Genomic DNA, 55,638 nt, shown 5'->3' on the forward strand with positions numbered 1-55,638 from the left:
GGGGTCGTAGGGCTTGTAAGGCGGCGGAATGGCCCTTCGCCAAATCCACCACATGGATATAGTCCCGCACTCCCGTGCCGTCCGGAGTGGGGTAGTCGTTGCCGAAAACGGAAAGCTCCGGGCGCAGGCCAATGGCTACCTGGCTGATGTAGGGCATCAGGTTATTGGGAATGCCGTTGGGGTTTTCGCCGATCAGGCCGCTTTCATGGGCCCCCACGGGGTTGAAATAGCGGAGCAGAGCCAGGTTCCAGCTTGGGTCGGACCGGTGTAAATCCCGCAGGATGTCTTCAATGATGAGCTTGCTGCGGCCGTAGGGGCTGGTAGCAAAAAGGGGGGCATCTTCCCGCACGGGGACTTCCCGGGGATCGCCGTACACTGTGGCGGAGGAACTGAAGACCAAGGTTTTGACCCCTGCTTCCCCCATGGCTTCCAGTAAGCGCAGGGTGCCCACCACATTGTTGTCGTAGTAAGCCAGGGGCTTGGCAACCGATTCCCCCACGGCTTTCAGCCCGGCGAAATGGATTACCGCGTCGATGGATTGCTGGGCAAAGACCTGGGCCAGGGCCCCTTTATCCCGCACATCTCCCTGAATGAAGGTGGGGGCTTTGCCGGTGATCTGGGCAATGCGTTCCATGGCCACCGGGCTGGCGTTGCACAGGTTGTCGAAGGCCACCACCTCATGCCCGGCCTGGAGCAACTCCACGCAGGTATGGGAACCGATATAGCCGGCACCGCCGGTGATGAGAATGCGCATGGCGTTCTTTTCCGGCAATCAGAGCCGCCAGAAGGTGCCGCCTTGGTGGCGGATGGCGGCCTGGGCAGGGGCATCCAGGCAGGCTTTAACGTCGGTGAACACGCCTTGGGGGGCCAGCTTGCTTAGCAGTTCGGCCATGGGCCGTTCCTGGTAGGGGCGGTGGGCTACGGCCAGGACCACGGCGGCGGCGGGGTCCAGTTGTTCCCAGGGGGTCAGGCTGATCCCGTATTCCCGCTGGGCTTCACTGCTGTCGGCCAGGGGGTCATGGACCTTAACCCGGATGCCGTAGCTTTCCAGTTCCCGGATGATGTCCGGCACCCGGGAATTGCGCAGGTCCGGGCAGTTTTCCTTGAAGGTGAGGCCGAGCACGTTCACCGTGCTGCCTTTGACGTTATGGCCGGCCTGGATCATCAGTTTCACCGTCTTTTCCGCGATGAACTTGCCCATGCCGTCATTGATGCGGCGCCCGGCCAGGATCACCTGGGGGTTATAGCCCAGCATGTCCGCCTTGTGGGTCAGATAGTAGGGGTCCACGCCAATGCAGTGGCCCCCCACCAGACCGGGCCGGAATTTGAGGAAATTCCACTTGGTGCCGGCGGCTTCCAGGACCTCCGTGGTGTCGATGCCCAGACGGTCGAAAATCAGGGAAAGCTCGTTCATCAGGGCGATGTTCAAGTCCCGCTGGGTGTTTTCAATGACCTTGGCGGCTTCCGCCACCTTGATGCTGGAGGCCTTGTGCACCCCGGCGGTGACCACGGCGCCATAGAGGGCGGCCACCGCTTCCAGGGTGGCGGGGCTATCTCCGGACACCACTTTGACGATGCGGGTCAGGGTGTGTTCCTTGTCCCCCGGGTTGATCCGTTCCGGGGAATAGCCCACGAAAAAGTCCTGGCCCCAGCGCTTGCCCGAATGCTGTTCCAGCACCGGAATGCAGATTTCTTCCGTGGCTCCCGGGTAAACCGTGGATTCATACACCACCACGGCGCCGGTTTTGAGGGTTTGACCTACTACGGTGGAGGCGCCCACCAGGGGGGAGAAGTCCGGCTGATGGGCTTCATCCACCGGAGTGGGCACGGCCACCACGATGAAATCCGCCTCCGCCAGCCGGGCCGGGTCATTGGTGCATTCCAGGCGATTGGCGGCGGCCAGGTCTTCCCGGGAAACTTCCCCGGTGGGGTCGTACCCTTCCCGATAGGCCTTCACCTTGGCCTGGGAGAGGTCGAACCCCACGGTGCGGAATTGCCGCCCGAAAGCCACCGCCAGGGGCAGCCCCACGTAGCCGAGGCCGACGACGCCGACAACGGAATCCGGGGTGAGCACAGGAACGTTTGCCATTTTCAAACCTTGTAGTAATCCCGATACCAGGCCACGAAACGGGCCACCCCTTCGCTCACCGGCGTGGCCGGGCGGAAGCCGGTGGCAGCCTGGAGTTCGGAGGTGTCCGCATTGGTGGCGGGCACATCCCCGTCTTGCAGGGGCAGGAAATTCTTTTCCGCCACTTTACCCAGATTGGCTTCCAGGGTGCTGACGTAGGTCATTAATTCCACCGGCTGATGGTTGCCGATGTTGAACACCCGGTAGGGCACATTGCTGCGGGCCGGGTCCGGATTCAGGGGATCAAAGTTGGGATCGGGTTGGGCCGGTTGGTCCAGCACCCGCAGCACCCCTTCCACGATATCGTCGATGTAGGTGAAATCCCGCTGCATCTTGCCGTGGTTGAAGACGTCGATGGGGCGGCCTTCCAGAATGGCTTTAGTGAACAGGAACAGGGCCATGTCCGGGCGACCCCAGGGGCCGTAGACGGTGAAAAAGCGCAGCCCGGTGGTGGGCAGGCCGAAGAGATGGCTATAGGTGTGGGCCATCAGTTCGTTGGCCTTTTTGGTGGCCGCATAGAGGCTCACCGGATGGTCCACGCTGTCGTGTTCGGAGAAGGGCAGCTTTTTGTTGCCCCCGTAAACGCTGGAGCTGCTGGCATAGACCAGGTGTTCCACCTGATTGTGGCGGCAACCTTCCAGGATATTGACGAAGCCGGTCAGATTGGACTGGACGTAGGCCTGGGGATTGACCAGGGAATAGCGCACCCCGGCCTGGGCCGCCAGGTGGATGACCCGCTGGGGCTTTTCCTTGGCGAAGAGTTCCGCCATGCCCGGGGTGTCGCCCACGTCCAGGCGCACAAAGTGGAAATCGGGGTTGGGGGTGAGGCGGGCGAGTCGGGCTTCCTTCAGGGTGACGTCGTAGTAGTCGTTGAGGTTATCCACCCCAACCACTTGGTCTCCCCGGGCGAGGAGGCGTTGGGCCACGTGCATGCCGATGAAGCCGGCGGCTCCGGTGAGCAGAATTTTCATTTGCCGGAAGGCCTTGTTTTCTGGGAATCCAACATTTTCGCATACTTGCAGAAGCTGTTGTAACAGCCGATGCAGGTATGCACCAAGCCGGGCATTCCATCCAGGAAGCCCTGGCGCAAAAAATAGAATTTAACGAAGCGGATCAGGGGGGACAGCACCAGCCGGGCCGGGGTGACGGTTTTGCCCCGGGCCAGGGCCGCCTGGGCGGCCAGGGAGGTGTAGCGGTTCTGCTTGTCCAGGTAGCGTTCCAGGGACTCCGCCGAGTCATGGAGCAGGTCCCCGGAAAGCCGTTCCACCGGCCCGTCCGCCAGCACATGTTCATGGACCGGGTCTTCGGACCAACGGCCATGGTCCCGGTGGAAGAGCCGCAGATTCCAGTCCGGATAGCCTTCCCCGTGGCGCAGATAGCGGCCGAGAAAGCGGTTACAGCGGGGCACCTCGTAGGCGTAGGGCCCGTCCCCTCCGGCGGCCCGGGTCAGGGCCTGCTCCAGGCTGGCGGCCAGGGCCGGGCTGACCACCTCGTCCGCGTCTATGCAGAAGACCCAGGGATGGCGGGCCTGGCTCACCGCAAACTGCTTCTGGGGGCCGAAGCCCAGCCAGTCCTGATGGAGAACCCGGGCCCCGTGGCGGGCGGCGATGGCCCGGGTGTCGTCCGTGCTGCCCGAATCCACCACCAGGATTTCCTCGGCAAAGCCCAGGCTGGCCAGACAGGCGTCCAGGCTGCGGGCGCCGTTCAGGGTGATGAGGACGGCGGATAGGGGCGGCCGGGGGGCGCAGGGGGCGGCGGAGGAGGGGGCGGGCATGGACAGGTATAATGGAAACAGTCCCCTATTCTAAATCTTCCCGGGCCGGGCCCAAACCGGCCAGACCCAGTCGCCCCTGGCGGCGACCGTCCCCATGCCCGGGAGCTGTACCTTTTCTGACGGACCTCATGCTGAAAATCCTCCTGGTGAAAATGTCCTCCATGGGCGATCTGGTCCATAACTGCCCGGTGGTTACCGACATCCTGGCCCACTTCCCCGACGCCCAGGTGGATTGGGTGGCGGAGGAGGCCTATGTGCCCATTCCCCGCCTCCACCCCGGGGTGCGCCGGATCATTCCCATTGCTTGGCGGCGCTGGCGCAAACATCTCCTGACGGGGGCCACCTGGGGGGAAATGGGCCGCTTCCGGCGGGAGCTTCAGGCGGAAAGCTACGACTACATCCTGGATACCCAGGGCCTGCTGAAAAGCGTGGCCGTGGCCCGGCTGGCCCGGGGCGGGGTGGTGGTGGGGGGGGATCGGCACAGCATCAAGGAGGGGGCGGCCGCCCGCTTCTACGATCAGCGCCTGCCCATCGCCTGGTCCCGCCATGTGGTGGATCGCTGCCGGGCCGTGGCGGCGGGGGCCCTGGGCTATGCCCTGGATCAGGCGCCCCGCTACGGCATCCACGCCCAGCCCCTGGAGGTGGACTGGCTGCCTACGGGCCCCTACGGGGTGCTGATGCACGCCGCCAGCCGGCCGCCCAAGCTCTGGTCGGAAGACAACTGGCTGGCCGTGGGGCGGCGTCTGGCGGAAGACGGTATCGTTGCCCTGCTGCCCTGGGGCAGCACTGAGGAACGGGCCCGTAGCGAGCGCCTAGCGGCCCAGTTGCCCGGGGCCGTGGTGCCCCCCCTCATGGATTTGGGTACGGCAGCCCGTTTCCTTGCTGGCAGCCGCCTGGTGGTGGGTCTGGACACGGGCTTCACCCATTTCGGCGCCGCCCTGGGGCGGCCCACCGTGGGTATTTTCTGCGATTCGGATGGGGAACAGGCGGCGGTGTTCGGTGACGGCTTTTGCGCCAGCTACGGCAAAAAAGGCCTGCCTCCGGATCTGGGTACCATTCTGGGGGCGGTGGATCGGGCCCTGGCCGCGCCCCAGGGGCCGGGCCCCCGGGGCCCCGCTGAGGCGGCGTCTGCCCCGATCCAGAACGGCGGCGCCTGACCATGCCCTTTGCCCGGCTGGCCCGTTGGGCCTACTCCCTGCTCCTATATCTGGCGGCGCCCCTGGTGGTCCTACGCCTGCTGCTCCGGGCTCGGCGCCAGCCCGAATACCGGGCCCATTGGGGGGAACGCCTGGGGTTTTACGGGGAACTGCCCCCTTGGTCTGGACACGTGCCGCCCCCCCTGATCTGGCTCCATGCGGTGTCCGTGGGGGAAACCCGGGCGGTCCAGCCCCTGGTGCGGGCCCTGCTGGCGGCCTACCCAGACCATCATCTGCTCCTCACCGGCATGACCCCCACGGGCCGGGCCACGGCCCAGGAAATGTGGGGCGATCAGGGGCATCGGGTGAGCTACGTCTACGCCCCCTATGATTTCCCCGGGGCGGTGGCCCGCTTTTTCCGCCATTTCCGTCCGGTTTTGGGACTCTTCATGGAAACCGAGCTGTGGCCCAACCTGCTGGCGGCGGGACACCGGGCCGGGGTACCCCTGGTGCTGGTGAACGCCCGCCTCTCCGCCCGTTCCGCGGCGGGCTATGCCCGGCTGCCCCTGCTGTTTCGCCCCGCCTTTGGCTTGTTGAGTGCCGTGGCCGCCCAGACCGAGGTGGATGGGGGCCGCCTGGCCGCCCTGGGGGCGGACCCGATCACGGTCTGCGGCAACCTGAAATTCGACGTTACCCCGGCGGAAGACAAGCTGGCCCTGGGCCAGGGCTGGAAGGCCGTCCTGGGGGACCGGCCGGTATGGCTGGCGGCCAGCACCCGGGATGGGGAAGAAGCCCTGGTGCTGGATGCCTTGGAGCACCTAGCCATCCCCGGCCTGCTCCTGGTGCTGGTTCCCCGCCATCCCCAGCGCTTCGACGGGGTGGCGGACCTGGTGCGCCAGCGGGGCTTGAGCCTAGTGCGCCGCAGCGAGGGATTGCCCGGGCCGGAAACCCGGGTGTGGCTGGGGGATAGCCTGGGGGAAATGCCCGCCTATTACACCTGCGCCGACCTGGCCCTGATTGGCGGCAGTCTGCTGCCCTTCGGCGGCCAGAACCTCATCGAGGCGGCGGCCTGCGGCTGCCCGGTGCTGGTGGGGCCCCACACCTTCAATTTCGCCCAGGCGGCGGCGGATGCGGTGGCCTGCGGCGCCGCCCGCCGCCTGCCCGGCCCGGAAGCCCTGGTCCATGAGGTGGGCGGCCTCTTTCGTCAGCCCGAGGAACGCCGGGCCATGGCCCTGTCCGCCCAGGCCTTCGCCGCCGCCCACCGGGGCGCCACCGCCCGAACCCTGGCCCTGATTGCCGACGTATTGGGCCAGGGCCACTGAATCCCGGGCGTTGCTCCCCATTGGGGGAAGTGGGGGTGGGCAGGGGGAAGTGCCAAGGTCGGTGGGCCTGACCCTCCGCCGCTGCGGAGCCGTGGGATGAGGTAACGTATTGCCGCGACCCGCGACCCGCGACCCGCGACCCAGCAGCCCGAGACAGGCCCAAGAGAATAATCCTCACCGGCCAAGGCATACTTCCCTCCTGCGGGCGGCCCTGCTCCTCCCAGCCACCGCTACCCAGTTGCTCCTTGCCCCAAGCACAGTCGTCCAGCCTGCCCGTGACACCGGGAGGCCCTCGTCTCCTCTGCCCCCATTCCCGTCCCTCAAAACAAAACTCCCCGTCCGGGCCAGAGGGCCATGGGGCGGGGAGTGGTGGGGGATTGGGGGACCCGGTGGCGCTAGTGGCTGTCCAGAAGGGCGTTCACCTGCTGGACGTCCTCATCCCCCAGGGTACCCACGGCGGCTTTCAGGCGCAGCTGGGCCATGAGGGTGTCGAAGCGGGCCTTGGCCAGATCCCGGCGGGTGGTATAGACCTGTTGTTCCGCATTGAGGACGTCGATGTTGATGCGTACCCCCACCTCGTAGCCTAGCTTGTTGGAATCCAGGGCGGACTTGGAGGAAACGTTGGCCGCTTCCAGGGCCTTAACCTGGGCCAGACCGTTGGTGACCCCGAGAAAATACTGGCGGGCGCCCAGGGCCGCCTGACGCCGGGCGTTTTCCAGGCCGGAAAGGGAGGCCTGGTAATTGGCCGCCGCTTCCCGCTGCTTGGACACCACATAGCCCCCCTGGTAGAGGGGAATATTCACCTGGACCCCTAAGGTGGTGGTGGTCTGGTCCAGGGAGGGAATGGGCATGACGGTGTAGCCCGGAATGGCGGCGCCGGTGTAGCTGCGGCCCTGGCTGTTCAGGTTGCGGCTGGCCACCAGATCCACCGTGGGGTAATGGCCGGCCCGTTGTTTTTCCACTTCCCGGGAGGCGATGTCGGAACCGATCTGTTGCACCTGAACGCCGATGTTGCCGTTTTCTGCCGCATTCACCCAGTCGTTCATGAGGGCCGGTTTGGGGCCGCTCAGGGCGATGCCGTTGCGCAGCCGGGCCAGGTCCCCCCCTTCCTTGCCGATTATGGCTTGCAGGGTCCGTTCCCGGATTTCCAGATCGTTGCGGGCGGCGATTTCCTGGGCCTGGGCCAGATCGTAGCGGGCCTGGGCTTCGTGGGTGTCGGTGATGGTCACCGTGCCCACTTCAAAGCTTTTCTTGGCCAGGGCCAGTTGCTGGCCGATGGCCGCTTTCTGGGCCAGGACGGCGCGCAGGTTTTCCTGGGCGTAGAGCACGTCGAAATAGGCCTGGGCCGTGCGCAGAATCAGATCCTGCTTGGCTTGCAGAAACTGGGCCTCGGCCTGGGCCACCTGGAGCTTGGCCTGGTCGTACTGCACCTTGCTCTGCCAGCGGAACAGGGGCTGGGTGAGGGACAGGGTGTAGCCGTGGTTGTTATAGCTGTAATCCTTGGTGGCGGACGGATCGTGGATACTCATATCCACGTTGTTGTGCCCGGCCCGGGCCCCCAGGGAGACGTTGGGCAACAGGGCCGAGAGGCCCTGGGCTTCCGCTTCCCGGTGGGCGTCCAGGGTGGCCTTGGCACTGGCGAATTGGGGGTCGTTGTCCTGGGCTTCCCGGTAGATCTGGGCCAGGTTGGCGGCGGCAGCGGCCTGACCCCACAGCAGCAGGGCCAGGGCGAGGGGCGTCAGGCAGACTTTCATAAAGGCCTCAATAGGTGGGGACGGAGGGATCCACTTCGCAGGACCACCCGTGCATGCCCCCGGCCAGATTGATGATGTGGCTGAAACCGGACTGTTCCAGATACTGGGCCACCTGGAAGCTGCGGCCCCCATGGTGACAGATCACCACCGTGACGGCCTCCGGGTCCAGCTCTCCCTTGCGCAGGGGCACCGTGCCCATGGGCATGGAGACCGTGTCCGGCAGGGCGCAGAAAGCCACTTCATTGGGCTCCCGCACGTCCAGCAGGACGGGGCGGGGGCGCTGAGGGTCGGCTAGCCAGTCGGCCAGCTCCCGGGGGGTGATCTGTTTCATGGGGTCCTTAGAACGTGAACCGTTCCTTTTGCTTGGCGCCCGTCAGGGGGGCGGCCACGGTTTCAAAAAGGTTTTCCGTGTCGTACTGGCCTTCGGCGGTGCAGGTCACCAGCTGGGCTTCCATGACCGGGGCGTCGCCTACCACGGCGGCGAGGCGGCCGCCCACTTTGAGTTGGGCCAGGAGTTCTTCGGGCAGGAAGGGCAGGGAGGCGGACACCACGATCACGTCGTAAGGGGCGCCGGCCGCCCAACCCAGGGCGCCATCAGCGGTTTCCACCGCCACATTGGTGGCCCCGGCCTTGTTCAGATTGGCCTTGGCCTGCTTGGCCAGCTCCGGCACCAGTTCCAGGGTGGTCACCTGTTGGGCCCGGGCGCCCAGGAGGGCGGCCATGTAGCCGGAGCCCGTGCCGATTTCCAGCACCTTGTCCGTCTTACGTACCGCCAGTTCTTGCAGAATGCGGGCTTCGAATTTGGGGGACAGCATGGTGGCGCCGTGACCCAGGGGGATTTCCAGATCGGCGAAGGCCAGGTTCTGGTAGGCAGCGGGGACGAACTCTTCCCGCTTGACCACGCAGAGCAGGTCCAGCACGGATTGATCCAGCACGTCCCAGGGCCGGATCTGTTGTTCGATCATGTTGAAGCGGGCTTTTTCCAGGTTCATTTCCATTGTCTCTTGTCCCCGTGGGTGAATATTAGCGCAAGCTAATATTAATGTCTCGACAAAAACCAATTATACCCGAGCCGTTTGCCTTCATCGCCGGGGGCGGAGGTCTCCGGTCAGAGCGCCAAGCCAGGGGCGGCTGGGGCCGGGCTGGTGCCGGGAAACGGAGGAGGAAGGCGGCCAAGGGGAGGGGGGTGAGCGGGGAGCTTTCCGTTCCGGCAGGGGGCCGGGGCGCTTGTTCGGAAGGAGGACTGCCGGGGACGGGCTGAGGGGCGGCGTTATCAGGAAGCTCAGCTGGGAGCGTCGCCAAGGGCGCGGGGCGGCGGGCACTTCAGGGGGGCGGATTCAAGCGGAGATGGCCCCAGGTCGGCAGGTCGGAGGGGTCGGGACGTGTGTGGCAACGGTCAGATGGCACGGCGCTGGCGGCCGCGCCCGGGCGGCCCGGTTCAGCCGCCAGCGCTCGGCCCCCTAGTTCCCAGTGTCAGGCGATAGGCGGCAGGTAACGCAATGGGAAACGGCAGAGGGCAGAGGGCAGAGGGCAGAGGGCAGAAGGGTGGAAGGGTGGAAGGGTGGAAGGGTGGAAGGGCGAAGGGGCGAAGGGGCGAAGGGGCGAAGGGGCGAAGGGCGAAGGGCGAAGGGCGAAGGGCGAAGGGCGGCCGCCTCAGCGCCTCCGCCCCCCGCTCCATTCCGCGCCGTTGCGACTCCGTCCCCCGTGCCCCAGGGATGGTCTTACTCTCCGTCCCTACCGGGATTCCTTGATGAGCCGGTCGCCCCGGGGCTGGATGGGGCGGGCGTTGGCCGGGTAGAGGCGGGCGAAAATGGCCAGCTGATCCGGGGACACTTCCACCGGCTGTTTCAGCACCAGCCACAGCACCCCTTCCGTGCAGGGCGGGGTGGTGAGGGAACCCATGTAGGTGTAGTAGTCCCGCTGGTCCGGCAGCAGCTGGTTGAGGTCGATGGCCGCGTCCGGAGGTGCTACCGGGGCGTTCCGTTCCAGGGGGATGTAGTCCCAGAGGGTTTGCAGGGCCGGATTTTCCTTGCCCGGGGTGAACAGTACCGCCACCACCGCCAGCCGGTTGTCCGCCGAGCGATGCACCAGATGGGCCACCAGGGGGAAGCTCTGGCCGTTCACCTTTTCTTCCGCCGGATGGTGGAAATGGATCTGGCTCAACACATAGGGCTTGCCCATCAGGGTCAGGCTGCCGTTGCCCAGGGTGGCCTGGAGGGTGTGGCCGTTATCTACGATCTGGAAGTGGGAGGGGGCGTAGTTGAAGCGGATGGGGGGCAAATCCACCTTGATGCCGTCCCGGATGTCGATGGGGGATTGGCGATGGCCGTCGGCGCAGGCGTGGAAATCCGGGCTCAGATTGGCCCAGTTCTCCGGCCCGTTGGCGCCCTCGTAATCCCAATGGGGGGCGCCGCCGTGGCCGTCTGCCGTTGCCGTGCTTGCCCCATGGGCGTTGCCGGCCGCCGATGTGTCAGTAGCGCCGGTGGTCGGGCTGGCCGGGGTGGCGGGGCGAGGCGGGGTGTGGCGCACCGGTTTGCGGGGCCGGGGTTGGGGCGCCCGGTACGTGGACCGGGGCGGTTTAATTTCCAGGGTATCCGGGTCGGCGGCTTCCGCCTTCTCTCCCCTCTCTGCCTTTTCCCCCTTTTCCGCTTTGCTGCCCTTGGGGTCGCTGCCCCCGGCGCTGCTGGCCAGATCGTCCTTATGGCGGGGGCCGGCTTTTTTGTCCTTGCCCAGGGTTTTCTTGAGCAGCTTGTCGTTGGCTTCCTTCAGGGCATCGGCCACGTCGCTGGCCTTCACCGCCGTGCCCATTGCCGCCTTGCGCAGTTCCTTGGCCGAGGTGGGGCGGCAGACCGTGCGCAGCACCTTGTCGTCCAGGGTATTGCTATGCACCGGCATGTCCGCCAGCACCTTCTGTTCCTCTTCCCGCAGCACTTCCCCGGAGGCTTTGACGTAGATGCGCTTCAAGGTGGCGTAGGTGCGGCCGCTGCAATCGTAACGGCCCAGCACCTCGATGCTTCGGTAGCTGCCGCCGCTCTGGGCGTCGGGCAGGTCGTGGTTGAGCACCATGCGGCCCCAGGCGGTGATGCGGCCCGCTTCTTCCTTCTTGATGCTGGACCGGTCAATGTCGATCTGCTTGCCCGTCTGGGTGGACAGGGTGTCCCACTGGCGTCCCGCGTCCCCGGTCTTGGTGGGGGCCAGGGCCTGGGCGGCGCAGGCCCAGCCCAGGGCTGCCAGGCCCAGAAGGCCGTGGCAACAGGCGCGGGAAAGACGGGGGCGGCGGAAAAACGGCATGAATAACTCCCTTGGGCCCGGGGGACAGGGTGTCCGGCCTCCGGACGGGCTGAATGGGGCGGCAAGACCGTCGGGCGGCCTTCCTGGCGGGCGTGGGGGAAAAGGGCCCCGGCGCCCGGGCGCGGGCGGGGATAGGGTACGGAACCCCCTTTGGCCTTTGCCTCACTACCCTTTTCGGACGGTGGCGGGGAATCTTTAGGGGCGCGGGCGGTCACCTTGCAATTCCGGGGGCTTTCCAGTACCTTGCGGGCCGTACGCAAGGGGTGCCGAAAAAGCGGGGAAAGCCAGTGGCGACCGGCCTTTCGGCTGAGAAATACCCTTCGAACCTGTACGGGTAATGCCGTCGTAGGGAAGCGAACACCGCAGCGTCCATCGTCCCCCGGGGACTCCGCCGTCCTGCCCCATCCCGCTCCCGCCGCGCCCTTGCCTTTTTGCCTCACCGCCGCCCAAGGAGTCCCCATGAACGCCCAGGATCAATTCGTCGCCGCCGCCGCCCAGGTGGATCAGGCCGCCATCCAGCCCCTGCCTAATTCCCGGAAGATTTATGTCACCGGGTCCCGGCCGGATCTGCGGGTGCCCATGCGGGAAATTTCCCAGGCCGACACCCCCACGGCCATGGGTGGGGAACAGAATCCCCCCATTTACGTGTACGACTGTTCCGGTCCCTATTCGGACCCGGCGGCCACCATCGACATCCGTTCCGGCCTGCCCGCCCTGCGCCAGGCCTGGATTGAGGAACGGGGGGATACGGCCCTGCTGGACGGCCTGTCTTCCGCCTATGGCCGTCAGCGGGCCGCCGATCCGGCCCTGGACCCCCTGCGTTTTCCCGGCCTGCACCGCAAGCCCCGCCGGGCCAAGGCCGGGGCCAATGTGACCCAGATGCACTACGCCCGCCAGGGCATCATCACCCCGGAAATGGAATTTATCGCCCTGCGGGAAAACCTGAACCGGCGCCAGTACCTGGAAAGCCTGGCGGCCTCCGGTCCCCAGGGCCAGCGGCTGGTGAAGCTCTTGGGCCGCCAGCACCCCGGTGAGCGCTTTGGCGCCGCCATTCCGGAAGAGATCACCCCGGAATTCGTGCGCCAGGAAGTGGCCGCCGGCCGGGCCATTATTCCGGCCAACATCAATCACCCGGAAACCGAGCCCATGATTATCGGCCGCAATTTCCTGGTGAAAATTAACGCCAATATCGGCAATTCCGCCGTCTCTTCCTCCATCGGGGAAGAGGTGGACAAAATGACCTGGTCCATCCGCTGGGGCGGGGACACGGTGATGGACCTGTCCACCGGCAAGAACATCCACGAAACCCGGGAATGGATTATCCGCAACAGCCCGGTGCCCATCGGCACCGTACCCATCTACCAGGCTCTGGAAAAGGTGAATGGCAAGGCGGAGGACCTGACCTGGGAAATTTTCCGGGACACCCTGATCGAGCAGGCGGAGCAGGGGGTGGATTACTTCACCATCCACGCCGGGGTGTTGCTGCGCTACATCCCCATGACCGCCGAGCGCATGACCGGCATCGTCAGCCGGGGCGGCTCCATCATGGCCAAGTGGTGCCTGGCCCACCACCAGGAAAGCTTCCTCTACACCCATTTCGAGGACATCTGCCAGATCATGAAGGCCTATGACGTGGCCTTCTCCCTGGGGGATGGCCTGCGCCCCGGCTCCATCTACGACGCCAATGACGAGGCCCAGCTGGGCGAGCTGGAAACCCTAGGGGAACTGACCCAGATCGCCTGGAAGCACGACGTCCAGGTGATGATCGAAGGCCCGGGCCACGTGCCCATGCAGCGCATCAAGGAAAACATGGAGAAGGAGCTGGAGTGGTGCAAGGAGGCCCCCTTCTACACCCTGGGCCCCCTGACCACGGACATTGCCCCGGGCTACGACCACATCACCAGCGCCATCGGCGCTGCCCAGATCGGTTGGTACGGCACCGCCATGCTCTGCTACGTCACCCCCAAGGAACACCTGGGCCTGCCGGACAAGCAGGACGTGAAGGAAGGCATCATCACCTACAAGCTGGCGGCCCACGCCGCCGACCTGGCCAAGGGCCATCCGGGCGCCCAGATCCGGGACAACGCCCTCTCCAAGGCCCGCTTTGAATTCCGCTGGGACGACCAGTTCAACCTGGGTCTGGACCCGGACAAGGCCCGGGAATTCCACGACGAAACCCTGCCCCAGCACGGCGCCAAGCTGGCCCACTTCTGCTCCATGTGCGGCCCCCACTTCTGCTCCATGAAAATCACCCAGGACGTGCGGGATTTCGCCGCCGCCCAGGGAGTGAGCGCCGAAACCGCCCTCTCCAAGGGCATGGAAACCAAGTCGGTGGAATTCCTCAAAAGCGGCGCCGAGCTGTACCGCAAGGCCTGATCCGGCGGTCGCCCGGTGGGGGCCCTTGCCTGGGGGCGCTGGCCTAGCTATCGCCCCGCCTTCGAGGAGGGGGCAAGGCTGGCCGAAAGTTTTGAGGACCGGCCCGATCAGGCCACCGGCGACTCTCACCGGCCCTTCGTCCCGCCTCTGGAAATCAGGGGGGTCGGGGAACGGGCCATGGGCCGCCTATGCCCCTGGTGCCACCGGTGTTGCTGGCGCTGCCAGTGAAGACCGGGTTTTCTCCCGTAGTATTCGCCCCTCCGGCTTCCCCTTCCTCTGGGGTTTCCCGGAGCCTCCGGTAGCCTAAGGGGAACCCCCAAAGGGCCGCCAGGGCGCTGCGGAAACCGCAGCAAAGGGAGCTGCCAGCCCCCTTCGGCCTCAAAACTTTTCCCAGCCCGCCCAAAAACCGCCCGGTGAGGGCCGTGGATAGGCGATCTAGCTTTTAACTTCCAGGAGCGGCAATCAGGACGCCCGTTCCCGAGGGCTGGCCCTTCCGGCCCCCGTCTTTTCCCGGGCTCCGCCCTATAGCCTTAGAGAACCGCCAAAACCGCCTGTTTCCAGCCTGCCCCCCGTTTCCGCCAATATGCTTCTGTATTTGCCTTGATGTGCCCCGTGACGGCACCCCGCTCCCCGGCCTACCATAGCTCCCCTTGGCCCGGGCTCCGGGCCGGCCATGGACCTTGCCTATCATGACAGCCACGCCTCTTTCCTCCGACGAACTCCGGCGTCTCCACGCCTGGTGGCGGGCCTGCACCTATCTGGGGGCGGCCATGATTTACCTGCGGGACAATCCCCTGCTGGCCGAGCCCCTCCGGGCCGAACAGGTGAAGCACCGGCCCCTGGGCCACTGGGGCTCCAGCCCGGGCATCGCCTTCACCTATGCCCATCTGAGCCGGCTGGTGAAGCGGGACGATTTCCCCGCCCTGTTCATCGCCGGGCCCGGCCACGGCGCCCCCGGGGTGCTGGCTCCGGCCTGGCTCGAAGGCACCTACGGGGAACGCTACCCGGATCGGGGCTGGGGGCTGGCGGGCCTGACCCGCTTCTGCCGGGAATTTTCCTTCCCCGGGGGCAGCGGCAGCCATTGCACCCCGGAAGTGCCCGGTTCCATCCACGAAGGGGGGGAACTGGGCTACAGCCTTTCCCACGCCTTCGGGGCCGCCTTCGACCACCCGGATCTGGTGGTGGCGGCCATGGTGGGGGACGGGGAGGCGGAAACCGGGCCCCTGGCCACCGCCTGGCATTCCAACAAATTCCTCAATCCGGTACGGGATGGGGCGGTGCTGCCCATCCTCCACCTCAACGGCTACAAAATCGCCAACCCCACTCTCCTGGCCCGCATTCCCCGGGAAGAGCTGCTGGCCCTGTTCGCCGGTTACGGCTGGGCTCCCCGGGTGGTGGAAGGGAGTGAGCCGGAAGCCATGCACCAGGGCATGGCTGCCGCCATGGAAGACTGTCTGGCGGAAATCCGGGCCATTCAGGGGGCGGCCCGCCAGGCGGGCTCGGCCCCGGCCCAGCGGCCCCGCTGGCCCATGGTCATCCTCATTTCCCCCAAGGGCTGGACCGGCCCCAAAGAGGCGGACGGCCATCAGGTGGAAGGCACCTGGCGGGCTCACCAGGTGCCCCTCTCCGACCCCCGGCATAATCCCCGGCACCTGGAGCAGCTGGCCCAGTGGCTGGCCTCCTACCGGCCCGAAGAATTGTTCACCCCGGAGGGCCGGCCCCAGCCCGAATTAATGGATTGGGCGCCCCGGGGCGAACGGCGCCTGAGCGCCTGCCCCTACGCCAACGGGGGCCTGGGCCGCCGTCCCCTGGAGCGGCCCGACTGGCGCGCCCATGGGGTGAAGGTGGAATTCCCCGCCGCCAGTTCCGTGGAAAACACCGCCCCCCTGGGGGCCTATCTGGCGGATCTGCTGCGAGCCAATCCGGATAATTTCCGGGTCTTCGGCCCGGACGAAACCGCTTCCAACCGGCTCCAAGCCGTGTTCGAGGCCAGCGGCAAAACCTGGCTGGCGGAGCGCCGTCCGGAAGACGGGGACGGAGGCCATCTGGCGGCGGATGGCCGGGTCATGGAAATGCTCTCCGAGCACACCCTGGAAGGCTGGCTGGAAGGCTATCTGCTCTCCGGCCGCCACGGCTTTCTTTCCACCTACGAAGCCTTCGCCCACGTCATCGACTCCATGTTCAACCAGCACGCCAAGTGGCTGGAAATGGCCCGGGCCGTGCCCTGGCGGGCGCCGGTGGCGGCCCTCAATCTGCTCATTACCTCCACCGTATGGCGTCAGGATCACAACGGCTTTACCCACCAGGACCCGGGTTTTCTCGATCTGGTGGTGAATAAGAGCCCGGAGGTCACCCGCATCTACCTGCCCCCGGACGCCAATTGCCTGCTGGCGGTGGCGGACCGCTGCCTGGGGGAAACGGACGTGATCAATGTGCTGGTGGCGGATAAGCAGTCCCACCTCCAGTACCTGAGCCCGGAGGCGGCCCTGCGCCACTGCGAGCGGGGCATCGGCCTGTGGGACTGGGCCAGCAGCGACGGGGACGGGGAGCCGGAGGCGGTGCTGGCCTGCTGCGGCGACGTGCCCACCCAGGAAGCCCTGGCGGCGGTGGAACTGCTCCTCACCCATTTCCCCGATCTGCGCCTGCGCTTCGTCAATGTGGTGGATTTATTCACCCTGGCCCCGGCGGAAGAGCATCCCCACGGTCTGGCGGAGCGGGATTACCTGAGCCTGTTTACCGCGGACAAGCCGGTGGTCTTCAATTTCCACGGCTATCCCTGGCTTATCCACCGCCTAGCCTACCGGCGGCCCAACCACGACCGGATGCACGTGCGGGGCTACAAGGAAAAGGGCAGTATCACCACCCCCCTGGAACTGGCCATGGAAAACGAAATCGACCGCTACACCCTGGCCATCGACATCCTGGACCGGGTGCCCCGGCTCCAGGTGGCCGGGGCCCACGTCAAGCAGGCCCTGCGGGAACGGCAGCAGGCCTGCCGGGAATACGCCCATACCTGGGGCATCGATGCCCCGGAAATCACCAACTGGCGCTGGGCCGGGCTGAAAGGCCGCTAATCCCGCCCCCTTTGGCCGGGCCCCGCGACGGCGGCCCGGCCCTTAATCTGGAGAACAGACGACATGAATGCAACGATGGAATTGCTCCACAGCCACCGCAGCGACCGGGATTTTTCCACCGCCCCCATCAGTGACCTGAGCCTGGATGCCATTGTGGAAGCCGCCCATCGGGCCCCCACCTCCATGAACGGCCAGCAGGTTTCCCTGGTGGTGGTGCGGGCCCCGGAAAAACGGGCCCGTCTGGCGGAAATCGCCGGGGGCCAGCCCTGGATCGCCACGGCCCCGGTCTTCATCGTGGTGCTCATGGACTTCTACAAAACCCGGGTCGGGGTGGAAGTGGCGGGGGAAAAGCAGCTGATCCACGAAAGCCTGGAAGGCTATACGGTGGGCGCCGTGGATGGGGGCATTGCCCTGGGCACCCTGATGACCGCCGCCCGCTCCCTGGGCCTGGGGGTGGTGCCCATCGGTGGTTTCCGCCGGGACCCCCAGGCGGTCATCGACCTCCTGGAACTGCCGCCCCTCACCTTCCCCCTGGCCGGCGTGGCCATCGGCCATGTGAATACCCCGGCCACCCAGAAACCCCGCCTGCCCACCTCCTCCTTCCGCCACGACGAAAGCTATCAGGCCCAGGCCCTAGCCCCCGCCATCCTGGCCTATGACCGGAATCTGCTGGACTACTGGCGGGAAATCGGCCGTAACGATGGCCTCTCCTGGTCCAAAAACACCGCCGCCGCCTACAAACAGGTCTACTTCCCCCTGACCTACCCGGTGGCAAAAAAGCAGGGCTTCAGTAATGATAAATAGGGGGGCGAGGGCGGCTGGAGCCGCCCCCGGCTCCTCCGGCTTTTCTGGGCCCACGGGCTTTCCAGGTGCGCCGGGTTCTCCATGTGCCCCGGGCATTTTGGGGGCTTCGGGTGCTCTGGGTACTCCGGGCATTCTGGACATCCCGGGGGCTTTGGCCGTCCGGGGCGTGCCCCCTGGCCCTTTGTGCCCGGTGGTGCCTCTTTCTCCCTGGGGGCTGGTTCCGCCCTCTGGCGCCGGGTGGCCCTGATGGACTGCCGCCCCGGCTGCGGCGCCTGCTGCATCGCCCCCTCAATCTCCAGCCCCCTCCCGGGCCTGCCCGGCGGCAAGCCTGCCGGGGTGCCCTGTCCCCATCTCACCCCCGACCTGCGCTGCGAACTCTTCCACCACCCGGACCGCCCCGCCTGCTGCGGCGGCCTCCAGGCCTCCCCCGACATGTGCGGTTCTAATCGAGACTACGCCCTGATCTGGCTGGCCCGGCTGGAGGTTTTGACGGCGCCGGAAGCGCCGGATTAGGGCCGGTTCCCCCAGCCAGCACCCCGGGCTGATGGGGGGGCCAGACGCGACTTTGTCCTCCCTGTTAGTTGACAACTGGTTTCCAATAATGGAAACTGGTTGCCAACTTAATGCCCTCGGGAGGGCCCCATGGTCCAGGATTCCAGTCAGTTGCTGTCCGATACGGTGGTGGCCGTTTTTCGGGCCAATGGGTGTCTGTTGGAGTGGGGGGATGCTTTCGCTGAGCCTCTGGGAGTGACCAGCGCCCGCTGGCAGATTCTGGGGGCCCTGGCCCAGGCCGGGGGGCCTTTGACGGCGCCCCAGATGGGGGCTCGGATGGGGGTGAGCCGCCAGGGGGCCCAGAAGCAGTTGAATCTGCTGGTGGCCGATGGCTTGATGGAAAAGCGCCCCAATCCCGCCCACGCCCGTTCTCCCCTGTATTACCTGACCTCTGAGGGAGGGGCCCTGTTCTCCCGCATCGACCAGGCCTGGAAGGAACATACCCGGACCGTTGCCCAGGCGTTTTCCCCGGAAGAGCTGGCGGTGACTTTGAAAGTGCTGGAGACCCTGGCTGCCCGCCACGGGCGTCCCCGGGGGGGAGATGACCATGAAGCCTAAGTTTCACGCCCTGGCCGGGGTGCTGGCCTTTGCCTGCATCGCCTGTTTCTGGCTCTCCACCCTGGTGGCCGAGTTGTTTCTGGAGGTTCGGGCCGTGGTCTGGGTGAAGCAGGCCATTCCCTACGCTTTTATATTTTTCATTCCCGCCATGGTCTTTGCCGGGGCCAGTGGTTTTGCCCTGGGGGGCAAGGGGAGCCATGCCTGCCTTCAGGCCAAGCGCCGGCGCATGCCCATCATCGCCATTAACGGCCTGCTGATCCTGATTCCCGCCGCCCTTTACCTGAGCGCCAAGGCCTCCGCCGGGATATTCGACCTGGGCTTTTACCGGGTCCAGGCCCTGGAACTGGCGGCCGGGGCGGTGAATCTGGGGCTCATGGGCCTGAATATCCGGGATGGCCTCCGCCTCGCCCGGGGCCGGACCCGGTCCGCTCCCGCTGAGGCTTAGGGCGGGCTATCCCCCGGTTCCTGCACTCTTTTCCATTTTCTTGCTGCCACCCATGACCTTCCAGACCCGTCCCCTGGCGCCGGAGGACTTGCCCACCATTTGCGCCTTTCCCCAAAGCCAGGAAGAGCTGTTTTTCCTCTTTCCCCGAGGCCGTTATCCCCTCACGCCGGACCAGCTGGCGGAGGCGGTGGCGCCCCGCCGGGATGCCACGGTGGTGACGGAGGCGGGGCGGGTGCTGGCCTTTGCCGATTTTTACCGCTGGGCCCCGGGGGGCGACTGGGCCGTGGGCCATGTGGTGGTGGCGCCGGAAGCCCGGGGCCGGGGCGTGGGCCGTCATCTCATGGCCGCCATGGGGGAACGGGCCCGGGCCGGGCACCAGGCCCGGGCTTTGACCGTATCCTGTTTTCAAGGCAACGGAGCCGGGCTCCTGTTCTATCACCACCTGGGCTTTGTGCCCTACGGCCTGGAGGAACGGCAGGACTGGTTCGGCTACCCCATGGCCCTGATCCATCTACGCCTGAATCTATAGAAGCCGGGCCATATGCCACCCCCGCTATATGCTTATGGATTTACGGTCCTTGGGCCGCCGGGGGCGGGGGCCTAGACTGGGTTCCTCTCTTTCTGGGGCACGGGCCATGGATACCGCATTCAGTCAGGGCACCTTGTGTGTGCAGGGGGGCTACACGCCCCGGGTGGGGGAACCCCGCATTCCCCCCATTGTGCAAAGCACCACCTACCGCTACGACGATCTGGAGCAGCTGCACCGGCTCATGACCCTCCAGGAATTCGGCTTCAAGTATTCCCGCACCGGCAATCCCACGGTGAGCGCCTTTGAGCAGCGGGTGAATCTCCTGGAAGGGGGCGTGGCGGCGGTGGCCACGGCCTCCGGTCAGGCGGCCAATGCCCTGGTGATGACCAATCTGCTCCACGCCGGGGACCATGTGGTGGCGGCGGCCACCCTTTACGGCGGCTCCTTTTCCCTGCTCCACAACACCCTGCCCAAGTTCGGCATCAGCACCAGCTTTTTTAACCCGGAGGCCCCGGCGGAGGAGATTGCCCGCCTGTTCCGCCCCAATACCCGGGTGCTGTTCGGGGAAACCATCGGTAATCCGGGGCTGAATATCCTGGATTTCGATAAGCTGGCCGGGCTGTCCCGGCGTTTTGACGTGCCCTTTGTGGTGGATAACACCCTGGCTTCCCCCGTGCTGTGCAATCCCTTTCGCCATGGCGCCCACATCGTCACCCATTCCGCCAGCAAGTACATGGACGGCCACGGCACCAGCATTGGCGGGGTGGTGGTGGAGGGGGGCGGCTATGCCTGGGATAAGGGCAAATTCCCGGATTTCACCGAGCCGGACGAGAGCTACGGCGGGGTGCGCTATGCCCAGGATTTTCCCCAAAGCCCCTTCATCATCAAGGCCCGGGCCCACATGCTGCGGGACTTCGGCGCCTGCCTGAATCCCCAGAACGCTTTCCTGTTTACCGTAGGCCTGGAAACCCTGCCCCTGCGCCTGGAAGCCCACAGCCGCAATGCCCTGGCCCTGGCCGAATTCCTTTCCGCCCGGGAGGAGGTGAGCTGGGTCAATTACCCGGGCCTTTCCGTTCCTGGCCGGGAGCGGCTGGGCCGCTATTTCAACCAGCCCTGGGGCGGCGGGGTGCTCACCTTCGGCCTGCGGGGGGATTTTGCCGCCATCAACCGCTTCGTCAAACGGCTCAAGCTCACCACCCTGGCGGTCCATGTGGGGGACGCTCGCACCTACGTGCTCCATCCCGCTTCCACCACCCATGCCCAGTTGGACGAGGCCCAACTGGCCCTGGCAGGCATTAGCCGGGACATGATCCGGGTCTCCCTGGGCATAGAAACCACCGCCGATATCCTGGCCGATTTCGCCCAGGCCTTGAGCGCCAAGGAGTGATATGAACGCCCCCCTTGCCCCCAGCCCCGCCCTCCATCTGGCGGTGGATAGCCGCCGTTACTTCAACCTGGCCCGACCCCTGGAAAGCCTCCTGCCCTCTCTGGACATCCTGGTGGATAGCCGGGCCTGCCTGCCCGATACGGAGGATTTGCGCAAAGACTGGGTGGCCAGCGTGGCCGTGCCCGCCTTTAAGCTGATCCGCCAGTATCAGGGGGATCAGGCCGCCTTTTGCGCCCTGGGCACCGGGGTGGGGCTGGACGCCCTGGCCGCCGTGGAAACCCTGGGGGCCACCCGGATCGGCATTACGGATGTGCACGAAACCGTGGTGAGTGCCGCCTACCGGAACATTCTCAGCAATCTGCGCCATCCCACCCGGGTCATCGTGGAAGGGGGCCACGGCGATCTGCTGGCGCCCCTGGCCCCCTACGGGGCCCGCTACGACCTGATCTACGAAAATCTGCCCAATGTGCCCATCGGGGACCCGGCCCGCCTGGAAGAGGGGCGCACCAGCACCGCCCACCTGCCCCCCCGGCCCGAACCCGTGCCCGCCCTGGTGGGGGAGCACCTGCTCTCCCTCCACTATCTGGCCCTAGTCCAGGCCCGGGGCTTTCTCAAACCCGGTGGCGCCGTGCTTTCCATGCTGGGTAGCCGCATTCCCCTGGCTGTCTATGGGGAAATGGCCCGGCTGGCGGGCTATCGGGCGGACATCTACACCTATGGCTGGAAGGTCCAGGTGGAAGGGGATGCGGTGATCCCGGGCCACGCCGCCCAGCAGGAAGCGGGGTACGGCCCCTTCCACTTCTACCGGGCGGCGGATCTGGAGCAGGCCTTCGCTGGGGTGGCCCTGGAAAGCTCAGGCCAGCAGGCGGAGGCCATCGAAGCCCGGCTCGCCCCCAAGCGCCTGGACCCGTTCCAGGCCTGGGCCGCCTATCAAGGGGGCGAAGCCATCGGCCATACCTACGTGGCCCTGCGCTCCCGCCCCCTCTAGCCATGGCTACCCCGGTTTCTCTGGCGACGGTGGTTGGGGCCCTGGCGGCCCTGCGCCGGGACTATGCCTGGCGGGCCCGGCGGGATGATGCCCTGGGCCGGGAACTGGCCCGGGTGCTGGCTTTGTGGGAATTGCCCGAATCCCCCCCGGGGCAGGTGCAGGGCCGGGACCATCCGGTGCTGGCGGAGCTGCAAGCCCTGCCAGTGGGCCAGGGCCCGGCAGGGCAGGTGCTGGATGCCTTTCGCCCCCTCCTGGCCGGCCTCCCGTGGCGCTACGGTTATGCCCCCCAGGACGGTTTGGAAAACCTTCTGGCCTGGGCCGAGCTGGTGGGCCCGGAAGCGCCTCTGCCCCATCCCCATCTCTGCCTGGGCCTCACCGCCCTGGCGCCCCATACCGCCTATCCCCGCCACCACCATCCGGCGGTGGAAACCTATTACCTCCTGAGCGGCACTGCCCGCTGGCAGGCCGGAGACCAGCTAAGTGAGCCTATCCCCGGGGATTACCTGCTGCACGGGGAAAACCTCCCCCACGCCATGACCACCGGCGACGCCCCCCTCTTGGCGGCCTACACCTGGACCGGGGCGGTGGACGTGGGGTCGGTGCTGGACTGAAAAGCGGGGGGATTTCCAGGGGAGGAACGGACCTTTCCCGGGGATCAATGGCCGGGCTGTTGGGGGCGGCAGGAAGGCATTAGCCTACGAAAATCCTATCCCTCGAACCCCGCTTAGCGGTGGGGAAAGCCCCCAAGAACTTTATGCTACCTGGGCCCCTGGGGCCCCTAGTTGTCATCCGCCGCGTGGACGGCCTGCTGGTTTTCCGGGGCGTTGTAGTAGTCGATGGCCCACATGCCGCCGATCAGGACCACCATGAGGATGACGAAAATAAGGCCCAGGATGAGGGGGGTCTTGCTGGGTTTGGGTTCTTGGGGGTCTTGGGCTTGGCTCATGGGATTGCCTGATGGGTAAGGGTTGGAGGGGCCGGACTTAATCTTGGCGGAAGGGGCGGACGTTGGCCGGATTGCTGCGCCAGAACTGGGGCGGGGCGCTGATCTGGGCGCCCAGTTCCGCCGCCGCATGCCAGGGCCAGCGGGGGTTGTAGAGCATGGCCCGGCCGATGGCCACCAGGTCCGCATCTTGCGCCTGGATCACGCCTTCTGCCTGACGGGCTGCGGTGATCAGGCCGACGCCGATGGTGGGGATGCCGGTGGCGGCTTTGATGCGCCGGGCGAAGGGCAGCTGGTAGCCCGGTTCCGGGTGAATCTGCTGCAAGGGGGAAAGGCCCCCGGTGGAAATATGGAAAAAGGCGCAGCCTCGGGCGGCCAGTTCCCGGGTGAGGATTTCCGTCTGGTCCAGGTCCCAGCCCCCTTCCACCCAATCCGTGGCGGAAAGGCGAATGCCCACGGGCCGTTGGGCGGGGAAGGCGGCCCGCACGGCGGCGAACACTTCCAGGGTGAGACGCAGGCGGTTTTCCAGACTGCCCCCGTAGCCGTCCCGGCGCTGGTTGCTCAAGGGGGAGAGAAATTGGTGCAGCAGGTAGCCGTGGGCGGCGTGGATTTCAATGGCGTCAAAGCCCGCCCGGGCGGCCCGCTGGGCGGCCTGGGCAAATTGGCCCGGGAGCGCCGCCAGTTCCTCCGGCATCATTTCCCGGGGCTGGGGATAGTCGGCGCTATAGGCTAGGGGGGAGGGGGCCACGGTCTGCCAGCCCCCGTCCTCCGGGGCCACCCGGCCATGGCCTTCCCAGGGGCGGCGGGTGGAGGCCTTGCGCCCGGCGTGGGCCAGCTGGACCGCCAGGGGCATGGGGGAATAGGCCCGGATGGCCCGGATTACCCGGGCCCAGGCGGCTTCCGTGGCCTCATTCCAGAGCCCGGGGCAGGCCGGGCTGATCCGGCCTTCCGGCACCACCGCCGTGGCCTCAGCAATGAGCAGCCCGGCGCCGCTGTGGGACAGGTTGCCCAGGTGCATCAGGTGCCAGTCCCCCACTTCCCCGTTCTGGGCCGAGTACTGGCACATGGGGGGAATGACGATACGGTTGGCCAGGGACAGGGCGCCAAGTTGGAAAGGGGTGAATAGGGGGCTGGTCATGGTTGGGGCTTCCTAGGCTGATCGGGGGTGACGGGGGCCAGAGGCAGCTCTCCCTGGGGCCCCGCCTCATGGGAAGTTTCCGGGGGCGGTTCTGGGGCGACCGGTGGGACCGGGGCCGGGTCCGCCGCCGTTGCCGGGTCCGCCGCCGGTGGCGGGGGCGGTGCCTTGGGCTGGCGGGCCACCATGCCCGCCGCCAGGGTGCGGTAGAGGGGCGGGCTGAACAGGCGGGACAGGCCGGAGGAAAGCAGGGCCGTGGCCATGAGGCCGATGACCATGCTGTAGCCATCCACCATTTCCATGACAATGACGAAGGAGGTGATGGGGGCCTGGGTCACGGCGGCCAGAAATCCGGCCATGCAGAGAATGAGCAGCAGGCCCGTGGGTTCCCCCTGCCCGGCGATGTGGGTGAGGGTGGAGCCGAGCCCGGCTCCCACGGCCAGGGAGGGGGCGAAAATGCCCCCGGGCAGACCGGTCAGGTAGGAGACCACGGTGGCCACGAATTTGGCCGGGGCGAAATACCAGGGCAGTTCCCGGACCCCCAGCAGGGCCTGGTGGGTAGGATCGTAGCCGCTGCCGAAGGTGAGGCCGCCGCAGACCATGCCCAGGGCCCCCAGGAGCAGACCGCAGGCGGCGACGAAGTGGTAGGGCCGTTCTTTGCGCAGGCGGGCCAGGGCCCCCTGCCAGTTGCCCGCCGCCAGCACCATCATGCGGGAAAACAGGCCCCCGGCTAGACCGCAGACGAGAAAACTGACCAGCACCGCCCGGGCCAGATCCATCCGGTTGCTTTCCGCCACCAGAATGTGGCCAAAATAATGGCCGCCCCCCAGGAGGGATTGGGACACCACCCCGGCCAGCACAATGGCCGTAATTACCAGACCGCTCATGCGGGATTCCACCCCCCGGCTCATTTCCTCAATGGCGAACACAATGCCCGCCAGGGGGGTGTTAAAGGCGGCGGCAATCCCGGCGGCTCCCCCGGCCACCACCAGATGGGAGCGTTGCACATGGAGGGCGGGGGGCAGCCAGCGGTGGATGGCGTCCATGAGGGAGGCCCCCACTTGCACCGTGGGCCCTTCCCGCCCCATGGAAAAGCCGCAGCCCACGGCCCCGGCGCCGATCAGCATTTTGCCCACCACAATGCGCAGGGAGACCAGAGGCCGCCAGAGCCCGTGTTCCGGGCGCTGCAATTCGGCCATGGCCTGGGGAATGCCGCTGCCTTCGGCCCCGGGAAAATAGCGCCGGGTCAGGTACAGACAGGCCATTCCGCCCAGGGGGCCGGCCACCAGGGGCAGCCAGAACCAGTGGTGGGTGGCCCCGAGAAACTGCCGGGAGGCCCAGTCCGACAGCCGGGCAAAGGCCACGGCCAGGAGCCCCACCCCCACGGCGCCGATCCAGAAGGCCAGCCGCCCGGACCAGAGTTTCAGATACGCCAGGTTACGGCGCCGGACAAAGGCCCAGGAGCCGCCAGGCCGGTGACCGGGGGAACGCCAGGGGTCGGGGGTGGGAGGGGACATGGGGCCAAGGGGAAAGCAAAGACTGGATTCTAGGTCACCCGAGCCCGGAAGTCCCGCCCCCGGACCGTCCCTGGCCGCTTCCCGTGAGCCTATGGCCGGGGGGCGCTAGAGGATCAGGTCGGTGGCGCTTCTTGTGAAGGGCGAAGGGCGGTATGACGTTGGCCCACGGGCCGGTATCTCCGGTGGTGGGGCTGTCGCCCGTAGCCCGTAGCCCGGAAGCAGGAAGCAGGAAGCAGACGGCAGACGGCAGACGGCAGACGGCAGCCCCCGCCCCCCATGCCTCCTGCCCACCGTCGCCCCCGTCCCCAGCCTGGCAGGGGAGGCCGGTATAATGCGGGGCTTTCCTCCTCCCGGGATATTCCCCATGGATTTGCTCCTACTGGCCAAGGCCCTCATTCTCGGCATTGTGGAAGGGCTCACCGAGTTCCTCCCCGTGTCCTCCACGGGCCACCTGATCCTTACCGGCGCCCTGCTCCATTTCAACGACGAACGGGGCAAGCTGTTTGAAATCGTTATCCAGTTCGGAGCCATTTTGGCCGTGTGCTGGGAATACCGGGTGCGTATTGCCGGGGTAATCCGGGGCCTGCCCCGGGAGCGGCTGGCCCGGCGCCTGACCCTGAATCTGGCCGTGGCCTTCGTGCCCCTGGCGGTGCTGGGCCTGCTTTTCGGCAAGGCCATCAAGGCCCATCTGTTCAATCCCCTGACTGTGGCCTCCGCCTTCATTCTGGGCGGCTTCGTCATTCTTTGGGCGGAGCGGCGCCAGCACCGGGTGCGGGTGGAAACGGTGGATGACATGACCGTGCTGGATGCCATGAAGCTGGGCATTGCCCAGGCCTTCGCCCTGATCCCGGGCACCTCCCGCTCCGGTTCCACCATCATCGGCGGCATGTTGTTCGGCCTTTCCCGCCAGGCGGCCACGGAATTTTCCTTCTTCCTGGCCATTCCCACCCTGGGGGTGGCGACCTTCTACGAGCTTTACAAGGAACGGGCCCTGCTCCACGGGGCGGACCTGAGCATGTGGGTGGTGGGCTTTGTGGCCGCTTTCGTGTCCGCCTTTTTCTGCGTGCGCTGGCTGCTCCGCTATATCAGTAGCCACGATTTCACCGTCTTCGCCTGGTATCGCATCGCCTTCGGTCTGGTGGTCCTGGGCTCTGCCTATTCCGGCCTGGTGAGCTGGGCGGCGGACTGATCCGCCTGCGGGGCGGGTCGGGGCCATTTCCCTCCCGCCCCCGTTTGATCTACCCTGGGCCTTTCCCTTTTCCGCCCCTGTTCCGGCCCAGGCCATGTCCGATCCTGCCTTTCCCCCCTATTTCCTCAAACCGGAAGCCTACGGCGCCCTGGGCGCCGGGCCGGTGCATAGCCTCCGGGGAGTATGGCGGGATGGGGAGCGGCAACGGCAACTGGCCTGGCATCTCTATCTGCCGCCGGGCCGGGGCCGGGTGCCCCTGGTGATTTTTTCCCATGGCCTGGGGGGCAGCCGGGAGACTGGGGCGGCCTGGCTTTCCCATTGGTCTGCCCACGGTCTAGCCTGTCTGGCCTTGCAGCACCCGGGCAGCGACCGGGATCAGCTGGCCGGGGTCGCCCCCCTGGACCTGCCCCGGGTGATGGCCCAGGCCATGACCGGGGAGCAGATGCTGAGCCGGGTGGCAGACGTGCAATTCGTGGTCTCCCGCCTGGCCCGGGGCGGGGCGGCGGAGGAGTGCGATAGGGTGGAGGTCGTGGAGGCTGGCATAGCGCCCGCCGGGTCCGCCGAGCAGCCCCCCTCCGGGGACATTGACCCCGCCGCCGCGGCCCTGCCCGAGCCCTTTCCCTATGAACGTCTGGACCTGGACCGGCTGGGCTTTGCCGGCCATTCCTTCGGTGCCCTTACCGCCCAGGCCCTGGCCGGGGAGCGGCTGGACTGGGGCAAGCCGGACGTGACCACGGCCAAGCCCTTCCGCGCCTTTCTAGCCCTTTCCCCCTCGGCTCGGGGCGCCCCCGCCGGGCGGGCAGCGGGCTTCGCCGCCATCTGCCGTCCCTTTTTCTCCATCACCGGCTCCCGGGACAAGGGCATTGGCCGGGGCGACGTGGGCCCGGAAAACCGGCGCCTGCCCTACGCCCACATGCCTCCGGGCCACAAATATCTGCTGGTGCTGGCCGGGGCCACCCACCGCCATTTCGCCGGGGAGGCGGAAGATCGGCGCCGCACCCCTGCCTTTACCCGGGCCGTCCAGGCCGCCTCCCTGGCCTTCTGGCGCTGTTACCTGATGGGGGAAGAAGCGGCCCGGCGCTGGCTCCAGTCCGGCTTTCCCGCCACCCTGGGAGAAGGGGACGCCTGGGCCTGGAAATAGGCCGGGGTGGTCATCGGCCGCCCCGGCATCGGCGCCGGGGCTGGGGCTGACTCCGGGGCCATGGCCCCGGACCTTGGACAAGCGTCCTAGGCCCGGTGGGGCCCGCCGGGGTAGAGGGGGCCGACACCGTTCCTCTCAATCTGAGGCTAGGCCGGCCCTCCGCAACCGCCTCCGCAACCGCAACCGCAACCGCAACCCGCAACCCGCAACCCGCACCGAGCCCAGCCCAGCCCCCCGAGCCCGGCCGCCGGGCTTTCCCCCGGGCCCCCACCGGGGGCAAACTGCTGGCTTAATTTGGCTCCACGGTTTTTCCATGTCCGGCATTCTTTATCTCCACGGTTTTCGTTCCGCTCCCCAGTCCTTTAAGGCCCGCCTGCTGGGGGAGGCCATGGCTGCCCGGGGGCAGGCGGAGGCTTTCCATTGCCCGGCCCTCTCCTTTGAGCCGCGCCAGGCCTTGGCCCAGGCTCGGGCCATTGTGGAAGCCAATGCCCAGGCGGGGGAGCCGCCCCTCACCCTGGTGGGCAGCTCCCTGGGCGGCTTTTACGCCACCTGGCTGGCGGAGCATTACGGGCTCCGGGCCGTGCTGGTGAATCCGGCGGTGGTGGCGCCCCTCAGCCTGGAAGCCTATCTGGGGCCCCAGACCAATCTCTATACGGGGGAGGTGTTTGACTTCACCCGGGACCATGTGGCCCAGCTGGAGGCCATGACCGTGGACCAGGTCACTCCGGCCCACTATTTCCTCCTGTTGGCCACGGGGGATGAGGTGCTGGACTACCGCCACGCCCTGGCCCGTTACGGGGATTGCCGCCGGGTGGTGCTGGAGGGGGATGAGCACGGCTTCAAGAGGTTTGCCGAGTTCATCCCGCAAATCTTTGAATTTGCCGGGTTATAATTCGCCGATGAATGTTCTGTTTGAAGAAGACGGCGGCTTTAAGACCGGCACCCTCCTGGCTGACAACGACACCTCCCTGCAGGTGGAGACGGCCTCCGGCAAGCGCGCCAAGGTCAAAGCGGCGGCCGTATTGCTGCGTTTTAACGATCCGGCCCCGGGCGCCCTGCTGGAAGCGGCGGCCCCCCTGGCCGAGGGCATCGAAGCGGAATTCCTTTGGGAGTGTTGTGCCGATGGCGAATTTTCTTTTCTTGATATTGCCCAGGATTACTACGGACAAGCGCCCGGCGCGGTCGAAGCGGCTGCGGTCCTGCTTGCCCTACACGCAGCGCCTATCTACTTCCACCGCAAAGGTAAGGGCCACTTTCGCAAGGCCCCTCCCGACATTCTCCAGGCTGCTCTGGCCGGTCTTGAAAAAAAGCGTCAGCAGGCGTTAGCTATCGAACGCATGGTGGAGGAATTGAAGGCCGGGGCTCTGCCCCGGGAATTCTCCCCCCACCTGACCCAGCTGCTCTACAAACCGGACCGGAACCGGCCTGAGACCAAGGCCCTGGAAGCGGCCTGCGCCGAATTGAGCCTGTCTGCCGCCCATCTCCTGGAAAAATGCGGGGCCGTGCCCTCCAGCCGGGATTACCACTTCCAGCGCTTCCTCTTTGAATACTTCCCCAAGGGGGTGGATTTTCCCCCGGTGACGGTGAAGCCCATCGCCGACGACCTGCCTTTAGCCACGGTGCGGGCCTTTTCCATCGACGATGCGGCCACAACGGAAATCGACGACGCCTTTTCCCTGGAAGCCCTGCCCGGCATCGGCTGGCGCATCGGCATCCACATCGCCGCCCCCGGCCTGGGCATTCAGCCCGGGGACGAGCTGGATATGATCGCCCGGCAGCGCCTGTCCACGGTCTATATGCCGGGCAACAAAATCACCATGCTGCCCGACCCGGTGGTGGCGGCCTATACCCTGGCGGAAGGCCAGCCCCGGCCCGCCGTTTCCCTCTACCTGACGGTGGATGAAAACCTGGAAATCCTGAACCAGGAATCCTGCCTGGAGCGGGTGCCCGTGGCGGCCAATCTGCGCCATCACCAGCTGGAACCCTGGTTCAACGACGCCACCGTGGCCGCCGGTGTGCCCGCCACGGCGGAACAGCTCCCCTTCCGGGACGAACTGCTGCTTCTCTACCAGTTCGCCTGCCGTTGCGAAGGGCGGCGGGGCAAGCCCTCCGCCACCCAGGGGGTGAATGACTACAACTTTGAAATTTTCCCCGATGCCGCCGACCCCTCCGGGCGGGGCGACCGGGTGGTCATCAGCGAACGCAAGCGGGGCAGCCCCCTGGATAAGCTGGTGGCGGAACTGATGATTGTGGCCAACGCCACCTGGGGCGGCCTGCTGGCGGAACACAAAATCGCCTGCGTCTATCGGGCCCAGGTGGGAGGCAAGGTGCGCATGACCACCTCGCCCCTGCCCCACGAAGGCCTGGGGGTGCCCCAGTACGCCTGGTCCTCCTCCCCCCTGCGGCGCTACGTGGATTTGCTCAACCAATGGCAGCTCATCGCCTGCCTGCGCAACGACCCCCCCCATTTCGGCACCAAGAGCGAACTGCTCTTCGCCGCCATGCGGGATTTCGACATGACCTACGCCGCCTACAACGACTTCCAGCGCCAGATGGAGCGCTACTGGTGCCTGCGTTGGCTGGCCCAGGAAGGGGTGAGCACCATTGACGCCACCCTGCGCAAGGAAAATCTGGTCAAGCTGGACCATCTGCCCCTGCAACAGCGGGTGCCCTCCCTGCCCGAGCTGACTCCGGGCCAGCGGGTGCGCCTCACGGTGGAAGGCTGGGATTACCTGGACCTGGAATTGAACCTGCGCTACCAGGAAACCCTGGATGAGCCCGGGGCCCCCCTGCCGGTGGCCGAGGAAGAAGGGGACGGGGAAGCGGAAAGCGCTGCCGCTCCGGAGACTGACGGCGCCACCCCGGGGGACGCCCAGCCCCCCGCCGCCACGGAGCAGGAGGCCTGAGGTGCCCATGGCCCGGAAGCAACCCTGGGAATTTTTCCGCCATTACCTTCCGGCGTCCCTGAATCTGACGGCGGCGATCACCATTTCCCTGGCGGTCCACGCCCTCGTTCTCGCCATCCACTTCACCTCGCCAGACCTGTCCCGGGCCTTCAAGGACCGGGCCATGGAAATTGTCCTGGTGAACAGCCGTTCCAGCCACAAGCCCCGGGACACCCAGGCCCTGGCCCAGGCCAATCTGGACGGGGGCGGCAACACGGCGGAAAACCGCCGGGCCTCCACCCCCTTGCCTCCGTCTCCTCGGCAGCAAGAGGGGACGGAGCTGGAACAGGCCAAGCAGCGGGTCCAGGCTCTGGAAGCCCAGCAGCGGGCCTTGCTGACCCGGGCCCGCAGCCAGCATCAGGTGGCCCCCCGGTCTGCCAAGGATACCCAACCCGATCCCACCCCCAAGCTCTCCGGCCGGGATATGGCCAACAACGCCCTGGCCATGGCCCGTCTGGAAGGGGAGGTGAACAAAAACCTGGACGACTACAACAAGCGCCCCCGGCGTAAGTTCCTGGGCACCCGCACGTCCGAATACCGCTTTGCCCAGTACATGGAAGACTGGCGCCTCAAGGTGGAGCGGGTGGGCACCCTGAATTACCCGGATGCGGCCCGGGGCAAGCTCTACGGCAGCCTGGTGCTGTCCGTTACCATCAATTCGGACGGCAGCGTGGAAAAGGTGGAGCTGGAACGGACTTCCGGGGAAAAGGTGCTGGATAACGCCGCCCTGCGCATCGTCAAAATGGCCGCCCCCTACGCCCCCTTCCCCCCCGATATCAAGCGGGACGTGGATCAGTTGGTGATTACCCGCACCTGGTTCTTTACCAGCGGCGACCAGCTCCAGGCCCGCTAATTTCTCCCCCATCATGACCGACCGCTACGCCGTTTTCGGCAATCCCATCGCCCATAGCAAATCCCCCTTCATCCATGGCCGCTTCGCCGCCGCCACCGGCCAGGATCTGAGTTACGAAGCCCTGCTGGCCCCCAAGGACGATTTCCCCGGGGCCGTGGCCGCCTTTATTGCCGCCGGGGGCAAGGGGGCCAATGTGACCGTGCCCTTCAAGGAAGAAGCCTTCCGCCTTTGCCAGCGCCGTTCCCCGCGGGCCGACCTGGCCGGGGCGGTGAATACCCTGGTTTTCCGGGACGGGGAAATTTTCGGGGACAACACGGATGGGGCCGGTCTGGTGCGGGATCTGGAACATAACCTGGGCCTGAGCTTGGCGGGCAAGCGCCTGTTGCTCCTGGGGGCCGGGGGCGCCGCCCGGGGCGTGCTGGGGCCCCTGCTGGCGGCCAAGCCCGCCACCCTGGTAATCGCCAACCGGACGCCGGCCAAGGCCGCCGATCTGGCCGCCCGTTTCGCCCACCTGGGGGCGGTGACCGGGGGCGGCTACGGGGACATCCAGGGCGCCTTCGATGTGGTTATTAACGCCACCTCCGCCAGCCTGGGGGGCGATCTGCCACCCCTGCCCGCCGGGGTTTTCGCCCCCGGGGCGGCGGCCTACGACATGATGTACGGCAAAGGGGACACCCCCTTCCTGGCCTTCGCCCGGCAACAGGGTGCAACCCTGCTGGCGGATGGCCTGGGCATGCTGCTGGAACAGGCGGCGGAATCCTTTTTCCTGTGGCGTGGCCTGCGCCCGGACACCGGTGCCCTGCGCCGGGACATGGAGGCGGCATGAGGGGCGTCTGGCGCTGGACCAAGCGGGGCCTCTTGGCCCTCATCGCCCTGGGACTGCTCTACCAGTTCTGGCTTTTCGGCTGGGTGCTGTGGTGGAACTGGGTCAATCCCCAGACCACCCATTTCCAGGAAATCCGTCTGGCGGAGCTGCGGGAAAAGGACCCGGAGGCGGAGCTGAAAAAGGAATGGGTGGATTACCGGCACATTTCCAATAACCTGAAGCGGGGCATTATCGCGGCAGAAGACGCCAAGTTCGTCGATCATGAAGGCTTTGACTGGGAAGGCATCCAGAAGGCCATTGAAAAGGATCAGCGCAAGGGCCGCATCGTGGCCGGTGGCTCCACCATTTCCCAGCAGTTGGCGAAAAACCTGTTCCTCAGTGCTTCCAAGAGTCCCCTGCGCAAGGGGGAAGAAGCCCTCATCACCCTGATGCTGGAACATGTGATGGATAAGCAGCGCATTTTCGAGATTTATCTCAACGTGGTGGAGTGGGGTAACGGCATTTTTGGCGCGGAAGCCGCCGCCCGTCATTACTTCGGCGTTTCCGCCAACCATCTGTCCGCCTCCCAGGCCGCCAAGCTGGCCGCCATGCTGCCCAATCCCCGCTATTACGACCAGCACCGCAATGCTCCGGGCCTGATGCGCAAGACCGCCATTATCCAGGCCCGGATGCCCGCCGCCGACCTGCCCTAGGCTGGACGAACTGGCTCCGAAAAAGCCCCCCAAATAGGCCTGAAAAATGGCCAGGAAAAAGGCCCTAGAAAAGAGGCGGGATAGGGGCTTTTTTCCGCCCCCCTGCCAGCCCCTCCGGGGGGCTGGCCCCGACCACCTTTTTTTGTTCGTAAACGGCGTGTTTAGGGCCATGGGACGGGGCGGGGAGTGTTAAAATCCCCCATCTATTTTGCGCACCGCACCATGAGCGAAGAACTCCGTCACGCTGATGCCGAAGCCCTGCAGGAAAGCCTGACGGTGGTGCAGACCCTCCTTGCCCGGCACAAGCTGGTGGAGGAACTGTTGCGCAAGCAGGATATGCCCCGTCAGGAGCTGGTGGCCTCCATGGTCCACCGGCAGCACCTCACCGAGCTGCGCCAGAAACTGGAGCAGATGCACCCGGCGGACGTGGCCTATGTGCTGGAAGCCCTGCCCCTGGAAGACCGGCTCACGGTCTGGGACCTGGTCAAGGCCGAGCGGGACGGGGAAATCCTCCTGGAAGTCTCCGATGCGGTGCGGGAAACCCTCATCGCCCACATGGACTCGGAAGAGCTGGTGGCCGCCGCAGAGACTCTGGATGCGGATGAACTGGCCGATTTGGCGCCGGACCTGCCCCATGAGGTGATTCAGGACGTCTTCCAGGCCCTGCCCGTGGAAGAGCGGGAACAGCTCCGTTCCGCCATGTCCTATCCGGAAGACGCCGTGGGCGCCCTGATGGACTTTGACATGGTCACGGTGCGGGAAGACGTGACTCTGGAAGTGGTGCTCCGCTATCTGCGCCGTTTCGACGAACTGCCCGACCACACCGACCAGCTTTTTGTGATTGACCGGGAAGGCCTCCTCAAAGGGGTGCTGCCTTTCAACCGCCTGCTGGTCAATGACCAGGACGTGGAAGTCCATACCATCATGGTCTCCGACTTCATCAAGCTCCATCCGGATGATGCGGCGGAAGAGGTGGCCCAGGCCTTCGAACGTTACGACCTGGTGAGCGCCCCGGTGGTGGACAGCCACGACAAGCTGGTGGGCCGGGTGACCGTGAATACGGTGGTGGACTTCATCCGGGAAGAATCGGACAGCGAATTGCTGGCCCAGGCCGGTTTGCGGGAAGAGGAAGACATTTTCGCCTCGGTCTGGAATTCGGTGAAAAACCGCTGGACCTGGCTGGCCATCAATCTGGTCACCGCCTTCATCGCCTCCCGGGTGATCGGCGCCTTTGAAGGTTCCATCGAAAAACTGGTGGCCCTGGCCGCCCTCATGCCCATCGTCGCCGGTATCGGTGGCAATTCGGGCAATCAGACCATTACCATGATTGTGCGGGCCATCGCCCTGGGCCAGATCCAGCCGGAGAGCGCCCGCCGTCTGCTGCACAAGGAATTAGGGGTATCCCTCATCAACGGCCTGGTATGGGGTGGTTTGCTGGGGGTAGTGGCCTGGTGGCTCTACGGCTCGGTGCACCTGGGCATGGTGATGACGGCCGCCATGACCCTCAATCTGCTTCTGGCGGCCACCGTGGGGGTGATTATTCCCATGACCATGCACCGCCTGGGCCGGGACCCGGCGGTGGGCTCCTCGGTGATGATTACGGCCGTCACCGATTCCGGAGGCTTTTTCATTTTCCTCGGTCTGGCCACCCTGTTCCTGCTCTGAACCGGGGACAGTCAAGTTTTTCTCCCCATGAAAAAAGGCGCCCTCGGGCGCCTTTTGCTTGAGTGATGGACCCGCTCAGGCGACCGCTCCCCGGGCCGAGTTGAGCTTGAACAGTACGTCTTCCACCAGATCGTCCATGTCCATGTCGCTCAGGCCAAAGTAGCGGGCCACGATGGCCTTGCCTTTGATCCAGTCCCCTTCCTCCGCATTGATCCGCAGGAAGCTGCCCACAATGCGTTCCGCCACCAGGCCCAGGCCGATCAGGGTGCAGCTTTCCCCGGGCAGTTCTCCAGTTTCCAGCACGGCGAAATCGTGGTGGCAGAGAATAGCCCGGGTGAGGTTTTCCGGCAGGCCCCAGTTGCGCCCCAGCAGATAGCCGATAACCGCGTGGTTGGTGCCGTGGCGCTCTTCCTCCACCTGGGTGAAGGGGCGCAGGGTGTCCTGGTTGGCCAGACCCAGGGTCAGCTTGTAGTCGTCAAAGCGGCGCATCAGCAGAGGCAGGCCGCAATCGTGAAACAGGCCGAAGGTATAGGCCGTTTCCCGCTTGGTTCCGGGCAGGGAACGGGCCAGCTGGGCGCAGACCCCGGCGGTATAGGTGGCCGTATCCCAAAATCGTTCCAGGGTAGGCTGGCCGTCCCCATTGGCCAGGGCGGTTTGCAACAGCTGGTTGATGACCAGACTGAGTACATTGTTGAAGCCCAGCAGGCGCAGGGCTTCCGCCACGGATTCCAGGGGCCGGGTGGTGCCGAAAAGGGGGGAATTGGCGCACTTGATGACCCCGGCGGCCAGGGCCACATCCTTGCTGATGAGTCGGGTGACCGTGGTGTCGTTAATCCGGTCTTTGCGCATTTCCCGGCTCAGGGCAGCCAGGACGGAGGGGCAGGGGGGAATGGTGATGCCGTTCAGCAGTTTGCCGACGGCCTGTTCGTCTATGGTTTGCATGGTCTGCAAAGGGGCTGGCGGCCTGGGCCGCGAGATGGTTTATGGTTGTAAGGCTGAATGTTACCGACTTATACGCGATTTGTGCCGCCCGGACGCTGACGCCTGTCATAAAAAATGCCCCCTGGCGGCTACCAGGGGGCCTGTCGCTCCTTTCGCCCCTTTTACCCGGGGCGGGGGGGGGCCCAACCCCTTAGGCTTTCAGGGCCGGGGAGGGGGGTAGGGCGCAGGCCTGGGCGTATTCCCGAGCAAGCCGGTCCACCAGTTCGGCCACAGGGGGAACGTCCCGAATGCCGGAAACGCCGTGGCCGGCGCTCCACACGTCCCGCCAGGCCTTGGCCTCATCCCCCCCGTAGGCGTGGGCCGGGGCGGTGCCTTCCCGAAGGCTTTCCCGGGTGTAGCCGGCCTTTTCCAGACTGGGCCAGAGAAAATTGGCCGGGGTGCCGGAAATGGCCGGGGTGTAGACGATGTCGTCCGCCGTGGCCCCCACCAGCATTTCCTTGTAGCCCGCCTGGGCCCGGGATTCCCGGGTGGCGATGAAGCGGGTGCCCAGGTAGGCCAGGTCCGCCCCCAGGGCTTCTGCGGCCCGGATGCCGTAGCCGTCGGAAATGGCGCCTCCCAGGATCAGGGGGCCGTCCCAGAACTGGCGGATTTCCCGTACCAGGGCAAAGGGGCTCTGGGGCCCGGCGTGGCCCCCGGCCCCGGCGCCGACGCAGATAATGCCGTCGGCCCCGCCGGCCAGGGCCTTCTGGGCGTGTTTGGCATGGATCACGTCGGAGAAGACCAGGCCGCCGTAGTCATGGACCGCCGCCACCACCGGGGCCGGATTGCCCAGGCTGGTGATGACGAAGGGCACCCGGTGGGCCACCACCCGGTCCAGGTCCGCCGTCAGGCGGGCATTGGAGGGATGGACGATGAGATTGACCCCGTAGGGGGCGTCCTGGGGCCCCAGGGCCCGGTTGAGCTGATCCAGCCAGTCATCCAGCTGTTCGGCGGGACGGGCATTGAGGGCGGGAAAGGTGCCGGCGACTCCGGCCCGGCAGGTGGCCAGGACCAGTTCCGGTCCGGAGACCAGGAACATGGGGGCGGCAATGGCGGGCACGGCAAGGCGCCCCTGGAACAAGGGGGGAATGGGCATGGCTCTGTCTCCTGATGTTGTTGTAGACGAACCCGGCCCCTTCCCCCGCCGGACCTCGGCGGCAACTCGGAAGCCTGGGGGCAGCCCTTAGGCCGCGCCCCTCCCCGCCGTGGCAGGGAGAAAACACCGGGTTCTCAGTCGAGGTACGACCGGGCAGCCTCGAAGCGATCCGCGAAATAGCGGCTGCTCAGACTGTCGATACGGATTTTGCCATTGGAATTCGGCGCATGCACGAACCGGTTGTCGCCGATATAGATGCCCACGTGGGAATAGGGGCGATTGAGGGTGTTGAAAAAGACCAGATCCCCCGGCCGCAGGGAATCCCGGGGAATTTCGTGGCCCCGGCGGGCGATGTCGGCGGCGGAGCCTTCCACCCGCAGCCCGGCGGCCTGGCGGTAAATGTAGGAGACCATGCCGCTGCAATCCAAGCCCGCCTCCGGGTTTTTGCCGCCGAAACGATAGCCCGTGTCCAGGAGTCCAAGGGCGTAGAGTACGACTTCCTGAGCCTTCTCCCCGGGGGGCTGGTGGGGCACGGTGCGATAACCGGTGCGCGCCGGGCTACTGCCGGTGGGCAAACCACCGCAGCCGGCCAGGACCAGAGCAATGCTAAGGAAGAGGATTAGGTTTCGTAGCATAACTATAAGTATAAACGTCAATTTTTCTGATTCAAGCCTAGGAGTGGTCATGGACCTCAAGGATCTGAATTTGTTGCGAGATTGTTGTTACCTCAATGGACAATGGGTGGGGAGCGACGACCGCTTTCCCGTTATCAACCCGGCCACCGGAGCCGAACTGGCCCGGGTGCCCCGTTTGGGCGGGGCCGCCACCCGCCAGGTGATCAACGACGCGGAAAAGGCCTGGCCCGCCTGGCGCGCCCTCACCGCCCGGGAGCGGAGCGCCGTGTTGCGCCGCTGGTATGACCTGATCCTGGCCAATACAGAAGATTTGGCCCGCCTCATGACCGCCGAGCAGGGCAAGCCCCTGGCGGAAGCCCGGGGAGAAATCGCCTACGCGGCGTCTTTCGTGGAATGGTTTGCCGAAGAGGGCAAGCGGGCCTACGGGGAAACCATTCCCACCGTGGCCCAGGACCGGCGCCTTCTGGTGTTGAAACAGCCCGTGGGGGTGTGCGCCGCCATTACTCCCTGGAATTTCCCCGCCGCCATGATTACCCGCAAGGTGGCCCCAGCCCTGGCGGCGGGCTGCACGGTGGTGGTCAAACCGGCGGAACAGACGCCCCTGTCTGCCCTGGCCCTGGCGGAACTGGCCCATCGGGCGGGGTTTCCCCCCGGGGTCTTCAATGTCATTACGGGGGAGGCTGCGGCCATCGGCGGGGAACTGACGGCCAATCCCACGGTGCGTAAGCTGTCCTTCACCGGCTCCACGGAGGTGGGGCGGCTGCTCATGGCCCAGTGCGCTCCCACCCTGAAAAAGCTGTCCCTGGAACTGGGGGGCAATGCGCCCTTCATCGTCTTTGATGACGCGGACTTGGACGCCGCCGTGGCCGGGGCGGTGGCGGCCAAATACCGGAATTCGGGCCAGACCTGCGTCTGCGCTAATCGCTTTCTGGTGCAGGACGGGATTTACGATGCCTTTGCCACCCGCCTGGCGGAAGCCGTGTCCCAGCTTCCGGTGGGGCCGGGGGATGAGCCCGGCGTGGCCCAAGGCCCCCTGATCGACGCCCTGGCCCTGGATAAGGTGGAGCGGCTGGTGGCGGACGCCACGGCCAAGGGGGCCCGGGTACTCACCGGTGGCGCCCGTCACCCCCGGGGTGGTACCTTCTACCAGCCCACGGTGCTGACCCAGGTGGGGCCGGGCATGGGGGTGGCCCGGGAAGAAATTTTTGGCCCGGTGGCGCCCCTGTTCCGTTTCCATACCGAGGCGGAAGCCATTGCCCTGGCTAATGCCACGGAATACGGTCTAGCCGCCTATTTCTACAGTCGGGACCTGGGCCGGGCTTTCCGGGTCGGGGAGGCCCTGGAATATGGCATGGTGGGCATTAACACCGGCCTGATTTCCAACGAGGTGGCCCCCTTCGGCGGCATCAAGCAATCCGGCCTGGGCCGGGAAGGTTCCCGCTACGGCCTGGAGGAATACTTGGAGGTGAAGTACCTCTGCCTGGGGGTGTAGCCGGAGGGCGGCAGAGGGGGCGGCCTCCGGCAGGCGCCGTGATACGGCCCCCACCGGGAAGGGGCCTCAAGCCGGGGCCCGGGCCTGGGTTACAGACCCTGAGCCCGGAACCAGGCCAACATCCGCTGCCAGCCGTCCGCCGCCGCTTGGGGGCGATAGCTGGGCCGGTAGTCCGCGTGGAAGGCGTGGGGGGCTTCCGGATAGACCTCAATGTGGGAAGCTTGGCTGGCCGGATTGGAACTGGCGGCCAGGGCTTCCACCATGGAGGCCACCGTGTCCGGGGGAATACTCGGGTCGGCGCCGCCGTAGAGGCCCAGCACCGGTGCATTTAGCTGATCCGCCACCTGCCGGGGGTAGGTGGGGGTGAGGGGGCTGGCGGCCCCTTCCAGACGGCCATACCAGGCAACCCCGGCCTTGAGCTTGGGGTTGCGGGCGGCGTACAGCCATACCTGCCGGCCACCCCAGCAAAAACCCGTGATACCCAGCCGTTCCGGGTCACCGCCCTGCTGGGGCGCCCAGGCAGCGGTGGCGTCCAGATCGCTCTGTACTTGCTCATCCGGCACTCGGGCGATGATGTCCTCCATGATCTGGGGAATGGACCCCAGCTGACGGGGGTCTCCCTGGCGCACGAACAATTCGGGGGCCACTGCCAGATAGCCCTGGTGGGCCAGGCGGCGGCAGATGTCCCGGATGTACTCATGGACCGCGAATATTTCCGAAACCACCAGCAGGGTGGGGAAGGGGCCTTGCCCCTCGGGCCGGGCCCAATAGGCCGGAATGGCCCGATCGGCGGCCGGGATCAGGCTTTCCCCCGTGGCCAGCCCCAGTTCCGGGGTGACGATGCGGGTTTGGGCGCAGACCGGCTGGACGGCCAAAGCGAAACCGGCGCCCAGGGTGGCACCGAGAAATTCCCGGCGGGTAAAGTCCGGGCGTTGGGGGGCGGTCATGACAGCATCTCCTTGAATGTTGACCTGCATTCTAGGCCGGGAGCCTGCCCCCAACCTGAAAGCCGGGGGAACAGCCTGCAACGGCCTTATTGAACCTGGAAAAGATGACAATCCCATGGCGCCGTGGCCCGGCCCGGACACAGGCCTCGTGAAATGGGGGCGGCCGGGGGCCAAGGGCCGTGGTGGCGGCCCCTGCGGCAATTTGTCGGCTTCTTTTTCCTTCTCCGTCTTTCTACAATGCTCCTGTCCTGCGCCTCCCCAAGTTCCCCCTAAACGCTTCGGCCCCCAGGGGCAGGACGGTTCTCCCAGGCCCGGAAACGAAAGTTTCCGGGCCTTTTCTTTGGTGCCGGGCCAGGGAACTTTATCGCCGGAAGGGGCCGGGCGAACTTGGTGCTAAAAGGGAAAATTCTCCCGTTATTGGTGCGTAGTCCCCAGTAAGTTTACTTTGTTTATATTTATTGATCATTATCATCGGGAATATAATGATGTTTATATTGCCTATTTAAACTTTGGCATGGATTTTGTTTTTATCTGCTGGTACGACCTTAATCAGGCGGTAGGGTTTTGTATTGATTTATTGTTTTTGAATATAAACCGCCAATAATATTAGAAGTATCTAATTTCTTTGTTTAAGGACATTGGGATGTATCGTGAAATGCCGAAAATGAAATGGCTGGGCTCCGTCATGGCCCTGTCCATTATGGCCCTGGGGTCTTCCGCCTATGCGGAAAAGTCTCCGGGCAAATACTGTGAAACCGCCTCCCGTTGTATGGACCCCATGGTCACCAACGGGGCCGTCACTTCCCCCAACTACCTGGCGTCCCAGGCCGGTCTGGAGGTGCTGCGCAAAGGGGGCAACGCCATTGATGCCGCCATTGCGGTGGCTTCCACCATGACCGTGGTTTATCCCCAGATGACCACCCTGGGCGGGGATAATTTCTGGATTATCTATAACGCCAAAACCAAGGAAGTGCGGGCCCTGAACGCCAGTGGCCGGTCCGGCAGCAAGGCCACCATCGACTTCTATACCAGCAAGGGTTACCAGAAAATCCCGTCCCGGGGTTATCTCTCCGCCAATACGGTGCCGGGCGCCGTCTCCGGCTGGGATGCGGCCTATCGTTATGGCCAGCAATCCATGAAAAAGGGTATGTCCTGGAACAGCCTATTCGGCAATGCCATTAACTATGCCCAAAACGGCTTTGCCGTATCCACCTCCCTGGCCCGTTGGGAAGCCATTAACGTGGATCCGTCGGATAAGGAATTCCGGGATCTGCAACGCTTCGACGGCTTCCGCCAGACCTATCTAAAACCGGACGGTTCCGCCTATAAAACCGGGGAAGTGCTGAAGTTGCCCGAACTGGCTGCCACCCTGAAAACCGTGGCCAAGGGCGGGGCGGACGCCTTCTACCGGGGCCCCATCGCCAAGAAAATCGTGGCGGAAATCGAGGCCAACGGGGGCGTGCTGACCCTGGATGACTTTGCCAAGCACCAGGCCAACTGGGTCAAGCCCCTGTCGGTCAATTACCGGGGCTATACCGCCTGGAATCTGCCCCCCAACACCCAGGGCATGTCTTCCCTGGGCATCCTGAACGTGCTCAATAATTTCGATCTGAAGAGCATGGGGGAAGGTTCGGCGGACTACTACCACACCGTGGTGGAAGCCACCAAACAGGTCTTCGCGGATCGGGACAAATGGCTGACGGACCCGGATTTCGTCAAGATTCCGGTGGATGAGCTGCTCTCCGTGGAACACGGCAAGGCCCAGGCCGCCCGTATTCAGATGGACAAGGCCCAGACCAATGTGAAGCCCCTGGATCCCAAGGGCGACACGGTTTGGATCGGGGTGGTGGATAAGGACGGCAACGCCGTGTCCCTGATCCAAAGCATCTACTTCGACTTCGGCTCCGCCATTGTACCCAAGGGGACCGGGGTACTGATGCAGAACCGGGGCAGCTTCTTCTCCCTGGATAAGAACCACGTCAATCACCTGGAACCCCACAAGCGTACCTTCCACACCCTGAACGCTGCCCTGCTGACCAAGGACGGCAAGGCCTTCATGGTGTACGGCACCATGGGCGGCGAAGGCCAACCCCAAACCCAGGCGGCTATCGCAACCCGGGTGGTGGATTTCGGCATGACGCCCCAGGACGCGGTGGCCGCGCCCCGTTGGCTCCATGGCCGGACCTGGGGGGCTGCCTCCAACGATCTGAAGATCGAAGGCCGGGTGTCTAAGGAAGTGGTGGAAGAACTGGCCAAGCGGGGTCAGCCCGTCAAAGTGGTGGATGACTACACCGACACCATGGGCCACGCGGGAGCGATCATGATCGACCCGGTGACCAATGTGCGCTGGGTCGCCACCGACCCCCGGGGTGACGGCGCTGCCGTAGGCTACTAAGGGTTTCATTCCAGCCGACCGGGATACCGGTCGGTGACAGAAAAAAGGCCAGGTGCCCCATGGGGAACCTGGCCTTTTTGTTAGGCAGAAGGTCGGCCTACATCAGCACAATGTCGTACTGCTCCTGGGTGTAGCTGGTGACCGCCTGGAGGGAGATGGGTTTGCCGATGAAGTCGGAGAGCATGGCCAGGGACTGGGATTCTTCGTCCAGGTAGAGGTCGATGACCGAGGGATGGGCCAGAACCCGGTATTCCCGGGCATTGAATTGGCGGGCTTCCCGGAGCAGTTCCCGGAGAATTTCGTAGCTCACGGTGCGGGCCGTTTTTACTTCGCCCCGGCCCTGGCAGGTGGGGCAGGTTTCGCAGAGCACGTGGGCCAGGGATTCCCGGGTGCGCTTGCGGGTCATTTCCACCAGACCCAGAGCGGTGAAGCCGTTCACCGTCATCTTGGTGTGATCCCGGGCCAGGGCCCGGTTGAATTCGTCCAACACGGCCCGGCGATGTTCTTCCGTTTCCATGTCGATGAAGTCGATGATGATGATGCCCCCCAGATTGCGCAGGCGCAGCTGGCGGGCGATGGTGACGGCGGCTTCCAGATTGGTCTTGAAAATGGTGTCGTCGAAATTCCGCACCCCGACGAAGCCTCCCGTATTCACGTCCACCGTGGTCATGGCCTCGGTCTGGTCAATGATCAGGTAGCCCCCGGATTTCAGGTCCACCCGCCGGGCCAGGGCCTTCTGGATTTCATCTTCCACCCCGTGCAGGTCGAAGAGGGTCCGTTCCCCGGTGTAATGGACCAGAAGGCTGGTGACCTTGGGGGTGTAAACCTCGGCGAAGGCGTTGAGCTTCTGGAAGTTTTCCCGGGAGTCGATGATGATGCTGGTGGTTTCCGGATTGACGAAATCTCGCAGTACCCGCTGGGCTAGGGATAGCTCCTGGAACAGCAGGGCAGGGGGCGCCGCGGTGCGGCTGCGGGCCCGGATGTCGGACCAGAGCTTGCGCAGGAAGGCGATGTCGTTGGCCAGTTCCTCGTCCGAGGCATTTTCCGCCATGGTGCGCACGATGAAGCCGCCGGTTTCCTCTTCCGGCACCAGCCGGGCCAGGCGCTCCCGGAGCTGCTCCCGTTCCTGCTCATCCTCGATGCGCTGGGAAATGCCGATATGTTTTTCCTGGGGCAGATAAACCAGCATGCGTCCGGCTACGGAAATCTGGGTGGATAGCCGGGCCCCCTTGGTGCCGATGGGGTCCTTGATCACCTGGACCATGAGGCTCTGGCCTTCCGCCAGAATGCGCTCAATGGGGCGCTGGGTTTCCCCCTCCGTCCGCTCGCCCTTTTCTCCGTTGCGGGGCTGCCAGATGTCCGCCACATGGAGAAAGGCGGTCCGTTCCAGACCCACGTCGATAAAGGCGGACTGCATACCGGGCAGGATGCGCACCACCTTGCCCTGGTAAATGTTGCCCACAATGCCCAGGGAGGCGGTGCGTTCAATGTGCAGCTCCTGGGCCACGCCCTGCTGCATGACGGCGACCCGGGTTTCCTGGGGGGTGAAGTTGATGAGAATTTCTTCTGACATGGGGGGACGGGTAAAATTCGGGTTTATTGTGGGTGCAGCGGGGTTCGGCCGGCGCCGGCCCTGAGAGGCCGATGCCCGGCCAGGGACGGCTAACCGTCCTGGCTTCCGGTCGGGGGGCGAACACTGGCGCCCTTTCCCGGCCCGTTGCCGAACTTTTCCATTCTACCCCAATGCCCTCCTCTTCCTCCTCCCCCCGGCGGCCTGAACTTCTGGCTCCCGCCGGTTCCCCGGCCATGGCCACCACCGCCTTTGCTTTCGGCGCTGATGCCGTATATGGGGGCCAGCCCCGCTACTCCCTGCGGGCTCGCAACAACGCCTTCGGTGACCTGGAGGTGCTGGCCGCCAGCCTGGCGGACGCCCGGGCCCGGGGCAAGCGCTTCTACCTGGTGAGCAATGTTTTTCCCCACAACGCCAAGGTGCGCACTTATCTGGCGGACATGGCGCCGGTGCTTGCCCTGGGGCCGGACGCCCTGATCATGGCCGATCCGGGCCTGATCGCCCTGGTTCGGGACGCCTGGCCCGATGTGCCCATCCATCTTTCCGTCCAGGCCAATACGGTGAATTACGCGGCGGTGAAATTCTGGCAGCAGGTGGGCATTTCCCGGGTCATCCTGTCCCGGGAGCTATCCCTGGACCAGGTGGCGGAAATCCGCCAGGAATGCCCGGACATGGAGCTGGAGGTGTTCGTCCACGGCGCCCTGTGCATTGCCTATTCGGGCCGCTGCCTGCTCTCCGGTTATTTCAATCGGCGGGACGCCAACCAGGGCACCTGCACCAATTCCTGCCGCTGGGACTACAAGCTCCACGGGGCGGAGGAAGGGGCGGACGGGGATGTGCGGGCCAGCGCCCCGGTTGCCCCAGAGGCGCCCCAGCAGAAGGTGTGGCTTCTGGAAGAACAGGAGCGGCCGGGGGAATTGATGCCCGTGGAGGAGGACGAGCACGGCACCTACATCCTCAACTCCCGGGACCTGCGGGCCATCGAGCATGTGCAGCGGCTGGTGGACATGGGGGTGGATTCCCTGAAAATCGAAGGCCGTACCAAATCCCCCTATTACGTGGCCCGGGCCTGCCAGGCCTACCGGCAGGCTATCGACGACGCGGTGGGGGGGCGGCCCTTCGATCCCTCCCTGCTGGGCCAGTTGGAGGGGCTGGCCAACCGGGGCTATACGGATGGCTTTTTCCAGCGCCACCACGACCGGGACTACCAGAATTATCTGCGGGGCCATTCGGAAAGCGAACGCAGCCTCTATGTGGGGGATGCCCTGGCCTACGATGCCGCCCGGGGCCTTATGGAAGTGGGGGTGAAGAACCGCTTTGCCCTGGGGGACCGGCTGGAGATCGTTCATCCCTCGGGCAACCGGGAGCTGGTGCTGGAACGCATGGAAAATGCTCAGGGCGAGCCAGTGACCGTGGCCCCGGGGAGTGGCCACCGGGTCTGGCTGCCCCTGCCAGCAGAACTGACGGGTGCCTTTGTTGCCCGTTTTCTCTAGGAAGCCCTCATGCCCCATTTGGTGACCTACATCACCGCCCACGGCTACGGCCATATTTCCCAGACCGGGCCCGTGCTGGCGGCCCTGGGGGAGCGACTGCCGGACCTGCGCCTGACGGTGGTGAGCGCCGCCCCGGAAGCCCAGCTGCGGCGCCGTATACCCCTGGCTTTTCACCTCATTTCCCGGGCGGCGGATTTTGGTTTTTGCATGGAGGATGCCCTCCATGTGGATCGGGCCGCCAGCGCCCGGGCCTACCGGGATTTCCATCGGAATTGGCCCGAGCGGGTGGCAGAGGAGGCGGCTTTTCTTCGTACCCTGGCCCCCGATCTGGTGCTGGCCAACACGGCCTATCTGCCCCTAGCCGCCGCAGCCCGGGCCGGGGTACCCGCCCTGGGCATGAGTTCCCTCAACTGGGCTGATCTATTTGCCGCCATTTTCCCCGGGGAAGCCTGGGCCCGGCCCCTCCATGAAGAGATGTTGGCCGCCTACCGGAGCGCCCGGGGCTATATACGGCTGGCCCCGGCCATGGCCATGACCGATCTGCCCCGCACCTGGGCGGTGGGGCCGGTGGCCGCCCTGGGCCGGCCCGCCCCCGCGGCCCTGCGCCGCCAACTGGGGGTCTCCCCCCAGACCCGGCTGGTGCTGGTGGCCCTGGGGGGCTTTCCTACCCGCCTGCCGGTGGAAAACTGGCCGGCCCTGCCGGATGTGCTCTGGCTGGTGCCGGAGGACTGGCGGGTAGTGGCGCCCCAGGCCCGGGATTACGAGCCCCTGGAGTGGCGTTTTACCGACCTGTTGGCTTCCGTGGATGCCCTGGTGGGCAAGCCGGGTTACGGCACCTTTGGGGAGGCCGGTTGCAACGGGGTGCCCATGCTCTATGTGCGGCGCCCTGGCTGGGCGGAGCAGGACGCCCTCATCCCCTGGCTGGAACGCCAGGGCCGCTGCGAAGAAGTGAACCAAGCTGACCTTCTGGCAGGTCACCTGGGGCCCGCCCTGGAAAAACTTTGGGCTCGCACGGCTCCTCCCTGTCCCCAGGCCACGGGGGCCCGGGAAGGTGCGGCTATTCTGGCCGCCTGGCTGGGGGACGGGGAAATACCGCCCTTTTCCCCGCCCCGGGGATAGGCGCAGGGGAACCCGTTATCCGAACGGCGCAGGGGAAGATGCCGTGAAAAAGCAGACGGGAAAGTGGCGTTCATGGAGCCCCATTTTGTTGAGGGCGTGGGGTTCGGGTGAGGGAGGTCGGCTGATTTAGGCGCCAGCCGACGCTCTCAGAAAGCGTGGGGAAGAACTACTTGGGGGGTAAAACAAGGGCGACGCCAAGCCCCCGCTGCTTTGGGGCGCCAAGGGGAGACACTGGGCGCTTCCACAACCGTTGCCCCGCCGCCGGCCGGATCAGTCCCTTACAAGGGGTAGCCGCATTCCCGCAGCAGTTCGCCGGTCTCAAACAGGGGTAGGCCCATGACGCCGCTGTAGCTGCCTTCCAGGCGTCGGACAAATAGTCCGGCCCGGCCCTGGATGCCGTAGGCCCCGGCCTTGTCCATGGGTTCGCCGCTGGCGATGTAGCGGGCGATTTCCCCCGGTTCCAGGGGACGGAAGTGCACCATGGTTTCCGACAGGGTGCTGCGGGTCTGGTCGTTCCAGACCAGGGCCAGGGCGGTGAGCACCCGATGGCTGGAGCCGGACAGCAGTTTCAGCATCCGTTCCGCATCCGCTCCGTCCTTGGGTTTACCCAGAATCTGGCCGTCCACCGCCACCGTGGTGTCGGCGGCCAGCACCGGCTGGGCGATGAGGTGGCGCATGGTCATGAGCCGGACCCCGTGTTCCGCCTTGGCCAGGGTGACCCGTTGCACATAGGCCACCGGGTCTTCCCCGGGGAAAGGGGTTTCATCCACTTCCGGGTCCTGGCGGGGGGAGCCCCGGGAGATGAGGCTGTCGAACAGGACGCCGATCTGGGTCAGCAGCTCCCGCCGGCGGGGGCTGTGGGAGGCCAGGTAAATGCGGGGCGGCAGGGGAATGGTCATGGGCGGGCTTCCCTATTCCCGATGGTAGGGATGGTTGTGGATGACACTCCAAGCCCGGTAAATCTGTTCGCAAAGCATCAGGCGGGCGAAGGCGTGGGGCAGGGTCAGGCTGGAGAGCCGCAGCATACCGTCGGCCTGGGATTTCAGGGCCGGGTCCAGGCCGTCGGCGCCGCCAATGAGAAAGGCCACGTCCCGGCCGTCCTGCATCCACTGTTCCAGGCGCTGGGCCAACTGGAGCGTGGTGAGATTGTCGCCCCGCTCGTCCAGGGCGATGATCCGGGCGTTGTGGGGCAGGGCGGCCTGAATCCGCTGCTTTTCCGCCGCCATGAGCTGTTCCCGGGTTTTGCCGCCGCTCCGGGGTTCGGGCTTGATTTCGTGCACCGCCACGGGCATTTCCCGGGGCATGCGCTTCAGGTATTCCTGGCAACCTTCGGCGACCCAGTCCGGGAGCCGGTGGCCCACGGCGAGAATAGCCAGTTTCATAGGACCGGGCGGCCGTCTCCGTTAAAGAGGCCGGTGCGGCGGGGCGCCACCGGTTCCCCGCCCCAGATTTCTTCCAAGTTGTAATAGCTGCGTACGGCGGGCTGCATGACGTGGACCACCACGTCCCCCAGATCCACCAGCACCCATTCGCCGTTTTCTTCCCCTTCCACGGAAATGACTTCCCCTCCCGCTTCCCGGACCATTTCCTGGACACTGCGGGCCAGTGATTTGACCTGCCGGTTGGAGTCACCGCTGGCGATGATGACCCGGTCGAAAAGGGAGGTAAGGGGGGTGGTGTCGATGATCTGAATGTCCTTGCCCTTGATGTCTTCCAGGGCTTCCACCACCAGGTGTTCCAGTTTGCTGACTTCCATGAATTGTCGAAGATTGGGGAGTAAAAAGGTTGAAAAATGAGGCGAACGGCTGATAAATCGCGGCAGCTTGCCGGGGGCGAAGCCCTAGGTGTTGCGGTACAAACCGTGGGCTTCAATATAAGCGATAACTTGGGCGGGCAGCAAATAGCGGGGACTGCGGCCGTTGAGCAGGAGATTGCGTACCTGGGTGGCGGAAATGGCCAGCTGGGTCATGGCAAAGGTGGCGATGCAGCCCGCCGGGGACGCCGCCAGGGCTTCCGGAGAACAGCGCCGGGCCTGGAATTCTGGAGCCAAAGCCGGGGGCAGGTTGGCAGCGGCCACGGTAAAGCCGGGCCGGTGGGCTACTGCCACATGGGCTAGGCCCAGAATGTCCTGCCAGCGGTGCCAGGACGCCAGCCCGGCAAAGGCGTCGGCGCCCAGGAGCAGCACCAGGGGCCGCTCCGCTCCCTCCTGGGTGCGCAGCCGTTCCAGGGTACGGACCGTGTAGCTGGGTTCCCGGGCTGCCACTTCGGCGTCATCCAGGGAAAACAGGGGGTTGTCCCCAATGGCCAGGCGCACCATCTCCAGGCGATGGGCCGGGGTGACCCGGGGGGCTTCCCGGTGGGGGGGCTGACCGGCGGGAATCCAGCGCACCTGGGCCAGGCCCAGGCTTTCCGCCCCTTCTTCCGCCAGGCGCAGATGGCCCAGATGCACCGGGTCGAAGGTGCCGCCGAAAAGTCCGAGGGGGCGCGCCTCAGGCCTGGATGACATCGTCTTCGAGGAAGATTTCCCGGTAGCTGACGTAGAAGCTGGCCATCAGGGTGGGGGCCAGGATCAGCACCAGGGGCACGGTCAGCAGGGCAGAAACGAAACCGGCGGCGTCGGCGAACAGGGCGGCGCAGAGGGCGAGCAGGGCGGCGGGAAAAATACCGCTCCACAGGGCCACATTCAGGGCATAGGCCAGAAAGGGGCGCCAGTTACGCTTGCAGGCGACAAAGCTGAAAAACAGGGCTTTTACGGGCTTGCAGCCGTGCCAGGCCACCAGCAGGGGGGCGAACCAGTAGGCCATGACCACGGGGGTCACCAGCAGCAGGGCGAGTCCGGCGGAAAGCGCGAACTGGCCGTTTTCCAGGGCGTCTTCCGGCACGCTTTTGCCAGCAAAAATGAAATTGAACAGGGCGCCCTGATCCACCAGGGCGCTCAAACCCATGATGCACACCAGGGCCACCAGATAGATGCCTCCCAGCAGCACTAAGGCCTGGGGCTGGCGCTGGATGCCGGTGAGCAGGAGGGGCAGCTTGGGCCGCTGCTCCCGTTCCACCAGGCGGCAGCCGTTCATGAGCATGACGGACAGGGCGGGCAGGGCCAGATAGGAAATGACGCCCCCCACCAGGGGGAAAATGCTGATCAGGGCCAGGCACAGCCAGTAGGTGAGGACCAGCAGGGTCAGCAGGGGCGGGTTGCGGCGGAACATCCGGTACCCGGCGGGCAACCAGCGCCAGCCTTGGCCGGCGGACAGGGTCAGGGCTTGCATGAAGAGACGATCAGGAGCCGGGGAAAATATCCCGGTAAGAAGCATAGAGGGCGCCGAACATGACCGGTCCCAGGACCAGGAAACCCAGGCCCATGGGCAGGGCGGCCACGAAGGCGAGTACGGCGAAGATGATGCCAAACACCAGGAAAGGCACCAGATTTTTCAGGCAGGCGTGGAAACTGGCCTTGCAGGCGGCCCAGGGCTGCATGTGGTTGAACAGCACCAGGGCCGGGGAAAACCAGGTGGCCATGAAAAGGGGAATGGAGAGGGCCAGGCTGAGGATAAAAGCCAGGAACATGCCGCCGATGGCGATGCTCATGCCCATGAGGGGATGGCCGCTGAGAAAGCCACCCAGGATGGCGCTGCCCCCCAGCAGGGTCATGCAGACTTCGATAATCAGCCAGCCCGCCATGTACAGCACCCCCAGAAGCACCAAGCCGCTGGTTTCTTCCTTAAAGCCCAAAAACAGGTCGCCGATGCGGAATTCTTCGTCCATTTCCGCCTTGCGTACCGCCGTGAGCATTCCGGCGATCAGCAGGGGCAGTAGCAGATGGGCGGCCAGCCCGCCCACCAGGGGCACCATGGCGGTGGCGATGATGAGTACCAGGAAGAGGGCCATCAGGCCCACCCAGACCCCGGGATTTTTCTCAAAAACACCCCAGCCGTAGCGCAGCCACTCCACCGGGGCACCGGGGTCGGCGATGCGGCTATCTCCGGAGAACGGCGTCGGAGGAAGGGGAAAAGAGTGGGGATCGGCGGTCATGGATGGGGGGCAGGGGAAAATACGGGGCAGGGACAGGGGTGTCGATGCATCCTGAATTATCGCAGCCTTTGCCCCGGGTGACTACCGCTCCGGCGCGGGATTTGGCGGCTTTTCGGGAAAATCCGCCCCCGTGGCCCGGGGGCCTCAGGGGGCCGGGGTGAGCTGGGCCGGGGTGGCGTCCAACAACCAGACCAGCAAGCGGCGGAAATGTTCCGGGTCCTTCACCGTTACCAGCTCTCCCGGACGGGGTGCCAGGGCGTCCTCCTGGCGGGAGAGCCAGAAGCGCAGGGCGGCGGCCCGCAGCTGGCGGGGCCAGTCCGCCAGTTCTGCCGGGCTCAAGGGGCGCACTTTCCGGTAGGCCTGGAACAGGGCGGCGAGGCGAGTGGGGTCCAGGCATTCCTGGCCCCGGGCCTCGGCCTCGGGGGGCAGGCACCAGTCATTGACCACCACCGCCAGATCGAAGACCAGGTCTTCCTCTCCGGCGAAGTAGAAGTCCAGGATGCCGGTCAGCTGATCTCCCTGGAACAGGGTGTTGTCCCGAAACAGGTCGGCGTGGATCAGGCCCCGGGGCAGGGCCGGGCCGGCTGCGGTGGCGGTCAGGGCCCGGGCCAGCAGGGCTTGCCGGGGCGCTCTCAGGCGGGGAGCCAGGGCGGCGCCAGTGCGCTGACGCCAGGCCTGGTCCCGGCAATGGGGGGGTAGGGTCAGGCCGGGGGGCTGGAAGTCCCGGGACGCCAGATGGAGACGGGCCAGGGCCTGGCCCATGGCGGCACATTGGGCGGGATTGGGGGCTTCCGGCGGACGTCCCGCCAGACGGGTAAAGAGGGCGGCGGGACGGTCGCAGAGGCGGCCCAGGTGCTGCCCCTGTCGGTTCGCTACGGGGGCGGGGCAGGGAATGTGCCGAGCGGCCAAATGGGCCATGAAGGCCAGATAGACGGCCAGGCTTTCCGGGGTATGGCGTTCGAAGAGGGTGAGTACCCAATCGCCCCGACCGGTGGAAACGAAGAAATTGCTGTTTTCCACCCCGGCGGCGATGCCCTGGAATTGCTCCAGGGGGCCCAGATCATAGGCTGTCAGCCAGGCGGCCAGAGCCTCCCGGCTGACGGGGGTGAAGACGGACACGGAAACAGCCGGAGGATCAGAAGGTGCCGATCACCCACATGGGGACTCGAACGCCAGAGTCGTTGGATTCCTTGCGCACGAAATTGCCCGTGCCCTGTTCGTCCACCAGGAAGTAGGGGGTGCCGTGGGTGGGGATGACCTTGACCATGTAGAGCTTGCCGTTGACCCGGTACTCTTCCACCGTGTCGTTTTCCCGCTGTTTGATGGTCACCTGGGGCTCAGCGCTGTCGTCCACCGGCGCCATGGCGGGGGGGGGCGGGGGATCGGCGGGCAGGGGCTTGGCGTCCGCAGCTTGGGCGCTCAAGGCGAAAAGGGGAGTGGCCAGGCAGGCAAAGGCCAGCAGGGAAAGCAGACGGCGCATGAGAGTTCCTGTGGGTGTCGTGGGCTGATTCTATTACAAATTGAGGAGCATCTCCCGCTCCGCCGGCAGGGGATTGAAGCCCCGGCTCTCGTAGTGCTTGAAGATGGCCTCCACCACTTCTTCCGGTTCGTTAATCACCTGGATCAGATCCAGATCCTGGGGGGCGATCATGTGTTCGCTTACCAGACGGTCCTTGAACCAGTCCAGCAGGCCCCGCCAGAAGGGTTCATGGACCAGGATCAGGGGAATCTTGCGGCTTTTGCCGGTCTGGATCAGGGTCAGGGCTTCCAGCAATTCGTCCAGGGTGCCGAAGCCCCCGGGCATGACCACGTAGGCGCTGGCGCACTTCACGAACATGAATTTGCGGGCGAAAAAGTGGCGAAAGGTCTGGGAAATGTCCTGGAACGGGTTGGATACCTGTTCGTGGGGCAGCTGGATGTTGAGGCCCACGGAAGGGCTTTTGCCGAAATAGGCGCCCTTGTTGGCCGCTTCCATAATGCCCGGACCGCCGCCGGAAATCACCGAGAAGCCCGCGTCGGACAGGAGCCGGGCGATTTTTTCCGCCTGCATGTAGTAAGCCGAATCCGGGGGCACCCGGGCGCTGCCGAAGATGGAAACGGCGGGCCGGATGGCGGACAGCCGTTCGGTGGCCTCAACGAATTCTGCCATAATGCCGAATACCCGCCAGGATTCCCGGGCCGAGTAAGCCGGATTCGTGGGATCGGCGCTATGGGCGCTGGCCATGCGGGGTAGCTTGTCTTTTTCGCTCATTCTCAGTGTGGATGGATTTATGCCGATGTTGTTGCTGGTGGACGGCTCGTCGTACCTTTACCGTGCGTTTCATGCACTGCCGGACCTGCGCAACAAGGCAGGCGAGCCTACGGGGGCCATTTATGGCGTCCTGAACATGCTACGCCGGCTGGAAAGTGACTTCAAGGCACGGGATATCGCCTACAAAGCCTGCATTTTCGACGCCAAAGGCAAGACGTTCCGCGACGAATGGTACCCGGAGTATAAAGCACAGCGGCCCCCCATGCCGGTGGATTTGGTGCGCCAGATCGAACCCCTCCACGAATGCATCCAGGCGGCTGGCTGGCCCCTGCTCATGGTGGACGGGGTGGAGGCGGACGATGTGATCGGCACCCTGGCCAAGCAGGCGGCGGCCCAGGGGCTGGAGGTGGTGATTTCCACCGGGGATAAGGACATGGCCCAGCTGGTGAATCCCCGGGTCACCCTGGTGAATACCATGAGCGACGAAACCCTGGACGAAGCGGGGGTGGAAGCTAAATTTGGCGTGCCTCCCCAGCGCATCGTGGATTACCTGGCCCTTATGGGGGACACGGTGGACAACGTGCCCGGGGTGACTAAATGCGGTCCCAAGACTGCGGTCAAATGGCTGAGCCAGTACGGCTCCCTGGACAATCTGGTGGCCCACGCGGATCAGGTGCCCGGGGTGGTGGGCCAGAATCTGCGCCAGGCCCTGGATTTTCTGCCTTTGGGGCGCAAACTGGTGACCATCGTCTGCGATCTGGAGTTGCCGGCCCAGGTTGCCGAGCTGGCGCCCCGGACCCCGGACCGGCCCAAACTGGCCCAGCTCTACAGCCGTTTCGATTTCCGCAGCTGGTTGAAGGAAGTGAGCGGGCCCCAGGGAGATAGCGCCCCCGTCCCAGGGGCCGGGGAAGGAACCCCGGCGCCGGTGGCGGCGGATGGGGCCCATCGCCAAGCCTATGAACTGATTCTGGACTGGCCCACCTTCGACGCCTGGTTGGCCCGCCTGGAAGCCGCTCCCCTGGTGTCCCTGGATACGGAAACCACCAGCTTGGAGCCCCTGGACGCCCGTCTGGTGGGCATGTCCTTTGCCCTGACCCCGGGCATGGCCGCCTATTTGCCCCTGGCCCACCATTACGCCGGGGTGCCGCCCCAGCTGCCCCGGGAGGAGGTCCTGGCCAAGCTCAAGCCCTGGCTGGAAGACCCCACCAAGGCCAAACTGGGCCAGAACCTGAAATACGACCAGCACGTTTTTGCCAACCACGGCATTGCCCTGGCCGGAGTGGCCCACGACACCCTGTTGGAATCCTATGTGCTGGAAAGCGACAAGGGCCACGACCTGGAGCAGCTTTCCCGGCGCCACCTGGGCATTAACGACCTGCTGTCCTACACCGATGTGTGCGGCAAGGGGGCGAACCAGATCGGTTTTGCCGAGGTGGACCTGGAAAAGGCCCGGGAATACGCGGCGGAGGATGCGGATCTCACCCTGCGGGTCCATGAAGCCCTCTATCCGGCTATCTGCAACGAAGACAGCCTGGCCCGCATTTACCGGGACATCGAACTGCCGGTGCGGGAGGTGCTGTTCGCCATGGAGCGCCAGGGGGTGCTCATCGACAGTGGCCTGCTGGAACAGCAAAGCCTGGATCTGGGCGTCAAACTCAATGAGCTGGAAGCCCGGGCCCACGAAGCGGCGGGACGGCCCTTCAACCTCAATTCTCCCAAGCAGCTGGCGGAAATTCTCTTCCAGCAACTGGGCCTGCCGGTGCTGAAAAAGACCCCGGGGGGCGCTCCGTCCACGGACGAAGAGGTGCTCACCGAACTGGCCCTGGACTATCCCCTGCCCAAGCTGCTGCTGGATTACCGTGGCCTGGCCAAGCTGAAAAGCACCTATACGGACAAGCTGCCCCGCATGGTCAATCCCCATACGGGCCGGGTCCATACCAGCTATTCCCAGGCGGTTGCGGTGACCGGGCGCCTGGCCTCCAGCGACCCCAATTTGCAGAATATTCCGGTGCGTACCCCGGAAGGACGGCGTATCCGCGCCGCCTTTATTGCCCCTCCGGGCTGCCGCATTCTGTCCGCCGACTATTCCCAGATCGAGCTGCGCATCATGGCCCACCTGTCCCGGGACAAGGGCCTGACCCAAGCCTTTGCCCAGGGAGAAGACGTACACCGGGCCACGGCCGCGGAAATTTTCGGGGTAACGCCCCTGGAAGTGAGTTCCGAGCAACGGCGTACCGCCAAGGTGATCAATTTTGGCCTCATCTACGGCATGTCCGCCTTCGGTCTGGCCCGCAATCTGGGACTGGAGCGGAGCGCTGCCCAGGCCTACATTGAGCGCTATTTCGCCCGCTACCCCGGGGTGGCCAAATACATGGAAGACACCAGGGCCCTGGCCAAGGATCGGGGCTATGTGGAAACCGTGTTCGGCCGTCGTCTCTGGCTCCCCGACATCCGGGCCAGCCAGGCCGGGCGCCGTCAGGCTGCCGAACGGGCGGCCATCAACGCCCCCATGCAGGGGACGGCGGCGGATTTGATTAAGCTGGCCATGATCGGCGTCCAGGGCTGGATTGAGAAAAATGGCCTGAAAACCCGCATGGTGCTTC

50 protein-coding genes and 1 riboswitch (2 of these 51 only partly in view) are annotated in these 55,638 nt (G+C 65.6%); of the genes, 25 read left to right on the forward strand and 25 right to left on the reverse strand.

Annotation, left to right across the window (positions count from 1 at the left end):
• The 4 genes in view from galE to Azoinq_RS08640 are tightly spaced (at most 18 nt apart) and all read right to left on the reverse strand, a layout consistent with a single transcriptional unit that may run on beyond the window.
• Positions 1-754: the 5' portion of a UDP-glucose 4-epimerase GalE gene (galE, locus tag Azoinq_RS08625; RefSeq protein ID WP_216129984.1), read on the reverse strand. The gene continues 275 nt to the left of window position 1, outside the view; the window shows 754 of its 1,029 coding nt (coding positions 1-754); its start codon is at positions 752-754; its stop codon lies beyond the left edge, outside the window.
• 18 nt (positions 755-772) lie between these two features.
• Positions 773-2,089, reverse strand: a complete 1,317-nt coding sequence (locus Azoinq_RS08630) for a nucleotide sugar dehydrogenase (RefSeq protein ID WP_269751293.1) — start codon at positions 2,087-2,089, stop codon at positions 773-775.
• 2 nt (positions 2,090-2,091) lie between these two features.
• Positions 2,092-3,099: an NAD-dependent epimerase gene (locus Azoinq_RS08635; protein ID WP_216129983.1), complete on the reverse strand. Its 1,008-nt coding sequence runs from the start codon at positions 3,097-3,099 to the stop codon at positions 2,092-2,094.
• Positions 3,096-3,902 carry a glycosyltransferase family 2 protein gene (locus Azoinq_RS08640; RefSeq protein ID WP_216129981.1) on the reverse strand — a complete coding sequence of 269 codons (807 nt, stop codon included), beginning with the start codon at positions 3,900-3,902 and terminating at the stop codon, positions 3,096-3,098. Before Azoinq_RS08640 ends, Azoinq_RS08635 begins: the two co-directional genes overlap by 4 nt.
• 128 nt (positions 3,903-4,030) lie before the next feature.
• Between Azoinq_RS08640 and waaC the strand changes: the two genes are divergently transcribed.
• Both waaC and waaA read left to right on the forward strand, forming a co-directional pair.
• Positions 4,031-5,059 (forward strand): lipopolysaccharide heptosyltransferase I, encoded by a 1,029-nt coding sequence (gene waaC, locus Azoinq_RS08645; RefSeq protein ID WP_216129979.1) that lies wholly within the window; start codon positions 4,031-4,033, stop codon positions 5,057-5,059.
• Between the two features lie 2 nt (positions 5,060-5,061).
• On the forward strand, positions 5,062-6,360 hold the full coding sequence (gene waaA / locus Azoinq_RS08650) for a lipid IV(A) 3-deoxy-D-manno-octulosonic acid transferase (RefSeq protein WP_216129977.1): 1,299 nt from the start codon (positions 5,062-5,064) through the stop codon (positions 6,358-6,360).
• Between the two features lie 395 nt (positions 6,361-6,755).
• On the opposite strand, the gene Azoinq_RS08655 is transcribed toward waaA, so the two are convergent.
• From Azoinq_RS08655 to Azoinq_RS08670, 4 genes are all read right to left on the reverse strand, one after another.
• Positions 6,756-8,114, reverse strand: coding sequence for a TolC family outer membrane protein (locus Azoinq_RS08655; protein WP_216129975.1), 1,359 nt, complete (start codon positions 8,112-8,114; stop codon positions 6,756-6,758).
• 7 nt (positions 8,115-8,121) lie between these two features.
• Positions 8,122-8,445: a rhodanese-like domain-containing protein gene (locus tag Azoinq_RS08660; protein WP_216129973.1), complete on the reverse strand. Its 324-nt coding sequence runs from the start codon at positions 8,443-8,445 to the stop codon at positions 8,122-8,124.
• 7 nt (positions 8,446-8,452) lie between these two features.
• On the reverse strand, positions 8,453-9,106 hold the full coding sequence (locus Azoinq_RS08665) for a protein-L-isoaspartate O-methyltransferase family protein (RefSeq protein WP_216129971.1): 654 nt from the start codon (positions 9,104-9,106) through the stop codon (positions 8,453-8,455).
• 742 nt (positions 9,107-9,848) lie between these two features.
• The gene (locus tag Azoinq_RS08670) at positions 9,849-11,405 is read right to left on the reverse strand and encodes a carbonic anhydrase family protein (protein ID WP_216129969.1); all 1,557 of its coding nucleotides are present in this window, start codon (positions 11,403-11,405) and stop codon (positions 9,849-9,851) included.
• Between the two features lie 249 nt (positions 11,406-11,654).
• A riboswitch (TPP riboswitch) is annotated at positions 11,655-11,774 on the forward strand.
• 90 nt (positions 11,775-11,864) lie between these two features.
• On the opposite strand from Azoinq_RS08670, the gene thiC reads away from it, so the two are divergent.
• From thiC to Azoinq_RS08720, 10 genes are all read left to right on the forward strand, one after another.
• Entirely contained in the window at positions 11,865-13,781 is a 1,917-nt protein-coding gene (gene thiC, locus Azoinq_RS08675; protein WP_216129967.1) for a phosphomethylpyrimidine synthase ThiC, read from the forward strand.
• A gap of 689 nt (positions 13,782-14,470) precedes the next feature.
• Entirely contained in the window at positions 14,471-16,855 is a 2,385-nt protein-coding gene (locus Azoinq_RS08680; protein ID WP_216129965.1) for a phosphoketolase family protein, read from the forward strand.
• Positions 16,856-16,918: 63 nt separating this feature from the next.
• Complete coding sequence (locus tag Azoinq_RS08685) at positions 16,919-17,659, forward strand: NADPH-dependent oxidoreductase (protein ID WP_216129963.1); 741 nt, start codon at positions 16,919-16,921, stop codon at positions 17,657-17,659.
• Between the two features lie 246 nt (positions 17,660-17,905).
• On the forward strand, positions 17,906-18,172 hold the full coding sequence (locus Azoinq_RS08690) for a YkgJ family cysteine cluster protein (RefSeq protein WP_216132097.1): 267 nt from the start codon (positions 17,906-17,908) through the stop codon (positions 18,170-18,172).
• 129 nt (positions 18,173-18,301) lie between these two features.
• Positions 18,302-18,769, forward strand: coding sequence for a MarR family winged helix-turn-helix transcriptional regulator (locus Azoinq_RS08695; RefSeq protein WP_216129961.1), 468 nt, complete (start codon positions 18,302-18,304; stop codon positions 18,767-18,769).
• Positions 18,759-19,214, forward strand: a complete 456-nt coding sequence (locus Azoinq_RS08700; protein ID WP_216129959.1) for a hypothetical protein — start codon at positions 18,759-18,761, stop codon at positions 19,212-19,214. Before Azoinq_RS08695 ends, Azoinq_RS08700 begins: the two co-directional genes overlap by 11 nt.
• A gap of 52 nt (positions 19,215-19,266) precedes the next feature.
• Positions 19,267-19,743: a GNAT family N-acetyltransferase gene (locus Azoinq_RS08705; protein WP_216129958.1), complete on the forward strand. Its 477-nt coding sequence runs from the start codon at positions 19,267-19,269 to the stop codon at positions 19,741-19,743.
• A 106-nt stretch (positions 19,744-19,849) separates the two neighbouring features.
• Positions 19,850-21,130 carry an O-acetylhomoserine aminocarboxypropyltransferase/cysteine synthase family protein gene (locus Azoinq_RS08710; RefSeq protein WP_216129956.1) on the forward strand — a complete coding sequence of 427 codons (1,281 nt, stop codon included), beginning with the start codon at positions 19,850-19,852 and terminating at the stop codon, positions 21,128-21,130.
• Position 21,131: 1 nt separating this feature from the next.
• Positions 21,132-22,118, forward strand: coding sequence for a class I SAM-dependent methyltransferase (locus tag Azoinq_RS08715; RefSeq protein ID WP_216129954.1), 987 nt, complete (start codon positions 21,132-21,134; stop codon positions 22,116-22,118).
• A 2-nt stretch (positions 22,119-22,120) separates the two neighbouring features.
• The gene (locus tag Azoinq_RS08720) at positions 22,121-22,729 is read left to right on the forward strand and encodes a dimethylsulfonioproprionate lyase family protein (RefSeq protein WP_216129952.1); all 609 of its coding nucleotides are present in this window, start codon (positions 22,121-22,123) and stop codon (positions 22,727-22,729) included.
• A gap of 167 nt (positions 22,730-22,896) precedes the next feature.
• On the opposite strand, the gene Azoinq_RS08725 is transcribed toward Azoinq_RS08720, so the two are convergent.
• Genes Azoinq_RS08725 through Azoinq_RS08735 form a run of 3 tightly spaced genes read right to left on the reverse strand, consistent with a single transcriptional unit; the run spans position 22,897 to position 25,713 of the window.
• A complete protein-coding gene (locus Azoinq_RS08725) occupies positions 22,897-23,064 on the reverse strand; it encodes a hypothetical protein (RefSeq protein ID WP_216129950.1) in 168 nt (55 codons plus the stop codon).
• Positions 23,065-23,101: 37 nt separating this feature from the next.
• Positions 23,102-24,199, reverse strand: coding sequence for an NADH:flavin oxidoreductase/NADH oxidase (locus tag Azoinq_RS08730; protein ID WP_216129948.1), 1,098 nt, complete (start codon positions 24,197-24,199; stop codon positions 23,102-23,104).
• Positions 24,196-25,713: a chloride channel protein gene (locus tag Azoinq_RS08735; RefSeq protein ID WP_216129946.1), complete on the reverse strand. Its 1,518-nt coding sequence runs from the start codon at positions 25,711-25,713 to the stop codon at positions 24,196-24,198. The genes Azoinq_RS08730 and Azoinq_RS08735 overlap by 4 nt, the downstream gene beginning before the upstream one ends.
• 364 nt (positions 25,714-26,077) lie before the next feature.
• Here Azoinq_RS08735 and Azoinq_RS08740 point away from each other — a divergent pair, with 364 nt between their 5' ends.
• The 8 genes from Azoinq_RS08740 to mgtE all read left to right on the forward strand — a co-directional run bounded on the left by Azoinq_RS08740 (position 26,078) and on the right by mgtE (position 35,024).
• Positions 26,078-26,902, forward strand: coding sequence for an undecaprenyl-diphosphate phosphatase (locus Azoinq_RS08740; protein WP_216129944.1), 825 nt, complete (start codon positions 26,078-26,080; stop codon positions 26,900-26,902).
• 94 nt (positions 26,903-26,996) lie between these two features.
• Positions 26,997-28,043 carry an alpha/beta hydrolase family protein gene (locus tag Azoinq_RS08745; RefSeq protein WP_216129943.1) on the forward strand — a complete coding sequence of 349 codons (1,047 nt, stop codon included), beginning with the start codon at positions 26,997-26,999 and terminating at the stop codon, positions 28,041-28,043.
• A gap of 313 nt (positions 28,044-28,356) precedes the next feature.
• Positions 28,357-28,935 carry a YqiA/YcfP family alpha/beta fold hydrolase gene (locus Azoinq_RS08750; protein WP_216129941.1) on the forward strand — a complete coding sequence of 193 codons (579 nt, stop codon included), beginning with the start codon at positions 28,357-28,359 and terminating at the stop codon, positions 28,933-28,935.
• 7 nt (positions 28,936-28,942) lie between these two features.
• The gene (locus Azoinq_RS08755) at positions 28,943-30,949 is read left to right on the forward strand and encodes a ribonuclease catalytic domain-containing protein (protein WP_216129939.1); all 2,007 of its coding nucleotides are present in this window, start codon (positions 28,943-28,945) and stop codon (positions 30,947-30,949) included.
• 7 nt (positions 30,950-30,956) lie between these two features.
• Positions 30,957-31,841: a TonB family protein gene (locus tag Azoinq_RS08760; RefSeq protein ID WP_216129937.1), complete on the forward strand. Its 885-nt coding sequence runs from the start codon at positions 30,957-30,959 to the stop codon at positions 31,839-31,841.
• Positions 31,842-31,854: 13 nt separating this feature from the next.
• On the forward strand, positions 31,855-32,667 hold the full coding sequence (aroE, locus tag Azoinq_RS08765; protein ID WP_216129935.1) for a shikimate dehydrogenase: 813 nt from the start codon (positions 31,855-31,857) through the stop codon (positions 32,665-32,667).
• A complete protein-coding gene (gene mtgA, locus Azoinq_RS08770) occupies positions 32,664-33,359 on the forward strand; it encodes a monofunctional biosynthetic peptidoglycan transglycosylase (RefSeq protein WP_216129933.1) in 696 nt (231 codons plus the stop codon). The genes aroE and mtgA overlap by 4 nt, the downstream gene beginning before the upstream one ends.
• Before the next feature lie 222 nt (positions 33,360-33,581).
• Positions 33,582-35,024: a magnesium transporter gene (gene mgtE, locus Azoinq_RS08775; protein WP_216129931.1), complete on the forward strand. Its 1,443-nt coding sequence runs from the start codon at positions 33,582-33,584 to the stop codon at positions 35,022-35,024.
• 75 nt (positions 35,025-35,099) lie between these two features.
• On the opposite strand, the gene Azoinq_RS08780 is transcribed toward mgtE, so the two are convergent.
• From Azoinq_RS08780 to Azoinq_RS08790, 3 genes are all read right to left on the reverse strand, one after another.
• The gene (locus Azoinq_RS08780) at positions 35,100-35,966 is read right to left on the reverse strand and encodes an HDOD domain-containing protein (RefSeq protein ID WP_216129929.1); all 867 of its coding nucleotides are present in this window, start codon (positions 35,964-35,966) and stop codon (positions 35,100-35,102) included.
• A 190-nt stretch (positions 35,967-36,156) separates the two neighbouring features.
• Positions 36,157-37,101 (reverse strand): NAD(P)H-dependent flavin oxidoreductase, encoded by a 945-nt coding sequence (locus tag Azoinq_RS08785; protein ID WP_216129927.1) that lies wholly within the window; start codon positions 37,099-37,101, stop codon positions 36,157-36,159.
• Positions 37,102-37,235: 134 nt separating this feature from the next.
• Positions 37,236-37,736 carry a C40 family peptidase gene (locus Azoinq_RS08790; RefSeq protein WP_216129925.1) on the reverse strand — a complete coding sequence of 167 codons (501 nt, stop codon included), beginning with the start codon at positions 37,734-37,736 and terminating at the stop codon, positions 37,236-37,238.
• 49 nt (positions 37,737-37,785) lie between these two features.
• Between Azoinq_RS08790 and Azoinq_RS08795 the strand changes: the two genes are divergently transcribed.
• Positions 37,786-39,228 (forward strand): NAD-dependent succinate-semialdehyde dehydrogenase, encoded by a 1,443-nt coding sequence (locus tag Azoinq_RS08795; RefSeq protein ID WP_216129923.1) that lies wholly within the window; start codon positions 37,786-37,788, stop codon positions 39,226-39,228.
• A gap of 89 nt (positions 39,229-39,317) precedes the next feature.
• Here Azoinq_RS08795 and Azoinq_RS08800 read toward each other — a convergent pair whose 3' ends face one another.
• Positions 39,318-40,175: a dienelactone hydrolase family protein gene (locus tag Azoinq_RS08800; RefSeq protein WP_232368447.1), complete on the reverse strand. Its 858-nt coding sequence runs from the start codon at positions 40,173-40,175 to the stop codon at positions 39,318-39,320.
• 655 nt (positions 40,176-40,830) lie between these two features.
• Between Azoinq_RS08800 and ggt the strand changes: the two genes are divergently transcribed.
• Positions 40,831-42,570, forward strand: coding sequence for a gamma-glutamyltransferase (ggt, locus tag Azoinq_RS08805; protein WP_216129919.1), 1,740 nt, complete (start codon positions 40,831-40,833; stop codon positions 42,568-42,570).
• 97 nt (positions 42,571-42,667) lie between these two features.
• Here ggt and rng read toward each other — a convergent pair whose 3' ends face one another.
• Positions 42,668-44,143, reverse strand: a complete 1,476-nt coding sequence (gene rng, locus Azoinq_RS08810) for a ribonuclease G (RefSeq protein WP_216129917.1) — start codon at positions 44,141-44,143, stop codon at positions 42,668-42,670.
• Between the two features lie 170 nt (positions 44,144-44,313).
• Here rng and trhP point away from each other — a divergent pair, with 170 nt between their 5' ends.
• Together trhP and Azoinq_RS08820 are read left to right on the forward strand one after the other, a co-directional pair.
• Positions 44,314-45,633, forward strand: a complete 1,320-nt coding sequence (gene trhP, locus Azoinq_RS08815; protein ID WP_216129915.1) for a prephenate-dependent tRNA uridine(34) hydroxylase TrhP — start codon at positions 44,314-44,316, stop codon at positions 45,631-45,633.
• A gap of 9 nt (positions 45,634-45,642) precedes the next feature.
• Complete coding sequence (locus tag Azoinq_RS08820; protein ID WP_216129914.1) at positions 45,643-46,752, forward strand: hypothetical protein; 1,110 nt, start codon at positions 45,643-45,645, stop codon at positions 46,750-46,752.
• A gap of 278 nt (positions 46,753-47,030) precedes the next feature.
• Here Azoinq_RS08820 and Azoinq_RS08825 read toward each other — a convergent pair whose 3' ends face one another.
• The 9 genes from Azoinq_RS08825 to Azoinq_RS08865 form a co-directional block, all read right to left on the reverse strand.
• A complete protein-coding gene (locus Azoinq_RS08825) occupies positions 47,031-47,651 on the reverse strand; it encodes a Maf family protein (RefSeq protein WP_216129912.1) in 621 nt (206 codons plus the stop codon).
• Positions 47,652-47,663: 12 nt separating this feature from the next.
• The gene (rlmH, locus tag Azoinq_RS08830; protein WP_216129910.1) at positions 47,664-48,134 is read right to left on the reverse strand and encodes a 23S rRNA (pseudouridine(1915)-N(3))-methyltransferase RlmH; all 471 of its coding nucleotides are present in this window, start codon (positions 48,132-48,134) and stop codon (positions 47,664-47,666) included.
• Positions 48,131-48,508 (reverse strand): ribosome silencing factor, encoded by a 378-nt coding sequence (gene rsfS / locus Azoinq_RS08835; protein WP_216129908.1) that lies wholly within the window; start codon positions 48,506-48,508, stop codon positions 48,131-48,133. Before rsfS ends, rlmH begins: the two co-directional genes overlap by 4 nt.
• An 84-nt stretch (positions 48,509-48,592) precedes the next feature.
• Positions 48,593-49,258, reverse strand: coding sequence for a nicotinate-nucleotide adenylyltransferase (nadD, locus tag Azoinq_RS08840; protein ID WP_216129906.1), 666 nt, complete (start codon positions 49,256-49,258; stop codon positions 48,593-48,595).
• The gene (locus tag Azoinq_RS08845; protein WP_216129904.1) at positions 49,242-50,021 is read right to left on the reverse strand and encodes a BPSS1780 family membrane protein; all 780 of its coding nucleotides are present in this window, start codon (positions 50,019-50,021) and stop codon (positions 49,242-49,244) included. The genes nadD and Azoinq_RS08845 overlap by 17 nt, the downstream gene beginning before the upstream one ends.
• Positions 50,022-50,031: 10 nt before the next feature.
• Entirely contained in the window at positions 50,032-50,784 is a 753-nt protein-coding gene (locus tag Azoinq_RS08850; protein WP_216129902.1) for a BPSS1780 family membrane protein, read from the reverse strand.
• Between the two features lie 144 nt (positions 50,785-50,928).
• Entirely contained in the window at positions 50,929-51,903 is a 975-nt protein-coding gene (locus tag Azoinq_RS08855) for a homoserine kinase (RefSeq protein WP_216129900.1), read from the reverse strand.
• Positions 51,904-51,919: 16 nt separating this feature from the next.
• Positions 51,920-52,264 (reverse strand): DUF2782 domain-containing protein, encoded by a 345-nt coding sequence (locus tag Azoinq_RS08860; RefSeq protein WP_216129898.1) that lies wholly within the window; start codon positions 52,262-52,264, stop codon positions 51,920-51,922.
• A 33-nt stretch (positions 52,265-52,297) separates the two neighbouring features.
• On the reverse strand, positions 52,298-53,035 hold the full coding sequence (locus tag Azoinq_RS08865; RefSeq protein ID WP_216129896.1) for an LOG family protein: 738 nt from the start codon (positions 53,033-53,035) through the stop codon (positions 52,298-52,300).
• Between the two features lie 19 nt (positions 53,036-53,054).
• Here Azoinq_RS08865 and polA point away from each other — a divergent pair, with 19 nt between their 5' ends.
• Positions 53,055-55,638, forward strand: partial view of a DNA polymerase I gene (gene polA / locus Azoinq_RS08870; protein WP_216129894.1) — the 5' portion only. It continues 152 nt past the right edge of the window; the window shows 2,584 of its 2,736 coding nt (coding positions 1-2,584); its start codon is at positions 53,055-53,057; the stop codon falls past the right edge of the window.

Source organism: Azospira inquinata, from assembly GCF_018905915.1.
GTDB classification, from domain to species: Bacteria; Pseudomonadota; Gammaproteobacteria; order Burkholderiales; family Rhodocyclaceae; genus Azospira; species Azospira inquinata.

Bases quoted from the DNA above. Each gene is read 5' to 3' on its own strand.
- Azoinq_RS08630 (WP_269751293.1), bottom strand. From the start codon at position 2,089: ATGGCAAACGTTCCTGTGCTCACCCCGGATTCCGTTGTCGGCGTCGTC.
- Azoinq_RS08635 (WP_216129983.1), bottom strand. From the start codon at position 3,099: ATGAAAATTCTGCTCACCGGAGCCGCCGGCTTCATCGGCATGCACGTG.
- Azoinq_RS08640 (WP_216129981.1), bottom strand. From the start codon at position 3,902: ATGCCCGCCCCCTCCTCCGCCGCCCCCTGCGCCCCCCGGCCGCCCCTA.
- waaC (WP_216129979.1), top strand. From the start codon at position 4,031: ATGCTGAAAATCCTCCTGGTGAAAATGTCCTCCATGGGCGATCTGGTC.
- waaA (WP_216129977.1), top strand. From the start codon at position 5,062: ATGCCCTTTGCCCGGCTGGCCCGTTGGGCCTACTCCCTGCTCCTATAT.
- Azoinq_RS08655 (WP_216129975.1), bottom strand. From the start codon at position 8,114: ATGAAAGTCTGCCTGACGCCCCTCGCCCTGGCCCTGCTGCTGTGGGGT.
- Azoinq_RS08660 (WP_216129973.1), bottom strand. From the start codon at position 8,445: ATGAAACAGATCACCCCCCGGGAGCTGGCCGACTGGCTAGCCGACCCT.
- Azoinq_RS08665 (WP_216129971.1), bottom strand. From the start codon at position 9,106: ATGAACCTGGAAAAAGCCCGCTTCAACATGATCGAACAACAGATCCGG.
- Azoinq_RS08670 (WP_216129969.1), bottom strand. From the start codon at position 11,405: ATGCCGTTTTTCCGCCGCCCCCGTCTTTCCCGCGCCTGTTGCCACGGC.
- thiC (WP_216129967.1), top strand. From the start codon at position 11,865: ATGAACGCCCAGGATCAATTCGTCGCCGCCGCCGCCCAGGTGGATCAG.
- Azoinq_RS08680 (WP_216129965.1), top strand. From the start codon at position 14,471: ATGACAGCCACGCCTCTTTCCTCCGACGAACTCCGGCGTCTCCACGCC.
- Azoinq_RS08685 (WP_216129963.1), top strand. From the start codon at position 16,919: ATGAATGCAACGATGGAATTGCTCCACAGCCACCGCAGCGACCGGGAT.
- Azoinq_RS08690 (WP_216132097.1), top strand. From the start codon at position 17,906: ATGGACTGCCGCCCCGGCTGCGGCGCCTGCTGCATCGCCCCCTCAATC.
- Azoinq_RS08695 (WP_216129961.1), top strand. From the start codon at position 18,302: ATGGTCCAGGATTCCAGTCAGTTGCTGTCCGATACGGTGGTGGCCGTT.
- Azoinq_RS08700 (WP_216129959.1), top strand. From the start codon at position 18,759: ATGAAGCCTAAGTTTCACGCCCTGGCCGGGGTGCTGGCCTTTGCCTGC.
- Azoinq_RS08705 (WP_216129958.1), top strand. From the start codon at position 19,267: ATGACCTTCCAGACCCGTCCCCTGGCGCCGGAGGACTTGCCCACCATT.
- Azoinq_RS08710 (WP_216129956.1), top strand. From the start codon at position 19,850: ATGGATACCGCATTCAGTCAGGGCACCTTGTGTGTGCAGGGGGGCTAC.
- Azoinq_RS08715 (WP_216129954.1), top strand. From the start codon at position 21,132: ATGAACGCCCCCCTTGCCCCCAGCCCCGCCCTCCATCTGGCGGTGGAT.
- Azoinq_RS08720 (WP_216129952.1), top strand. From the start codon at position 22,121: ATGGCTACCCCGGTTTCTCTGGCGACGGTGGTTGGGGCCCTGGCGGCC.
- Azoinq_RS08725 (WP_216129950.1), bottom strand. From the start codon at position 23,064: ATGAGCCAAGCCCAAGACCCCCAAGAACCCAAACCCAGCAAGACCCCC.
- Azoinq_RS08730 (WP_216129948.1), bottom strand. From the start codon at position 24,199: ATGACCAGCCCCCTATTCACCCCTTTCCAACTTGGCGCCCTGTCCCTG.
- Azoinq_RS08735 (WP_216129946.1), bottom strand. From the start codon at position 25,713: ATGTCCCCTCCCACCCCCGACCCCTGGCGTTCCCCCGGTCACCGGCCT.
- Azoinq_RS08740 (WP_216129944.1), top strand. From the start codon at position 26,078: ATGGATTTGCTCCTACTGGCCAAGGCCCTCATTCTCGGCATTGTGGAA.
- Azoinq_RS08745 (WP_216129943.1), top strand. From the start codon at position 26,997: ATGTCCGATCCTGCCTTTCCCCCCTATTTCCTCAAACCGGAAGCCTAC.
- Azoinq_RS08750 (WP_216129941.1), top strand. From the start codon at position 28,357: ATGTCCGGCATTCTTTATCTCCACGGTTTTCGTTCCGCTCCCCAGTCC.
- Azoinq_RS08755 (WP_216129939.1), top strand. From the start codon at position 28,943: ATGAATGTTCTGTTTGAAGAAGACGGCGGCTTTAAGACCGGCACCCTC.
- Azoinq_RS08760 (WP_216129937.1), top strand. From the start codon at position 30,957: ATGGCCCGGAAGCAACCCTGGGAATTTTTCCGCCATTACCTTCCGGCG.
- aroE (WP_216129935.1), top strand. From the start codon at position 31,855: ATGACCGACCGCTACGCCGTTTTCGGCAATCCCATCGCCCATAGCAAA.
- mtgA (WP_216129933.1), top strand. From the start codon at position 32,664: ATGAGGGGCGTCTGGCGCTGGACCAAGCGGGGCCTCTTGGCCCTCATC.
- mgtE (WP_216129931.1), top strand. From the start codon at position 33,582: ATGAGCGAAGAACTCCGTCACGCTGATGCCGAAGCCCTGCAGGAAAGC.
- Azoinq_RS08780 (WP_216129929.1), bottom strand. From the start codon at position 35,966: ATGCAAACCATAGACGAACAGGCCGTCGGCAAACTGCTGAACGGCATC.
- Azoinq_RS08785 (WP_216129927.1), bottom strand. From the start codon at position 37,101: ATGCCCATTCCCCCCTTGTTCCAGGGGCGCCTTGCCGTGCCCGCCATT.
- Azoinq_RS08790 (WP_216129925.1), bottom strand. From the start codon at position 37,736: ATGCTACGAAACCTAATCCTCTTCCTTAGCATTGCTCTGGTCCTGGCC.
- Azoinq_RS08795 (WP_216129923.1), top strand. From the start codon at position 37,786: ATGGACCTCAAGGATCTGAATTTGTTGCGAGATTGTTGTTACCTCAAT.
- Azoinq_RS08800 (WP_232368447.1), bottom strand. From the start codon at position 40,175: ATGACCGCCCCCCAACGCCCGGACTTTACCCGCCGGGAATTTCTCGGT.
- ggt (WP_216129919.1), top strand. From the start codon at position 40,831: ATGCCGAAAATGAAATGGCTGGGCTCCGTCATGGCCCTGTCCATTATG.
- rng (WP_216129917.1), bottom strand. From the start codon at position 44,143: ATGTCAGAAGAAATTCTCATCAACTTCACCCCCCAGGAAACCCGGGTC.
- trhP (WP_216129915.1), top strand. From the start codon at position 44,314: ATGCCCTCCTCTTCCTCCTCCCCCCGGCGGCCTGAACTTCTGGCTCCC.
- Azoinq_RS08820 (WP_216129914.1), top strand. From the start codon at position 45,643: ATGCCCCATTTGGTGACCTACATCACCGCCCACGGCTACGGCCATATT.
- Azoinq_RS08825 (WP_216129912.1), bottom strand. From the start codon at position 47,651: ATGACCATTCCCCTGCCGCCCCGCATTTACCTGGCCTCCCACAGCCCC.
- rlmH (WP_216129910.1), bottom strand. From the start codon at position 48,134: ATGAAACTGGCTATTCTCGCCGTGGGCCACCGGCTCCCGGACTGGGTC.
- rsfS (WP_216129908.1), bottom strand. From the start codon at position 48,508: ATGGAAGTCAGCAAACTGGAACACCTGGTGGTGGAAGCCCTGGAAGAC.
- nadD (WP_216129906.1), bottom strand. From the start codon at position 49,258: ATGTCATCCAGGCCTGAGGCGCGCCCCCTCGGACTTTTCGGCGGCACC.
- Azoinq_RS08845 (WP_216129904.1), bottom strand. From the start codon at position 50,021: ATGCAAGCCCTGACCCTGTCCGCCGGCCAAGGCTGGCGCTGGTTGCCC.
- Azoinq_RS08850 (WP_216129902.1), bottom strand. From the start codon at position 50,784: ATGACCGCCGATCCCCACTCTTTTCCCCTTCCTCCGACGCCGTTCTCC.
- Azoinq_RS08860 (WP_216129898.1), bottom strand. From the start codon at position 52,264: ATGCGCCGTCTGCTTTCCCTGCTGGCCTTTGCCTGCCTGGCCACTCCC.
- Azoinq_RS08865 (WP_216129896.1), bottom strand. From the start codon at position 53,035: ATGAGCGAAAAAGACAAGCTACCCCGCATGGCCAGCGCCCATAGCGCC.